The organism is Acidovorax facilis (assembly GCF_023913775.1).
GTDB classification, from domain to species: Bacteria; Pseudomonadota; Gammaproteobacteria; order Burkholderiales; family Burkholderiaceae_C; genus Acidovorax; species Acidovorax facilis.
Genome location: NZ_JAMXAX010000014.1, coordinates 1 through 57,288, shown reverse-complemented (window position 1 = coordinate 57,288; position 57,288 = coordinate 1). Strand labels below are relative to the sequence as shown.

Below are 57,288 nucleotides of genomic sequence, written 5' to 3'. Positions count from 1 at the left end.
CCGGCGGGGTAGAAGCCGCGCCGCTGCAGTTGCAGATCCAGGCCCACGCCCAGCCGCCGCACCAGCGGTGCAAACGCCCGCTCCAGAAAGTCAAACGGCGGCGCCATCGGGTTGTGCGTGCCGCCCGAGAGCTGCACGCGGCTTTCGCCATCGGCCAGCATCAACGCCGGCAGCACGGTCTGCAGCACCAGCAGGCAACTGCCCGCCGTGGCGATCTGAAAGCGGTAGTCGCCGGCGCGCACGGCACCGGGTGTAAACAACAGGGTTTGCGACCCCAGCTCGGCTCCCTCGGCCTGTCCGCCACACACAGCCACCGCCGCCTGCACGCAGGCCAGGTGCTGACGCATCAGGCCGGGTTTGGGGCGCCCGGCGCGGATGCGGGTGATGTGCAGCGGCCGGCCAGTGACCATGGCAAGGGCCAGGCCGGTGCGCAGGATCTGGCCGCCGCCTTCGCCGGTGGAGCCGTCGAGGGTGAGGGGATGCAGGCTGGTATTCGTCAAGGCGCTGTGCATGGGGGGATCTGTGCGTCCGCGTTTTTGGCGAACATGGCTTGGATAGCGTTGCTTGACGAGGCGAGGCAATGGCAGGCGCCTTCAATCACATGTTCAATAAGATAGTCAGAAGGTCCCGTTTGCATAAACACCTGACCATCCTGTTTGACATCGAAGATATGGCCTAAAGACGCTGGCCCGCAGTGAATGAAATCTGAGAGTGTTGAGTATGCAAACAGGTACACCTCTATTTCTTCAGCGCGTGCAGCCCATTCGTACGGCTTGATCTCCTTGAGGCCTTTTGTTTCTTCCAAGCGGACCGCTTCGTCGGCCTCTTTGGCGAGGCTCTTGGACAATTCTGGTCCTAGTGCTTCAAGCGCTGCAGCGTTCTGCAGCACCCACCGACGTGATTTCGCACGAGAGATGATTTCTTGAGTCATGAAGTCCTCAGCAGTAGCGTTGCCACTACAGATGGCCTTTAGCTTGAAACCTATCTCCAAACATTGGCGGTTCAGGGATGCACTTGCTGCAGCCATCCCGGTCTTGGACAAGATCCCGCAGCTGCGCGCAAGCTCTATCAATCGCAACACAAGGGCGTGCACGACAACGTGCTGCATCTTCCCCGAGAGGAATGAGTGTTCGCGAAGAACCGCTTCTAGCCGGACTATCTGCGCGTCTAACTCGCAAAAGTGCACGGAATATCTTGTCTGAATTTCCTGTTCAGTCATATATCACCCCTTCACGCAAACAACTTGCTTGAGCGTGTACACCACCTCCACCAGGTCCTGCTGCGCCGCCATAACCGCATCGATGTCCTTGTACGCCATCGGAATCTCATCGATCACGTCGGCATCCTTACGGCATTCCACGCCCTCGGTCGCCTTGATCTGGTCTTCGATGGTGAACATCTTCTTCGCCTTGGTGCGGCTCATGGTGCGGCCCGCCCCGTGGCTGCAGCTGTTGAAGCTCTCGGGGTTGCCTTTTCCGCGCACGATGAAGCTCTTGGCCCCCATGCTCCCCGGGATGATCCCCAGCTTGCCTTGTTCGGCACTCACTGCGCCCTTGCGGGTCACAAACACCTCTTGCCCGAAGTGCGTCTCGCGCTGCACGTAGTTGTGGTGGCAGTTCACTGCTTCCACATGCGTTTCGAAAGGCTTGGTGATCACGGTGCGCAGCGCGGCAATCACGCGGCCCATCATCACCTCGCGGTTGGCGGCAGCAAATTTCTGCGCCCACCCCACGGCCTTCACATAGTCACCGAAATACTGCGCGCCTTCCTCGAAGTAGGCCAGGTCCTTGTCCGGCAGGTTGCGCTGGTTCATCTCGGCGTCCTTCTTGGCCAGCTCGATGAAGTGGGTTCCGATGGCGTTACCCACCCCACGCGAGCCGGAGTGCAGCATCACCCACACGGACTGGTGTTCGTCCAGGCAGATCTCGATGAAGTGGTTACCCGTTCCCAGCGTCCCCAGGTGCTTGTAGTTGTTGGTGTTCTTGATGCGCGGGTGCGCCTCGCAAATTTCCTCGAACTCATCCACCAGACCGGCCCAGGCGCGGTCGGTCTCGGCGGGCGGGGTGTCCCAGCTGCCTTTATCGCGGCCCATGCGTTTGGGCGTCATCCCCACCGGCACCGCGCGTTCGATGGCGGCGCGCACGCCGGACAGGTTGTCGGGCAGGTCGCTGGCCGTCAGCGTGGTCTTGCACGCCATCATTCCGCACCCCAGGTCCACCCCCACCGCAGCGGGGATGATGGCCTTGAGGGTGGGCACCACCGAGCCGATGGTCGCGCCGATCCCCAGGTGCACGTCGGGCATCACCGCCACGTGCTTGAACACGATGGGCAGGCGCGCAATGTTGCGCAGCTGGTTACGGGCTTCTTCTTCCACGGGAACGCCGTTGGTCCACATCTTCACGGGGACGCCATTGGGGACTTCGTATTGTTCGTAGTTGTTGTTCATATTGTTCTTTCGTCTTTGTTGTTCATTGAACCATTCCACGCGCTGCGGCTTGGGCATAGTTTTTCAGTTCGTCGTCGTTCTTCACCTGGCGGATGAAAGCATCCATGTGTGCCTGCAATTCCTGGTGCCGGTTCAGGCGGTTGCCCTCATGGCCGATCCCGTGCAAAGCCGATATCTGCGCTTCGCGCCAGGGCATAGCCAGCATCTCGCAGAACACCTGCCATATCGCATCGCGCCACTCGGGGATGTGCTTGGCGTTCCAGAACGTGGGCCATACGTCAAACCACATGTAGCTCACGAAGTAGAGGCGGTCGCTTCTGCTCCCGATCGTGCTCTGCTCGGCAGTGCTCAGGCGCGGGCCGAGGCAGTCGCGCCACAGGGTGGGCAAGGCCCGCACCATGCGCATCGCGTCGTCCAGCGGCACGGTCGGGTCGTTCACCATGTGCGGGATGTCGCCCGCGTTGTTGCTCATCACATGGTTCAGACCCATTCCGACCTGATCGTCGCTGTACGGCGCCAGATCGTTTCCTGCGTTGGCGAACAGCACGGTCTGGATGTGCGTCCATTGCCGTGGCGTGGCTTCGAACTCGGGCTCGTCGATATCCCAGTACCACTCTTGCCCGCCTTTTTCTGGCACGGGGCGGTCGAAAAGGTAGCGCAATGCTGCGTGGTACACCGCCGAGTCCAGCCCTACGGACTCGCAACTCACTGAGATGGTTTCCCGGCTCAGGCGCCTTTCACGCGCAGTCAGTTTCTTTGCTTTCATCACGATCTTCTCTTTGTCTATGGCTGCTCAACGCATCTTCACCAGGCCATTGAGCACCTGGTCCAGTCCACCAAACACCGATATCTTGTCGATGCGTTCAGCCACCCGTTCCAGCGTCTCCAGCTCCTTCATGCGCAGGGCAACAGGGTTGTCCTCCATCACCTTCGCCGTGTTGAGCAGCGAGCGCGTAGCGGCGGTTTCTTCGCGGCGGCGGATCACGTTGGCCTGGGCCTGTTTTTCCGCCTGCACTACCTGGGTCAGGATGGTCTTCATCTCGCCAGGCAGCACGATGTCCTTCACGCCCACGCTTTCCATCACCATGCCAAAAGGCATGAGCTTGGTAGCCATGTGCGCGGTCACCACGTCGTCGATCACCGTCTTGTTCTCCAGCAGCTCATCGAGCGTGCGGGTGCCCACGGCGGCGCGCAGCGCAAACTGCAACTCGCGGTACAGGTGTTCGGCAGGCTTTTGCAACTGGGCAAAGGCGCGCAGCACATCGGTGTAGCGGAAGGTGGCCGACAGATTCAACCGCAGGCTCACCTTGTCGCGGGTCATGATGTCCTGGCCCGATACCTCCACGGCTTGCAGGCGCAGGTCCACCAGCTCCACGGCGATGGTGCGGCCGTACTTCCAGAACGCGTAGGCGCCTGCAGGCAGCAGCCGGTCCACTTTGCCGTCGATGGTGAGCAATGCGCACTGGCCCTCAGGCACCTGCACCTGCAGCACGCCGGTCAATCCGGTCACGCTGCGCTGGCGCAGTTGTGTGTGCGTGAGGCGCGCCACCAGGGCGGCGGGCAGTTCGGGGCCCGCCTCCAGGTCGATCACCTGCACACTCACCTCCACCAGGCCTTTCCAATAAAGGCGGCGGGTGCCAGGGGGCAGCACCTCGACCAGCACGCCGTTTTCGCTGCGCAGGCCCACTTGCTGCTCCGACAGGTTCACCTGCACGAATTCGGCAGCCACCACGGCAGGCTCCTGCGCCATCAGGTAGTCGGCCAGGCCGTGGGTGAAGGCGGGTTGTTCGAGGGCGAAGGTCTCTACGCGCAGCTGGTCCATGCCCGCAAACAGCCAGTAGGTACCGCTTTGGAGCACGCGGTCAAAGCTGCCGTTGCGCAGCAGCAGGGCGCGTTCGTTTTTCTTCACGGTCACTCGTTGGATCAGCTTCATCATTTTTCTTCTCCTCGTTTTCGTTACATCGTTGTCATTGCAATCAGGGTGCCGTTACAGCAATGGCGGGGTGCCAGGGGGCACAGCCAGGGCCCTGCAGTGCGCCGTGGTTGCTGCCCTGCAAGCACGGCGGCAGCGTGGCTGGCTGCGGGCGCGGGCTGTGCCGGGTGCTGGCACAAACCGCCACCGGCTGACGGGGTCTTGCCTTGCGGTTGCGTCCAAAGGAAGCGCAACCCTGGGACAACTCCCCGCGTTCGGCGGGTGGTCTTTCGACCGTTACTTCCAAGTGTTGGCCTTGCGGCCGTGGGCAGGAATCGAACCTGCGACAACCGCCTTTCGGCGGGGCTCTACCAGACTGAGCTACCAGTTGTTGGCAAGCCGGGAGTCGAACCCGGCACGTCCTCTTGCGAGGCGTCACCACGACCTTGCCTCTACCCAGCGTTTGCGGCGTGCGGCATGCGGGGAATCGACAAGGCCTTGAGAGCCCGGATTCCCTGCACCGGCGGGGCGAACGGTGGTCCTAACCCCGGCCTGTGAGCGGTCACCGCTTGCGCTGGATGTCTTATCTATTGCCAGATGTGTGCCAACCTGAGTTTTGTCGGTTGAATTTCTTCAAGTCTTTGATTTGTATGGAGAAATTCATCCGTCAGATTTTTTACTTCTTAGACGAATTTGAGATAACTAGAATTAAAGCTAGCTAAATAGATAAATAGAATGCGCAAAAACAAAGTCGTGATAGGTTTCCTGGGCACCCAGCTCGATTCCGGCCGGGGCGCGGGGCGTTGGGAGAAGTGGCGCCCCACCGTATCGCTGGTGCAGCATGAGGACGTGGTGATCGAGCGGCTGGAGCTTCTCTACACGCCGCCCCACCAGGACTTGGCGCAACAGGTGCGCGTGGACATGGTGATCGCGTCCCCCGAGACCACGGTGAACCTGGTACCCCTGCCCATTGCCGACCCCTGGGACTTTGGCGAGGTGTATGCCAAGCTCTTTGATTGGGCGCGGGGCTACCGCTTTGACACCGAGCGCGAGGAGTACTGGACGCACATCACCACGGGCACCCACGTGGCGCAGATCTGCCTGTTTTTGCTGGTGGAGTCGCGCCGCATTCCGGGCGTGCTGGTGCAAACCTCACCGCCCAAGCGCCAGAAAATGGGCAACCCGGGCAGCTATGCGCTGATTGACCTGGACCTGTCGCGCTACGACGTGATCGCCCAGCGTTTTGGCGCCGAGCAGCAGGACGCGGTGCAGTTCCTCAAAAGCGGCATTGCCACGCGCAATGCACGCTTCAACGCGCTGATCGACGAGGTGGAGCGCGTGGCGGTGCGCTCGCGTGCGCCCATCCTGTTCACCGGGCCGACGGGCGCGGGCAAGTCGCATTTGGCGCGACGCATGTTTGAGCTGAAAAAGTCACGCCACCAGGTCGAAGGCGAGTTCGTGGAAGTGAACTGCGCCACGCTGCATGGCGACGGTGCAGCATCCACACTGTTCGGCCACAAGAAGGGCGCCTTCACTGGCGCGGCAGCCGACCGCGCAGGCCTGCTGCGCACGGCACACAAGGGTGTGTTGTTCCTCGACGAGATCGGCGAACTGGGCCTGGACGAGCAGGCCATGCTGCTCAAGGCCGTGGAAGAAAAACGCTTCTACCCCATGGGCAGCGACCGCGAGGTGGCCAGCGACTTCGAGCTGATCGCCGGCACCAACCGCGACCTGCGCACCGAGGTGGCGGCCGGGCGCTTTCGCGAAGACCTGTATGCGCGCATCAACCTCTGGAGCTATGTGCTGCCGGGCCTGGCGCAGCGGCCTGAAGACATTGAGCCCAACGTGGACCACCAGCTGGCCCGCGCAGGTGCCGAGCTGGGACGCAGCGTGCGCTTTTCCAACGAGGCGCGCGTGGCTTACCTGCGCTATGCCCAGTCGCCCGAGGCGCTGTGGACCGGCAACTTCCGCGACCTCTCCGCCAGTGTCACGCGCCTGGCCACGCTGGCCGACAGCGGCCGCATTGGCCTGCCCCTGGTCGAGGCCGAAATGGCCCGCCTGCGCTGGCTGTGGCAGCCCGCCAGCGATGCGCGCAACGGTTTGGCGTCTACGCCCGGCGCGTTGGGCCGCGACGATCTTGCGGCCCTGCTGGGCGAAGAAACGGTGGAAGCCATGGACCTGTTCGATCGGCTGCAACTGGCGGCCGTGCTGCAGGTGTGCAGCCAAGCTCGCACCCTTTCCGACGCAGGGCGCCTGCTGTTCCAAGTCTCGCGCACGCAGCGCACGGTGGTCAATGATGCGGATCGGCTGCGCAAGTACCTAGCGCGGTTTGGGCTGGACTGGGAGCGGTTGACTTCGGCGTCGTTCCCGTCATGGTTGGGACGACGCCATTAGACACAGCGCGTGGTCCCGCGCGGTGTTTGCCGCGCAAGCCTCGGCGGCCGCCCTACGATGGCTGGCGGGGCAGCGCCCAGCCGCGCAGCAGGGCGGTGATGCGGGAAGCGTCTCACTGCTCGCGCGCGAAATGGTGAGTCTGGCCATCCGTCCAGGTGATGATTCCTGTTCCCAGCAGGTCGAGCTGCCAGTGAAGTTGGCGTTCGCCCCGAGCGTTTACTGCGAACCCTTCCGCGTAGCAGCCAGACCAGTCACGTTGCGCGAACCCTTCTTCCGGGACGCGCTTGGCTTCGTGCAGAAAGTACGCCCTTAATTCGGCTTCACTGAAGCGCGGTGCTTCGCAGCGGTTACGTGTGCCTTCTTTGACGGCGAAACTCTGTACCCAATGAAGGTTGGATGGCTGTGCCACTGCGGACGCGCAGACCCAACAAGACAAGAGGGTGATCAGCGCCACCCTCATTGGAACACCAGGCTCTTGGCCTCATCGGCCTGTTTGTAAGAGATGTCGGAGTGACGGTAAACGTCCGTTTGCAAGTCCAGCCCGTAGTGGCTACCCAATGCCTGCGTCAGCCATTTCAGCGATTCCGTCTGCTCTGCCGTGGGACGTTCGAACAGTTTTGTCTTCGGGTCGAACTTGGCTACCACTTCAATGGCCACGGAGTCACCGTTGGTGGGATATCGATCGGGGTAGGCCTTGGCCTGCTCCCGGGTGTTGAGCGCTTTGACTTTGGCGCCGTAGCTTGCAGACGAGTTCATGAGCGTGTCGATCGCCGTTTTCTCTTCTTTGCTGCAGGTTCGGCTGTCATCGCATCGGGAGCGGATTTTTCCGACGCTGTAGACGCTCTGGTCCAGTCGCGCAGTTTGGTAAATGGTGCCGTCTTTTTCGATGTAGAAGTGCGCGCCGATCCCGTCGGTCTTGGCGTGTTCTAGATTCATGGTGCTGCTGTCGGTTTGGTGCAGCACGATGGCATCGACCCTGGTCATGGCGCCGTGTTCCAGTGCCGCAACGCGCTTATCGACTACGCGTGGGTCGACGATAAAGCCGTCCTTGATGATCAAATCTTCATTGACCCCGTGGCCACCCGGAACTCCTCCCGCATGGGTCGTTGCAGTCACGTTCATCGGCATTCCTCCTGATGTTGCTGTGGTAAACGGTGCGGGGCCAGTGTGCCCATTGAGAACCCGTGGCGCCATATGTGTGATTACCAGTGAGACAGTGTTTCTGGTTTCATCCTGTAAGTAGTCATTGCGCGGCCTGTCACGATCTAGGCCCCGTTTTCAATGGCTGCTTACCGTTTATGCATGCAAAGCCGGAAAGCGACTCAGGCAAGTCGACAAGTGGCCACCCGCCTACCGAGGCGCACTAAGTGGATTTTTGAGACAGGTGCAGCTGGCGGATGGCGCAGCGCAGTGCGCAGTGCGCTGTGGCCCGGGGCGATGCGATAATCGACAGCGTGAAGCGCGCCAGACCGCCGCTGGTGCAATCTGGGAAACCAGGCACTGGAGGAACGTCCGGACTGCACAGGACAGCGTAGCAGCTAACGGCTGCCCACCGTGAGGTGAGGATCAGAGCAACAGAGACGAGTCCCGGGGGAGTGCCGCAAGGCAAACCACCGGGGGTGAAACGGGCAATCTCTACGCGCAGCAATACCAAGTAGGCCAACGTTGATGTGGTTCCGCAGAGTTGGCGGGTAGGTAGCACCGAGCCGTGGTGGCGACACCCGGCCCAGATTAATGGCGGTCACACTGCGGGCAACCGTGGTGCACAGAATCCGGCTTATCGGCGCGCTTCACACTTTATTTCCCATCCCCGGTTTCCCCACCGCGGTTCCCAGGCCCTTCGCGCCTCAAGCTCTGCCGATGGCGGGAATAAGCCGGCCTTGCCCAGCAAGGGGCGGGGGCTGGCTCAGTTTTTCGTGCAATGGGGCGCATGCCCCTTTTCCAGCTCGCTGGCTCGCGCCACGGTGTCGGGGTGGCTGCTGAGCAGCGACCACACGGGATGCGAGGCCATCTCTTCTGCCGTCTTGCGCTGGCGCGCGCGTTCGGGGCTGCTGGCGCCGGGGTCTGCCTTGGGTGCAGCCGTCTTGTCCTGGCCTGCTTTCTCTTGTTCTTTCTTCTTGTTTTCTTCTTCTTCCTCTTCGTCGTGGGCAATGGCCAGCAGCAGCTTGCCCATGGGCGCCGTGGGCAGGGCCGTGTGGTTCATGAGGGCGATGGCGTAGCAGTCAGCTTCGCGTTCGTGGCTGCGGCTGTAGGCCAGGCCGGTGAGCACCGATGCGCCTGTGGACACCACCGTCGACACGTCCCCGAGCGCCAGGCCCAGGCCCATGTTGAGCACGCCTTGTTCCACCACCATGCGCGTGGTGTGGCGGTACACCACATGGCCGATCTCGTGGGCCAGCACGCCCACCAGGGCGTCGTCGGGCAGGCCCTGGTCGGTGGCTGTTTTCACGATGCCGTCGGTCATCACGATCTTGCCGCCGGGCAGGGCAAACGCATTGGCGCCCATGCCTGATCGGAACTCCAGCGACAGCGGCGGACGGTAGTCGGGGTAGCGGTGCATGGTTGTGGGCGTCTGCTGCACCAGGGCGTCAAAGCGGGCCTTGAGCTGCTCCTGCCGCTCCTTGGGGAGCTTGCTGGGCTTCAAGGTGCCGTCGTCCATCTGCTTGAGCACGTTCTCGGCCACGCTGGTTTCCCAGCCCAGGGGCACAAAGCGGGTGAGCTGTGTGGCTGCCCAGGGCGTGCCATAGCGGTAGAACAGCGTGAGGCCGATGACGGCGGCGGCTGTCACACCCAGCAGCACGGGCCAGCGGGTCTGCATGCGCTGGGCCAGGCCGGGGCGTTCGCCAGCGGCTGCGAGGGCGGCACGCCAGTCGCTCACGGCATCGATCTCCAGGCTGCCGTGGTCCCGCAGGTCCACGACCACCCGGGGCTGGGGCTTGTGTTCGTTCCAGGCCTCTGGCCAGCCCACGTCCTTCCAGGCGAACACGACCGGCTCGGCGCCCGGCTGAGAGAGCGGGTGGAGCACCAGCGACGGGCCCTGCGGCGTGGGCCGCAGGCTCACCATCACGGGGCGGGCTCTGCTGCTCTGGCCGTCGAACCAGCGTCCTTGGAGCAGGTCTGTGTTCACGGGGGCGGGCATGCTCAACCGATGAGGTCCAGGCCAGCCGCATCGGCCAGCGCATCGCCCAGGCCGCCCTGTTGCTGGCGCACCATGGCGCCCGCCACCTGTTCCACGCCGCCCTTGACGTGCAGGGTGACGGATTCGCATTTCATGCGGTATTCACTCACCCGCGCAAACGGGCGGTAGAGGCCGAGCGTGAGCAGGGTGAGCAGCATGTTCTTGATGCGCAGCCCCACGTAGCTGCTGCTCTTGAGATGGCACTTGAACCGTGCCACATGGCTCACGCCGATGTTGTTCCACATGAGCTGGAACATGCGCGCCTCCCGGTAGGCGCGGGCGGGGGCCGAAGCCAAGATCAGCATGAAGATGCCCGCGATGATGGACACGATGATCACCAGAATCATCCACAGGCCCATGCGGCTGCTCTGACCGGCGAACAGGGCGATGGAGCTGCCCGCCAGCACGCCAATCAACACCGAGAACCCCACCACGGTCAGCACGAAAACGGCTACCGTGGCCAGCCACACCTTGACGAAATCCATGTACACCGGCTTCCAGCGGCCTTTTTCGGCGCCTACCTGGGCCTTGAGCACCAGCAGGCTCTTGTAGTTGTATTCCAGGCGGATGAAGCACAGCACGGTCAGCACCAGGCCCAGCAGCAGCAGGGCGCCCATGGCCGGGGTGAACGAAGGCATCTTGGGGTTGGCGGCTTCGTCCTCCACCTCCTGCAAGACGTCGGCCAGTTCGGGCGAGAGGATCTGCATGCCAAAAAACACGCCAAACCACACCAATGCCAGCGCAAACAGGGGCCAGCTCGCGAGGTAGACCTCTTTCCAGTGGGCGGTGAACTGCAGGCGCAGGCCGCGCCAGCGCGTGGCGCCCAGCCGAAAGCGCATGGCACTGCCCCAGATCAGCGGCGAGAGCACGGCGCCCGTCAGCAGCAAGACGCCCACGGCAGCATCCTGCCCCGTGTTGGCCGCGATGTTGTAGGCCAGGGTGATGAGCATCAGCAGCACGAAGCCCATCACCATCTTGCGCTGCTGCGCAGTGAATTCGAGCGGGCTGCCCGCCACCAGCGTGTGGCTGTAGAAGTACTGCGCCGTGCGGCGCCGGGCCCAGGGGGTGTAGATGCCCAGCGTGACGATGGACAGCAGCACGTTGACGATCCACACCCGAAAGTATTCGCCCCCGCTGCCCGTGAACTCCATCGGGTGTGCATCGATGTTCTGCGGCATGAACGTAGACATCGGCCCCGCAGCGCTGTCTCTGTCTGATGAAACTTGGCTCATGAACTCCCTCCTGTTTGCCGCGCAGTGTAGCAGCGGTCAGTGGAAGAAAAATTTATGCCAAATTGGCCTCTGGCGCTTTTCCATCAAGCGTGAGTAGCTATATTTTTAGTAGCTGACTGGTGCAGCGATGTCTCTGCCGGCTCTGTTGTCAGCAGCTGGCGCGTCATCACCAGCGCACCCGTGGAACTGGCTTTGCCAGGCCACCGGGTGGGTCCCCCTCAGGGGGATGGCGCCGAAGGCGACTCAGGGGGAGTCAGAACTTCTCCCAAGGCTGCAAATACCGCCACTGCCCTTCAGGCACCTTCGCCAGCGGCACGCGGCCGATGCGGATGCGCTTCAAGGCCACCACGGCCAGGCCCACGGCCTCGCACATGGCCGGGATCTGGCCGGGGCGGATGCCCTTGAGGGCAAAGCGCAGCTTGGTCTCGTTTTGCCAGCTCACCTTGATGGGCGGCAGCGGGCGGCCGTTGAACGAGAGGCCGTGGCACAGGCGCTGCAGCCCGTTCGGTGCAATGTCGCCTTTCACCTCCACGATGCACTCCTGCTCCAGCGACTCGATGTCTTCCGCCAGCTTGCGCGCGATGCGCTTGTCCTGCGTGTAGACCACCAAGCCACTGGCCTCGGTGGGCAGCGGGGTGAAACATTCCAGCTGCTTGAAGTGGCGCTGCAGCACACGGATGCCTGAGGCGTCCTCAGGCAGGTGGGATGCCGGGCCCAGCAGGGTGGTGGCCGCAGTGGCGCCCTGGCTGCGGCTGGCATGGGCCGCCTGCCCGGCGGGCAGACCCAGGCCCGCTTCAAACCCCACTGGCTTATGTAGCAGCAAGGTCACCGGGGTCAACTCCAGCAGGCTGGCGTCTGGCGCCACCGTCACGGCTTGGTCGGGGCGCACGCGTGCGCCGGGGGCTTCCACCACCTGGCCGTCCACGCTCACAAAGCCGCCTTCGACGAACTGCTCGGCCGTGCTGCGCGAGCAGTTCAGTTGGTCGGCCACACGCTTGGCCAGGCGGATGTGGGAGGGGTCGGGGTTCTTGTCGGTCATGGGGTGAGGAAGGTAGGCATTCGCCTATGGGAATCGAAGGGACAAATGCGTGATTGTCGGCGGTGCCTTCAATACGGGTGCTGCCGCATGCCAGTGCCTTGGTGGAACCGGCTTTGCCGGGCCACTGGTGGCGTCCCCCTGAGGGGGAAGGCGCGTAGCGACTCAGGGGGCATCAATTGTTCCCGGGCTGTTGTGCTCGAATGCGCTCCACATGCGCCAGGAGCGAGCGCTGCGCAACGGGCCACATGCGCGGCGGCACGTCGGCGTAGGCGTGCCGCACCCAGTCTTCCATGCTGCCCTGGGGCAGCGCCTGCATGGCGGCCAGCACCTTGGCCTCGCGTGCCAGGCGGTGGGACTTGAGCTTGGCGATGGCGCCACGGGCATTGCCCAGAACATAACCGTGCGCAGGCAGGATGAACTCCACGCCATGCTCGGCGCACACGGCGTCGAGCTTGTCCAGCGAATCGAGGTAGTCGGCCATGTTGCCGTCAGGTGGGTCCACCACCGTGGTGCTGCCGTTCAGGATATGGTCGCCGCTGAAGAGCAGGGCGTCTTCCACCAGCAGCAGGCACAGGTGGTTGGCGGCGTGGCCCGGGGTGTGGATCACCTGCAAAGTATGGGTAATATTGCCCTCTGGCGCTTGTCCATCAAGCGCGAGTAGCTCATTATTTTGTAGCGATCTGTCGGGTGTGAATGTGCTGGCCGTGCGCGCGGTGGGCGCCGAGGGCAGGCCCAGGATGGGGGGCCGGGCTTTGCCCGCCTGCACACACAGTGCCTGCAGCGGCGCGGCGCCCGGCGAGTGGTCGGGGTGCGAATGGGTGCACACGATCATGCGGATGTCACCGCCCGCCGCGCGCCAGAGCTTGTCCAGGTGTTCGGGGTCTGCCGGGCCGGGGTCGATGGCGATGTAGCCCGTGGCGGGGTCGCCCACCAGGTAGCTGTTGGTGCCGGGGCCGGTCATCACGCCGGGGTTGGGGGCGGTCAACCGGTGTACGTTGCGCAGCAGCGGCACGGGGCGCTCGGTTTGCCAGTCCAGCGGGTGCACGATCTGGCCGTCGGGGCACACCAGGGCCAGCTCGCCGTAGGGCATGTCGCTTTCCATGTACCGCGCTTCCTTGCCCGCCAGCGTGCCCGCGCGCGGGCAGCTGGTCCACAGGGGCAGCTCGTGGGCCAGTGCATCAAACACGGCCTGGGTGGTGGCAAACGTGGCCAGCCGCTGCAGTGTGCGGATGGTCGGAAAGATCATGAAGAACTGCCCCGCCTCATGCCGTGCCAGCGCATCGGCCGGGCGCACCCAGACGGGCTCGAACTGCTCGGCCTCGTCAGCCACAGGCTCCTGGCCCTCGGGCATGCGGGCGACGAGAAATGGCACGTCGAAGCGGCGCGGCAGGTCGCGGTCGGTGATCCAGTGGGCCAGCATGAAAACGCTGTCGGCCGCCAGCCGCAGGCCGCGCGCGGTGCATTGCGCCACAAAGGGCTGGTGGCGGTCGATGGCGGCGATGTCCTGCGCATCGGCCATCAACCCCTTGCGGGGGCCGTCGGCATGGCGGGCCAGCAGCACACCCAGTTCTTCAAAACTCTCACGGATGGCGGCGATGGCCTGGGTGAGGTGCAGGTCGCTTTGGGTGGGGCGGCGGTCGGCGGCGGTGTGCGATTGCGCATCCAGCGCATCGATGCCCCCGCCCGGGAACACATAGGCACCCGGTGCAAAGCTGGCCTTGTCGGAGCGCCGGGTCATGAGGACTTCGATGCCTCCCGCATTGACGGGTGCATCGCGCAGCAGCAGCACAGTGGCGGCCAGGCGGGTGGCTACAGGTTCGCGGTAGGGGTGCAGTTGTTGGCTGGTGCGGGGCATCGGGCCATTATCGAGGGGAGGCGCGCCGTGTGCACACGTCCCACTTCGGTACGGCCCATGGGCCGTACTACGGCGGGTGTGCTGGGTTTGACCACTCAGCGCAACGCCCGCAGCTGCTGCAGGCGCAGCAGCACCGCATCAATGACGGCGTTGGCGCCTTCCACGTCGCAGCTCCACAGCATCTCCAGCAGCTCGATCAATGCGATGGCGTTGGTCTCCTGCAGTGCCGCCTGGGCAGCTGCCTGAAGGTTGTGCGCGCCCAGATCGTCCAGAACGTTGACGGTTAATCCCATGAGGTACTCCCTGTTTTTTTAAGGAGGTCCATCGTAGGTGCGCGGCGGCCGTGCGGCGGGCTGGCCGGCATGATCAATATCAAGGGCGGGCGAGAAAGAAAGCGCCAGCGCGCACCATCTCCTCGCTCAGCCGCGTGCCGGAATTGCCAGACCCCTGACCACCGCAGGGCGTGCCACAAACACGTCCAGCACGCGCTGCACGTCGGTGAACTGGCCAAACTCCACCAGGTCGCCCGCGCCGTAGAAACCAATCAGGTTGCGCACCCAGGGCAGGATGGCGATGTCGGCAATGGTGTACTGGTCGCCCATCACCCACTGGCGGCCTGCCAGGCGCTGGTTCAGCACGCCCAGCAGGCGTTTGGATTCGGCCACATAGCGGTCGCGCGGGCGCTTGTCTTCATAGTCCTTGCCCGCAAACTTGTGGAAGAAGCCGAGCTGGCCGAACATCGGGCCCAGGCCGCCCATCTGCCACATCACCCACTGGATGGTTTCGTAGCGCGCAGCGGCCTCCTGCGGGATCAGCTGGCCGGTTTTCTCGGCCAGGTACAACAGGATGGCGCCGGATTCGAACAGCGCCAGCGGCTCGCCACCCGGGCCATTCGGGTCGAGGATGGCGGGGATCTTGTTGTTGGGGTTGAGCGACAGGAACTCGGGCGAAGTCTGGTCGTTGGTGTCAAAGCTCACCAGGTGGGGTTCATACGGCAGGCCCAGCTCTTCGAGCGCAATCGACACCTTCACGCCGTTGGGCGTGGGCAGCGAATACAGCTGGAGGCGGTCGGGGTGCTGGGCGGGCCATTTGTGGGTGATGGCGAAGGCGGAAAGATCGGGCATCAAAGAGTCCTTGGCGGGAGGCGGCCAGAGCGGCGCCCAAAGAGCGCAAGCCTAATGGGGCCGTGAAACCGGCGCTGCCTGAGGTTATTGGAGGCCCACCGACGATAATCTGGCGGATGCAGATTCGCTTCACCAAAATGCAGGGCGCGGGCAACGATTTCGTGGTGCTCGACGAAACCCAGGGCCGCCTGGGGCTCAGCACCGCCCAATACCGTTTTCTGGCCGACCGCCACTTCGGCGTGGGGGCCGACCAGATCCTCACCGTGCGTCCTTCGCCCGCTGACGGTATCGACTTCGAATACGTGATCCACAACGCCGATGGCGGAGAGGTGGAGCAGTGTGGCAACGGCGCCCGCTGCTTTGCGCGCTTTGTGCACGACAAAGGCCTGTCGGGCAAAGACACCCTGCGGGTGCAGACCCAAAGCGGCGTGATTGCCCCCCGTCTCACGCCCGATGGCCGTGTCACCGTGGACATGGGCCGCCCGCAGTTCGATCCCGCGCAGGTACCGTTCGATGCCAGCGGCCTGAGCCCTGTAGAGCAAGGGTCAGGGCAAAAATGGCCTCTAGCGCTGGATGATAAAGCGCTAGTGGCTACTGTTTTGATAGCGGTGGTCTCCATGGGCAACCCCCACGCCGTACAACTGGTGGACAACGTGGACACCGCCCCCGTCGCCGAAGCGGGCCCTTTGATCGAGCGCCACGCGCGTTTTCCGCAGCGCGTGAATGCAGGCTTTTTGCAGATCGTGGACCGCACCCATGTGCGGCTGCGCGTGTTCGAGCGCGGCGCTGGCGAAACCCTGGCCTGCGGCACGGGCGCCTGCGCCGCCGTGTCGGCCGGCATCCGCCTCGGCCTGCTCGATAACGAGGTGCATGTGGACACGCGCGGCGGCCGCCTCACCATCGCCTGGAGCGGTGCCGACACCGATTCCGTTTTCATGACAGGCCCCGCCACCACGGTGTTCGAAGGCCAGATCGACATTCCTGACACCCTCCTATGACGTCCCACATCCCACCGATCACCGAAGACGACATCGCCCAGTTCCTCACCAACACGCCGGGCTTTTTCGAACGCCATGCCGAGGTGCTGGCCAGCGTGCAGATCACCAGCCCCCACGGCGCGCGCGCCGTGAGCTTGCAGGAGCGACAGGCTGAAATGCTGCGAGAGAAGATCAAGGGCCTGGAGCAGCGCATCATGGAAATGGTGCGTAACAGCACCGAAAACGCTGCCATTGCCAACAAGGTCCACCAATGGACCGGCAGCCTGCTGCAGGTGCGCGACCCGTTCGACCTGCCCCAGGCTGTGGTGGATGGTGTGCGCACCCTTTTCGACGTGCCCCAGGCGGCGGTCCGCGTGTGGGAGGTGGCTGCGCCGTACATCGACGCCGACTTCACCCAGGGCGCCAGCGAAGACGCTCGCGCGTTCGCCTCGTCGCTCACCATGCCGTTCTGCGGCCCCAACCTGGGTTTCGAGCCCGCCGCCTGGCTGGCCAACGAGGCGGGCGAGCCCGCCCAGTCGCTGGCCCTGCTGCCGCTGCGCGCAGGCGCCATCGACAGCGCCACGCCCGCCTTTGGCCTGCTGGTGCTGGGCTCGCAAGACCCGCAGCGTTTTGATGCCACGATGGGCACCGAATTTCTGTCGCGCATGGCAGAACTCGCCAGCGCCGCATTGCTTCGTCTGAAGTAGCCAGACGGCCAGCGGTCACTCTGCGGCGGCTCAGCCACGGTCACCATGTCTGACACGCCCACTGCGCCCACCACGCTCGACCCCCACGTCCTGCGCTACCTGGAGCACGTGCGCGTCGAAAAGCGGCTGGCAGCGCGCACGCTCACGCTCTACGCGCTGGACCTTGAAAAGCTCGCGCAGTTTGCGGCGGCGGTCAGCGTGCCGCTGCTGCAGCTGCAGACCGCACACATCCGCCGTTTTGTCGCGCAGATGCACAGCGGCGGGCGCAGCGGGCGCGGCATTGCGCTCATCCTCTCGGGCTGGCGCGGCTTTTTCATCTGGGCTGGGCGGCAGGGGCTGATTCCGCACAACCCGGTGCAGGACGTGCGCGGCCCCAAGGCGCCCAAGCCACTGCCCAAGGCGCTGGGCGTGGACGATGCCGTCCGGCTGGCCGAATTCGACAACACCGGCGCCGACCCCTGGCTGGAGGCGCGCGATGCTGCGATGGTCGAGCTGCTCTACGGCTGCGGCCTGCGCGTGGGTGAACTCGCGGGGCTCGACGCCATCCCCAATGCCGACACCCAGCGCCAGGGCCGGGGCTGGGTCGATCTGCAAGCGGGTGAGGCCCATGTGTTCGGCAAGGGCAGCAAGCGCCGCAGCGTGCCCGTAGGGCGCGCGGCCACCGCAGCGCTGCAGGCTTGGCTGCTACTGCGGGCCACTCCCTTCGGCGGTGAAGGATCGGCGCGGCTGGATACGGCACTGTTCGTCGGCCAGCGCGGCAAGCGGCTCACGGCACAGTCGATCTGGTTGCGCCTGCGCCAGCGCAGCCAGCAGGCGGGTTTGACCACGCCGGTGCACCCGCACATGCTGCGCCACTCATTTGCCAGCCACCTGCTGCAAAGCAGCGGCGACCTGCGTGCGGTGCAGGAGCTGCTGGGCCACGCCAACATCACGACCACGCAGGTCTACACGCGCCTTGATTTTCAGCACCTGGCCAAGGTGTATGACGCGGCGCATCCTCGGGCTAGAAAAAAGCCCCCCTGAGCGGCTGCGCTGCTTCCCCCAAGGGGGACGCACCTGGTGGCCCGGCAAAGCCGGTTCCACGGGTGCACTGGAATTGGCTGCGCTCAAAGCAAGCGTTGGGGGAGATCCGCAATGGCCTGTCTCACGGAACCAAGTTGCAACAGGGCGCATCCGAGCAGAGCGCTTGCTTTGAAGCTACTTGGAGTTGTCGTCATGCTGCTGAAATGGATCAAATCGAACCGTGGGTTCATTGTGTTGCTGCTGTGCTTCGGCATCTTTCGCACGGCGGTGGCGGACTGGAATCCGATTCCTTCGGGGTCCATGCGGCCCACGCTGCTCGAAGGCGACGTCGTTTTTGTCAACCGCCTGGCCTACGATCTGAAGCTGCCGCTGACCGATGTGGTGCTCGTCCGCCTGGGCGAGCCCGCGCGGGGCGATGTGGTCACCTTCTCGTCGCCGCGCGATGGCACGCGGCTCATCAAGCGCATTGCGGCGTTGCCCGGCGACACTGTGGAAATGCGCGACGAGGTGCTGTACCTCAACGGCGAGGCGGCGCGCTATGACGCGCCCGAGGCGGTGACCGAAACCCTGCTGGAATGGGGCGCCCAGGTGCCCGCCACCCGCTGGACGGAGCACCTGCAGGGCCACGAGCGCCGTGTGCAGTGGCTGCAGGGCGTGACCGCGCACCGCAGCTTCGGCCCGGTGACGGTGCCCGAGGGCGAATACCTGGTGCTGGGCGACAACCGCGACAACAGCGCCGACTCACGCTACATCGGGTTTGTGCCGCGCCACTTGCTCATCGGCCAGGCGCGCCGGGTGCTGGTGTCGGCCGACATCCTTGCCAACTGGGCCCCGCGCCTGGGGCGTTTCGGTCACGCGCTTTGATTCGGCGTGAGCGCTGAACCGCGTTGTGCGGTGGGCGCTGAGAGGCATCGTGGCCACGTCCGCGACTCGGGAAACGCTTCACTTTCGCCTTGATTGGTCGCATGCAAGCATGGGGTTGAGCTCGCTGGAGGCGTGAGGGACGGGGCTGCTGACCCCGCATTCAGAGGGAGTCACTCTGGAGCTTGCGGCCGCCGCAGGTAGCAGATTGTCAACAAATGTTGCATTTCGGTGGCGCTTGTCGCTTTGCGTAACAGCCCTCCTATGATCGCGGCCACACTTTTGAGCCTGTCCCGATCTATGCGCTTCTCTGGTTCTCTGCTGCGTCCCCCGACCTTGTCTGCAGTGCTGATTGGCGCGGCTTCTTTGCTGAGTGGCTTCAACGCTGGCGCTCAGACTCTGGACGTATACCTTTCACCGCCCGGCGAACAGAACACGACGCGATCGGGCGCCATTGTTGAAACCTTCTCGGGTGCAGCGGGGGCAATTGGTGCGACGGGGAGTTTTGCCATCGGGGCTTGGACTGGTGCCACCGGGGGTGTCAACCGCACTGCAGCGGACCAGTACGGTGGCGCAGATGGGACAGGGAACTACCTTGCAATAGGAAACGGCAACCAGGTCACCATCACCCTGATTGGCGACCGGAAGTACGTTGGATTCTGGTGGTCGGCGGGGAATGCCGGCAACACCATCGAGTTCTATGACGACACCAACACCTTGTTGGCGCAGTTCACGACGAACTCGCTGACAACGCTGCTGGGTGGGGGCGGCAACATCACGGCGATCGACGGCAATTCGTACGCCAAGGCGGACTACTTTGGCAACCCCAATCCGCCTGCGGGTCGCAATACAGGAGAGCCCTATGGCTACATCAACCTGTTGCTGCGGGGGGCCAGCGTCAATTTCAGGACCATCGTTGTCCGCCACGCTGGAGGAGGGGGCTTCGAGCTGGACAACCTGGCCGTGACCGATGCAGCCACGGTGCCAGGCACCTGGGTGGATGTTGGAACCGTGACGGTGACCTTGCCGCCTGGAGCCATCGGCGCTGTGGACGACACGGCCACCACCCCGTTCAACACCCCTGTGCCGGGCAATGTGGCCACCAACGACACGACCGTGGCTGGCTCCACTTTTGCCGTGGTTGCGACACCCGCCAACGGCTCTGTGGTGCTCGATCCATCCACGGGGGCCTACACCTACACGCCGCAACCTGGTTTTTCAGGCCAGGATACGTTCACCTATCAACAGTGCAAGCCAGCACCTGATCAGGCAACCTGCGTCCCCGCTACGGTCACAGTGACCGTCGGCCCGAATGCGGTAGATGACAATGCAGGCCCCGCCACCCAAGGGGTGCCGTTCAATGCTTCGGTGACGGGCAATGATTCTGCCCCGGTGGGTTCCACGTACGCGGTGCTCGCGAGCACCGCCAACGGCACCCTGAATCTGAACAGCGCGACGGGTGCTTACACCTACACGCCGAATGCTGGCTTTAGCGGGACCGACACATTCACCTACCGGGTGTGCCTGCCTGCTCCGAACGCGGCTCTTTGTGACGATGCGACGGTGCAAATCTCGGTGGTTGCGCAGGTGCCCCCCCGTGGCCCTGTCCGTGTCCGTTGCGGGCGTGCCGACCATTGGGCAACCCGCCACAGGCAACTACACCTACACGGACGCCAATGCAGACGTGCAGGGTGCATCCACCTTCCGCTGGGTGCGCAGCCCCAGCAACAGCGTGGCGGCAGGAACGAATGTCGCCACAACGATGGGGTATACCCCGGTGGCAGGCGATGTGGGCAACTTCCTGTTTTTCTGTGTGACGCCAGTGGCCGCTACCGGGGCCACGCCGGGCCTGGAAGTGTGTTCGCCGGCAAGCCAGATCGGGTTTGCATCACCCATTCCTACGCTGTCCCAGTGGGGGATGATCATTTTGTCGATACTGATGGGCTGTTTCACCACGGCCTTTGCACGCCGTCGCCGCTGATGCATAACCAATAAACCACTGCGGTGTATCGGCCCCGCAGTGGTAAGCAATGCGGCTTATGCGAAGGGCGGGGCGGCTTTCGGCGGAATTTGCAGCGGCAGCGACAGCGTAAATGTGGAGCCCTCGCCCACCCGGGACCTGACGGTTAACGTGCCGCCCAGCAGTTGGGCAAGCGCACGAGACAGCGACAGCCCCAGTCCGGTGCCCCCGTGTTGGTAGCTGACGCGGGCGTGGCCCTGGCTGAACTTTTCGAAAATGACCTCGTGCAGGTTTTCCGGGATACCTGGGCCCGTGTCTGTGACATGGAACTGCACGTGGTGACCGTCTGCGCTGGTATCCACGGCCAGGCACACGGTGCCCGATGGGGTGAATTTGATGGCATTGGACAAGAGATTGTTCAGGATTTGCTTGAGCTTGAGGCGGTCGGTTACCAGGGCGTTCGGGACATTGGCGGCCGTGGTCGCCGTGAGTGCCAGCGATTTGGCCACGGCACTGACGCGGAAAAGCTCAATCACATCGTGCAGCAGACCGGGCAGTTCCACGGGCTCGGGGTGCGCTGGCATGGCACCCGCTTCAATCCGCGCCAGGTCGAGGATTTCCGTCAGCAGAGCGTTCAGGTGTTCTGCGCCCTGGCGGATAAGGCTCGATTGCTCCCGGGTCTGTGGATCGTTGCTGCGCAGCTCCATAAGTTCGGCAAAGCCGCGGATGCTCGTCAGCGGAGTACGCAGCTCGTGCGACATGGCGGCCAGGAATTCGCTTTTGGCCTGGTTGGCGCGTTGTGCTTCGGCCTCGCTGCGGGTCAGTGCCGCGTGGCTGACCGCCAGCCTGCGAATGCTTCCCAGAAATACGGCGACAAAGGCCACAACCGCCAGGCTCAACAGTGCCGTCAACCACAGGATCGTGTCGCGTGTGGTGCGCCAGCGGGCGAAAGAGTGTTCTTCTGAGGTGCCGCTGAGTACGGCAAGCGGGTAACTTCCGACACGGCTGAAACCAATAATGCGCAGTCTGGCGTCGGACGATGGCGACAACATGGCCCCGCTGTCCTGGCTGCGCAGTGCTTGCAGGAGGGGCGCGGGCAGTTGCATCCCAACCTCTGTGCTGACACCTCCCAACACGCGCACACGGATCACTCCGTCAAGCCCCGCAAGTCCCACACCGCCGTCGCTGCCCAGTTGCACGCCTCGGTACACGTCGGCGAAATGGCGTGGATTGAGTGACGCCACCACCACCCCCAGGACGCGCCCATCCGCGGCCGTGACTTTGCGTGAGAGCTGGATGGTCGATACCCCCGACACCTTGCCCAGCAGGGACTTGCTGATGAAAAGGCCGTTGTGCAGCATGCCAGAGCTGGGCGGGGCCGCTTCGGCGGGCAGCAAGTGCACCCGGATATGGTCGCGGTCCATCAGGCTCACATGGTTGCTGCGCGAGCCGTCGGGGTCTAGGTTGCTGCCCTGAAAGCGGCCATCGGGGCCCACGAAGGACAACTGCGTCAGGATGTGCGGCACCATGCCGGTTTCATTGGCGATGGTTGCCAGGTCCTCGCCGTTGAGTGGTCCGTCTTCGGCGGTATGCTGCAAACGCCACATGGCCTGGTCCACCGTGTCCAGGATGCGCAGCGTGTGCTCCTTCAGTGCCAGGGCGGTGTTGGTGTTCTGGCGCATCTCGGCGTCCAGGGTTTCTTTCCACTGCCAGCGCAGCATGGCGGCCATGGTGGCCCAGGCACCCAGCAGCACTACAGCGCTGAAAACGCAGGCCACCACAAAGTACATCAGCGCCGGGCTGCTACGCCAGTCGGAGGATTGGGGCTTGCTGGGCTTCCTGTTCATGTGAGCGGGGCTGGCATCGTGTCCGTGTAGCCTGCGGTGAGCAGCATGATATGGAAGATGGTACCGCCGTCGGGCCCGTTGGTGGCATGGATGCGCCCCCCATGCGCTTCGACAATCTTGCGGCAAATGGCCAGGCCCAGGCCCGTTCCGCCTGAGCCATCGCGCGTCTTGCTCGATTGCACGAATGCCTGGAACACGGTCTCCAGCTCTGCGGGAGGAATGCCCGGGCCTTGGTCGCGCACCTGGATGTGGATGCTGTGGTCGTCCGAGACTCCGGCGGTGATGTCGATGATGCTGTCTTCGGGCGAGAACTTGATGGCGTTGCTCAAGACATTGCGTACCACTTGCTGAAAGCGCGATGGATCCACTTTGGCGATCAAAGGCATGCGGCCCAGTCGCAAGCCCAGGCCCAGGCGTTTGCGGTCCAGCAGCAACGCCATCTCTGCCGCCACTTCCTCGATGAGATCGCGCACGTCGGCGCGCTCGAATTGGAAGGCTCCAACCGTGCTCTCGATCTTTGCGATGTCGAGCAGGTCATTGACGAGCACCAGCATGCGCTGGCCCGCGTCGTGGATGTCGCTGAACATGGACGCCAGCTTGGATTGATGGCGGCCCCGCGCCAGTCCGAGTTCGGAGAAGCCCAGGATGGATTGCAGGGGCGTGCGCAACTCGTGGCTGATGTTGGCCACAAATTCCGACTTGGAGCGCGACGCCTCTTCGGCCAGATCGCGCGCGGCCCGGAATTCCGTGATGTCCATCTTGGCGGTCAGGATACCGATGGGCTGCTTGCCGTTGGTGGTGACGAGCACCTTGGTGACCTGCACATCCCGGAAGCTGCCATCGAGTCGGCGCATGCGCTCTTCGTAGCGGACACGACCGCCCTCGCGCAACAGTTGTTCTTGGTGTGCGCAGTACGCCTGCGCCTCCTGCTTGGGCAGAAAGTCGATGTTGCGCATCCCCAGGACGCTTTTGCGCGACAGCCCCATGAAACTTTCCCAGGCCTGGTTGACCGAGAGAAGACGTCCTTCGGTGTCGGTCATGCAGATGGGCAACGGGTTGCATTCGAGCACCTGGCTTGTGAGGGCCAACTGCTCTTGCAGGCTTTGCTGGGCGGCCAGCAGGGCTGTCACATCCACCGCGCTGCCCGCAAAGCCGCGCAACTGACCCGACCGGTCACGCAGCGGAACCACCGAGATGTCCAGCGCGCGCGTTTCTCCTGCGGGTCCCGTGAGGCGGACCTGCGCCATGCGCACGCCCGGGGGCTGGGTGGCGTCGAACAGGGCATCCACGCCATCGCGGCACTCGGGGTGGACGACGTCCCGCAGACGCTGGCCTCGGGCCATTTCAGCGGGCTGGTTGGTAATGGCATGCCAGCGGGGATTGACGAACCGGATGGTCCCTTGGGCATCGGTGCGGAAGATCAGCTCCTGAACACTTCGGAACAGGACGGACAGCTCTTGTTCGCGCCGTGCGGTTTCTTGCTGGGCCTCATCGCGTTCACGTTGCGCAACTTCTTTTGCGCGGGCATTGCGCCAGGACGCATGCGTGAGAAGTCCTATCAGCGCCAAGGCCACCCCCATGAACAGCAGCGGTCCTCGCATTGCGTCCAGCCACTGCTGGGTCGTGGCTTCATAGGGTTGCTCTACAAATGCCACCAGAGGCTGGCTATTGGAGCTGCGCCAGGCGCCCAGGCTGCGCGCCTGAAAGGTTTGCAGCGGGCCGTAGGTTCCTTTGTGCGCTGGCAGCAAACCCTGGAACAAAGGGTGGGTGCCCAGGCTGCTTCCAAGATTCAGGGTGTCGTTGCCCACCTGGGTGAGCAAGGTCCCGTTGTCCAATGCCAGCATGACCTGTGTGCCAGGGTGGCCTGCCTCCATCAACTGCCGCTGGTAGGTGGCCAGGGCGTCGGGATTGATCTGTGCCACCAACGTCACCACAGCGTTCGATGGCAGGCGAACCAGGCGCACCATCGGAATGTAGCCAAGGCCAGCTGGCACGGTTGCATTGCGCATATCTTGGGTGAGTGTGCGGCCATGCACCCAGGCTCCAATGACCACCCGCTCATCGGTCGCTGGTGAAGGAGGCAGGCGCTGCAGATCCACCCGGCCACCCCGGTCCGAGGCGGTCGTGGAGGCCAGCACCAGCCCTTCGGAGCTGACGATGGCGATGCTGCGCAGAAAAGGCAGGCCTTGCAAGCGGTAAGACTGCTGTGCTTCGAGCTGCGCGGGAGTGTGGTTCTCGGTGGTCAGGCTTTTCGCAAGGCTGTCGAGGGCGAGCTTGGTGTTGTCGAAAACCTGGCTGGCGTGCGACTCCATGACGCTGGCCAGTAATTCGAGCTGCTTGCGGTCCTGAGCTTCTGTGCGGCGGAACTCCAGCCACATCAGCGATGCGGTGCCGACGATTACGGCCAGCATGAGAAGTGTGCCCCCGAAGAGCGCCCTGCTGCTGGCTACTTCCAGCAGGCTGAGCTTGGCAAAGGGAATGGATCGTTTCATGGCAGGGGCATCAGTTCAGGAGGATGCTTTCGAGTCCGTGGCGCCGTGCCGCCGTTTCCAGGCGGCCGTCCTGCCGAATCCGGGCGACAAAAGCGTTGAGCACGGCTCGCCATTCGACGTCGCCCGGTTTGCTGGCATGGGCGTAGGGGAGCGTATAGAACGGCTTGGGGGGCGCCACCAGTGCGGCCCATTCCGTGCTTTCGATCAGTGCGCGACCGTAGGGGTAATCGGTCATGAAGACGTCCACGCGGCCCGCAATGAGCTCGCGTTCGCGCGTCTGTGGCAGGTGGATGGAGACGAGACCTGCATGCTTGAGGCGTTGCCGCATGACGGGCTCCATGAACGTTCCAGCCTGCACGCCTACCTGCACGCCGGGTTGGTCGATGTCACTCCACTGCCGCACGATGCGGCTGGTGCGTGTGGTTACGGCATAGATATCGCTTTGCAAATAGGGTGTGGAGAACTGGAGTTGCTCCATGCGCTGCGGCAGCATGGCGATGCCGAACATCGCTACATCGCATGTGCCTGCCTGCAGGTCCTGCACCAAGGTGACAAAGGAGGAGTCCACGAATCGCAGCTTGACGCGCAGATCAGACGCCAGTGCCGTAGCCAGATCGATGTCCAGGCCGCTGAGCTGGCCGGAGCGCGGGTCCCGAAACGAGATGCGCTGGTACGCGGGCCAGATACAGACCCTGACTTCACCCCGGGCCTGAACGCGGTCCTGAACCTCACCTGCTGTGGCGCCCCAGGAGGCCAGAGCGGTAGCCAGGAGCATGAGCACCGCAGCCTGCACTCGGTATGTACGGAAGATCATGGTGCCTCCTGCTTGCGGTTGATCAGGTCGGCGAAGGTCATGCGTCCGACCGTGACTTGCTCACGCAAGGCCGAAATGGCGGCGCTGTTGCGCAGGAAGCAGTCCACGATATCCGGGTCGAAGGCTTTGCCTCGTTCTGCCAGGAGCATCTCCAGCGCTTTTTCGTGGCTGAAGGCCGGGCGGTAGACGCGGTCCATGGTCAGGGCGTCGTAGAAGTCCACGATGGTCACAATGCGCCCCGACAGGGGGATGGCTTGGCCTGCCAACTGGTTCGGGTAACCCTTGCCATCCCAGCGTTCATGGTGTGCAAGCGCAATTTCGGCGGCCACCTGGAACAGCGCGATGCGCGATTTTCCCAGGATGTCTGCCCCGATGGCAGGGTGCCGGTTCATGATCATGCGCTCCTGAGGCGTGAAGGCACCAGGTTTCTTCAGCACGTCGTCAGGAATGCCGATCTTGCCAATGTCATGCATGGGGGCCGCCTTGCGCAGCATCAGGGCGTAGTCCTTGGACTCGCCCAGAAAAAGTGCCAGGGCCTCGGCCAGGAATCCGATGCGCACGATGTGGATGCCTGTGTCATCGTCTTTGTATTCCGCCGCCATGGACAGCAGAAACAGTGCCTCATGGTGGGCGCGGGCCACTTCCTGCAACGCCTCGTTGCGTTCCTGGTACATGCGCCCCAGATCGAAGACGATCTTCTCCATCTGGTCGGCCGCCGCAGGGCTGAACTGGGTATTTTCGCGTGCAGCTGCAACCATGTTCATGGCGCCTCGCCGGGGGTTGTGCCCAGGTGGTTGATGGTTTCGATCAGTTTGAGGGGGCTGAAGGGCTTGAGCAGATAGGCGTCGGCCCCGGCCATCATCCCCGCCTCGATATCCTGGCTTTGCCCGCGAGCCGTCAGCAGCACCACCCAGGGTTTGCCCAGCGATGGGTCGCTTTTGACAAGGCGGCACAGATCGAGTCCGTCCATGCTTCCGGGCATCATGATGTCCAGCAACAGTAACTGGGGGCGCAGCGTTCTCACGGCCTCCAGGCCCTCGTCGGCGTTGACGGCTTCATGGATGTCGTGGTCTTCGAACTCCAGGGTCATGCGGATCAGTCGGCGGATATCCGCATGGTCTTCGATGATCAGAATGCGTTTGTTCATGGTTGGGCACTTGCTGTAACTGGTTTTATCAATTTTATCACAAAAGTGATTTTTCGAAGTGATAAAATTCGCCACTATGGAACTCAGTCTTCTCTCTTCGCTGCCGGTGGATTGCAGTACCCGTGATGTGGCGCGGGTGCTGGGTATGGCGGTTCGTTCTGTTCAGCTGATGGTGGACCGGGGTGAGCTGGAGGCCTGGAAAACACCAGGAGGTCATCGGCGCATCGCGAAGGCATCGGTCGAGCGCTGGCTGGCCCAGCGGCAGGGCCAGCCCGCTGTACCGGTTGCAGAAGTTGCCGTGTCTGGTGCGGTGGTAGCGTCAGACGATGGGATTGTCAAAGCAGCTCCCAGGCGCGCGGAGCAGGCCAGCGCTTCTCGCGAACCAGCGGGTACACACGGCCAACGGGTGTTGCTGATTGAGGATTCCGCACATTTCCAGACCCTGGTGAAGCTGTTGATGGCGCACGATTTCCCGCAAGTGGAACTGCATGTGGCAGACGACGGCATCGTTGGCTTGGCGATGGCGGGCGAACTGCAGCCGGATGTGCTGATTGTGGACATCCTTCTTCCTGGCATTGATGGTGCGACGTTGATTTCCCGTCTGCGCTCGCATCCCCAGTTCCAGCGCAGCCGTCTGATCGTTGTGACCTCGCTCGACGAAGAGCAGCGCAGTCCCTACGCCTTTGCGCTGGCCGGGCTGCCTGTGGTGCACAAGCCCCGCTTGGTGCAGGAGCTGCCTGCGTTGCTGGCGGGGTTCCTGCGTCCTATGGCCGAGAAGGCCTGAGCGCCGTCGTGACGCAGCCGCGCGTGCTGTTGGTGGAGGACGATCCGTCAGTGCGCCGGTTTGTCCAGATGGCGCTCGATCCCCTCGGCGTGAATCTGGTGCAATGCGCCACGTTCGCCGAGGCGAAGCAGGCGCTGACAACTGAAGTGGCACAGCTGGTCCTCACGGATCTGACCCTGCCCGACGGCTCCGGCCTTGATCTACTGGTTTGGATGCAGACACCTCTTTCGCCACAGGGCGCGGCCTGCCGCACCGTGGTGTTCAGTGGTGGAATCGATCCAGCCACGCAGCGCAGGCTGGAGTCGCTCAACGTCTGGCGCGTTCTGCACAAGCCCGCCTCGGTGGGCTCCCTCATGGCTTGTGTCTCTGAGGCGCTGGCCAGCCCCAGCGGGGAGGAGTCCGCCGCTCTGGCCGCTGCCCCCCTGGTGAGAGCAGATCCCGTGGCCGAGTTTTTTGGTGGCAATCGAGCGCTTTACGAAGCGTATCGACAGGCATGCCTGGCCCGGTTTTCCCAAGATGTGAATGAAGGCGATCTGGCCGTGGCGGCGCAAGATGCACAGGCGCTGCGGCGCGTGGCGCACAACCTCAAGTCAGTGTTGACGATGCTGGGTGAGGCGCCAGCTGCCCAGTGTGCGCGAAGCACCGAGGAGTGGGCTGCAGGGGGCCATTCTGACCTTATGCAACAGGGATGGCGACAGTTGCGGCAGCAGGTGCTGCGTGTGGTTTCTGTTCAAGGCGAAAGTTGAATTCTTTGCATCTCGCAAACGGCAGCCTATTGCCGGCACGTGGATCATTTCACAGCTTCTGAATAATAGAAAAACCACCCGAAGGTGGTGATTCCAAGGGGACTTCAACAGCTGACGCCTGGCGTCTGGCCTTGAGGCTGTCGGGCTTGGAGTGTCGATAGCGAAAGTTGCCCCTGGGGGGGCAACTTGCAGCCGACGTTTTCCAAGTCCGGCGGGTTCCTAGAAGTTTTCCCACTCTTTCTCTGCATGTGGAGCGGCAGTCACGAGTTTTGCCGAAGGCAGATGCGCCACGCCCGATTTCGCCATTGCGACACTTCGGACAGCCGCCTTGATGGCGGAGGTCGCTGATCGCTGGTTTGGGGCTTTCTGGGCCATCGGCGGCCGTGAAGCGTATGTGGTGGATGTGCTGAGCGCTCCTTGTGCGGGCACCAACGCAGGGCGCTCTTCCAAAGCCAAGGGCGAAATCTTGAAGGAGGAAACCACGTTGACCAGCTCCGCTGCCTGGGTGTTGAGGCTGCTGGCTGCTGCTGCCATTTCCTCCACCAGTGCCGCGTTCTGTTGGGTGGCCTGGTCCATCTGGGTGACGGCTTCGTTCACCTGGTCCACGCCCTGGCTCTGCTCGGAACTGGCTGCGCTGATCTCCGCCATGATGTCGGTAACGCGGCCAATCGCCGAGACCACATCGCTCATGGTCTGGCCTGCCCGGTCCACGAGGGCGGAGCCGGCTTCTACCCGCTCCACGCTGGCGCCGATCAACACTTTGATTTCGCGCGCGGCGTCTGCGGATCGGCTTGCCAGGTTGCGAACCTCGCTCGCAACCACTGCAAAGCCACGGCCTTGTTCACCCGCTCGGGCGGCCTCCACGGCGGCGTTCAGGGCCAGGATGTTCGTCTGGAAGGCGATGCCGTCAATGACACCGATGATGTCCGAGATCTTGCGGGAGCTGTCGTTGATGTCTTTCATCGTGCGGACCACGTCTGCGACAACTTCGCCGCCTTGGCTTGCCACGTTCGACGCGTTCTGCGCGAGCTGATTGGCTTGCCGGGCGTTCTCGGCGTTCTGGCGAACCGTCGAATTCAGCTCCTCCATCGATGCTGCGGTTTCTTCCAGTGCACTGGCCTGGTTTTCGGTGCGTGCCGAGAGATCGCTGTTGCCCGCCGATATCTCCGCGCTGGCAGTGGCCACGCTGTCGGAGCCTTGGCGTACCTGCGAGACAACCTGTGTCAGCGATGTCTGCATGTCGGAGAGCGCTTGCAGCAGCGGGCTGAATTCATCGTTGGCGTTGTCAATGACCTCTCCGGTCAGGTCGCCATCGCGCACGCGGGCTGCGATCACTTGCGCTTCTGAAACCCGGCGCTGAAGGACGCTGCCGACATACCAGGAAAACACCATCAAACCGGCTGCAATCGCCGCGACGGCTGCCACAAGGCTGTAAAGGGTCTGTTTGGCGTCGACTTCGATTTCTTGAAGGCTTTCGCTCAGCAAACTGTTTTGGTGTTGCTTTTGCTTGCTCAGCATCTCCAGCACCACGTTGCGGGCAGGAATCGTCTTGGCGACCAGAAAGTCGAAGCCTTCTTCCTTGTTACCTTGCTCAATCAACTGGATGTTTTGCCCTGCGATCTGCCAGAACGTGCCCAGCGCCTGAACGAGTGCAGCGTATTCAGTCTTTTCGGTGGTGGTGACAGCAGTTTTTTCCAGTGCCAACTGGTCGGTGTCGATCAGTTTCTTTTTCTCCGCAACGTCCGCCAAGGTGGCCTTCAGGTCGCTGGGTGTTCTGACCAGGAGCGCATGGCGCAACTGGAGAGATGATCGTGTGACGTTGAGTTCCATGGCTGCCAGTCGCAACTGGTGGGGAACGGACTCTGTGGCGACCTTTCGGGTTTGGGCGGTGACCTCGGAGAGGTTGAACCATGCGAGAAGCGCGACCAGGGTCAGGCCACTGATGAGTGCGAAGGACAGCAGGTGCAGGCGTTTCGCAATGCCGAATGCTCTGAAGAAGTTCATAGGGATTCCGTGTAGGTGTGTTTGTGTTTCGTGGCAATGCGACAGCGTTTCATTGCACGGTGAGGGGCGATGGCAACGAGGGTGCCAAGAGCTTTTCGATGTCGAGCAGGATGAGCATCCGGTCATCGACCGATCCGATGGCCAGCAGGTGGTCCCGATCCACGTCCATGTCGAGTGCGGGGACAGGGCGCAATTGCTCTCTCTCCAGCGTGAGCACATCAGACACGCCATCCACCACAACGCCCACGACGCGCTGACCAATGTTGAGCACGATCACCACGGTCAGATGGTCATAGCGAGCCTCTGGCAAGCCCAGTTTCAGGCGCAGGTCGATGATGGGCACGATCACGCCGCGCAGGTTGACCACACCCTTCAGGTCGGCAGCGGCGTTGGCGATGGTGGTGGGCTTTTCGTACGAACGGATCTCCTGCACCCGCAGGATGTCTACGCCGTACTCCTCGTTGCCGATCTTGAATGCAAGGAACTCACGAAGATCGGTCAAGACCGTTGGGGCTGCATCAGGGATAGAACCCAGGCTGGATGGGGTGTGAAGATTCGCTGACATGTTTGTTTGATAAAAATGATAGTTGTGCGAATTTTATGAGAGATGAATCAAATTTGTCAAATAAATGATTCCAAAAAATGATAAATATGCTTTCTCGCCAGCGCTGTGGGTGGTCTTTTGTGCAAACGGGCGGGCTTATCGCAGGGGCAGCGCGTGCTGTTTTTCAAGGGATGATGGTTGGACGGCAGCGGTGAGCCCGCACAATCCGGGGCATGAAAACCCTTCGCCTTCGCCCTGGCAAAGAGCGCTCGCTCCTGCGTCGCCACCCCTGGATCTTCGAATCGGCCATCGCCAAGGGCGGCGGCGACAGCGGCGAGACCGTGCGTGTGGAGTCGCACGAAGGCCAGTTCCTGGCTTGGGCCGCCTTCAGTCCGACCTCGCGCATCCGCGCACGGGTGTGGAGCTTTGACGAAGCACAGCGCATTGATGCTCCTTTTTTTATAGCTTCTTGCGCCCGATCCATAATCGCCAGAGCCCGATTTGATGTGCAAAGTGATGGCGTGCGTCTGGTGCACGGCGAATCCGACGGTCTGCCGGGGCTCATCGTGGACCGCTATGGCGATACGCTGGTGGCGCAGTTCACCAGCGCAGGCACCGAGCGCTGGAAGGGCGTGATTGCCGATGCGCTGCTGCGCGAAACGGGGCTGACCAAGCTCTACGAGCGCTCGGATGCCAGCGTGCGTTCGCTGGAGGGCCTGGAGCCCGCCACCGGCTGGCTGCGCGGCGGGCCCTCGGGTGCGGCAGGTGATGGCGAGGGGCCGCCGCTCGAACTCACGATCCGTGAACACCAGTGGCGTCTGACGCTCAACATCGCTGAGGGCCACAAGACCGGCTTCTATCTGGACCAGCGCGACAGCCGCCAGCGGTTTGCTGACTACACCCAGCGCCTGGGTTTCAAGCATGTGCTCAACTGCTTTTGCTACACCGGCGGCTTCAGCGTGGCGGCACTGGCGGGCATGCGTGCAGCAGGCACCGTGGCCGATGGGCATGTGACGTCCATCGACTCGTCCGGTCCCGCCTTGGAGCGGGCCCGTGCGCACGTGGCGCTCAACGGCTTCGACCCGAACCGCGCGAGCTTTATGGATGCCGACGTGAACGCTTCACTGCGCCAGTTCCTCAAGGAGGGCCAGCGTTTTGACGCCATCATCCTCGACCCGCCCAAGTTCGCACCCACTGCTGCGCACGCCGAGCGGGCCGCGCGGGCCTACAAGGACATCAACCGGCTGGCGCTGCAACTGCTGACCCCGGGCGGGGTACTGTTCACCTTCTCGTGTTCGGGCGGCATCAGCGCCGACCTGTTCCACAAGATCGTGGCGTCGGCGGGCGCGGATGCGGGCGTGGACGGCTACATCCTGGAGCGCCTGGGCGGCGCGCCCGACCATCCCATGACGCTGGAGTTTCCGGAAGGGGAATACCTCAAGGGCTTGGTCGTGATGCGCAAAGGGTGAGCCCGGCGGCGTCCGGCAGGGGCTTGACAGCCTCGGTACACTGAAAAAACGCCCCCTGTGCGGGGCCCTGCAGCCCGCAGCATCGGGCTGCAGTGCATGTATTTGATTCCCTTGAAAGACAGATTTATGGCACTGATCCCCGTCACTATCCTCACCGGCTTCCTGGGCTCGGGCAAAACCACGCTGCTCAAGCGCCTGCTCTCCGAAGCCCATGGCCAGAAGATCGCCGTGATCGAGAACGAATTCGGCGAAGAAAACATCGACAACGACATCCTCGTGACCGAGTCCAAGGAGCAGATCGTGCAGATGAGCAACGGCTGCATCTGCTGCACCATCCGCGAAGACCTGCGCGAGACGCTGCAGCTACTGGCCGCCAAGAAGCGCAAGAACCTGCTCGAGTTCGACCGCATCGTGATCGAGACCACCGGCGTGGCCGACCCCGGCCCGGTGGCGCAGACCTTCTTCATGGACGAAGAAATCGCCGAGACCTACCTCATCGACTCCATCATCACCCTGGTGGACGCCAAGCACGCACCCCAGCAGCTCAATGACCGCCAGGAAGCGCGCCGCCAGGTGGGTTTTGCGGACCAGATCTTCCTGTCCAAGACCGACCTGGTGTCCAAGGACGAGACCGAGGCGCTGATCCATCGCCTCAAGCACATGAACCCGCGCGCGCCCATCAAGGCCGTGCATTTTGGCGAAGTGCCGCTCAAGGAGGTGTTGGACCTGCGCGGCTTCAACCTCAATGCCAAGCTGGATATCGACCCAGACTTCCTGAAGGAAGAAGGGGACGGGCACGACCACCATGATCATGACCACGAACATGGCGAGCACTGCAGCCACCCCTCGCACCAGCATGAGCACGGCCATGGCCATCACCATCACCACGATGACGATGTGAAGAGCTTCGTTTACCGCTCCGACCGGCCGTTCGACCCGGCCAAGCTGGAGGACTTCCTGGGGGCCATCGTGAATATTTACGGCCCGCGCATGCTGCGCTACAAAGGTGTGCTTAATATGAAGGGCACTGAACGCAAGGTGATCTTCCAGGGGGTGCACCAGCTCATGGGAAGCGATCTGGGCCCCCAATGGGCCGAGGGTGAGACGCGCACGAGCAAGATGGTCTTTATTGGCATTGACCTGCCCAAGGACATCTTCCTGCAGGGGCTGGAACAAAGCCTGGTCTGACCCTCACCGGGGCCTGTGCCGCCCAGGGGAGAACGGCGTGTTTGTGTTGTATCTGCAACGTTTTCGTTTGCGTCAGCCCAGGTCGATACAATCGCGCCCCGGTAAAACCCCGGAAGGCTTGCCACCCGCCCTTGGCTGCGAATGCAGCTAGGGCCCGCCCGTACTGCGAGGAGACCAGGAAGTGAAAGCCGACACCAGCAAATCTAAGGGGGCCACCAAGGCAACCCCTGCCGCGGCGAAAAGCGCCGCCGCCCCAGCGGCACCCAAAGTTGCTGCGAAGGCCACTGCCAAGGCTGCTGCGGCGCCCAAGGTGGCCGCACCCCCCGCCGTGGCGGCTCCTGCTCCGGCACCCGTGCTGCAAGCAGGCTCGCAGGTACCCGTGCGCACAACCCGGCCTTCTTCACGATTGGCCCAATTGACCGTACCATCCATGGCACAGACAGTGGCTTCGACCGCTGCCAAAGCCAGTTATCTACATACCATGCCCACGACCGCGCAAGCACAGCCTACGTATACGGCTGCCAAAAAAGACCCCAAGCTGGCGAACAACTGGAAAACCAAGTCCGCCGCTGAGTTGACCGATGCCGAAGTCATGGCCATGCCTGACGACGAGTACATGAACGACAAGCAGATGGCCTTCTTCCGCCTGAAGCTGGTGCAGCTCAAGCAGGAGATCCACAACAGCGCTGGTGAAACCACCGAACACCTTCGTGAAGACACCGTGGTGGTGCCCGATCCGGCCGACCGCGCCACGATCGAAGAGGAACATGCCCTGGAGCTGCGCACCCGCGACCGCGAGCGCAAGCTGCTCAAGAAGATCGAGCAGTCCATTGCCCGCATCGACGCAGGTGACTATGGCTACTGCGACGAAACCGGCGAACCCATTGGTGTGGGCCGCCTGATTGCCCGTCCCACTGCCACGTTGTCCCTCGAAGCACAACAACGCCGCGAACTCAAGCAGAAGATGTTTGGTGATTGACCGGGCCGTCTGGCCTGATCAACCCCAAGCGCACCCTGAGCCATGAGCAAGGAAGAAACCACCCCCGGAGGCCTGCTGTCGAAGGTGGTTCGGTTCGTGAAGAACCCGACGGTGAACTGGACCGAGCTGGACTCCATCCAGGACGACCGGGAGAGCCAGTACAGCAAGCAGATGCTCAAGGAGATGATCGAGCGCAAGCGCCGCAACGACTTCGTGCGGCGCCGCGAGTTCGATCAGCTGCGCAAGCTGCGTCAGCGCGAGGTGCTGCAAGGCCAGCGTGTGGAAGACGCCGCAGGGCGCCCCTCGTTCTTTCAGAGCAGCATGGCATCGCCCGACGAGCGGGCCGTCACGCTCAAGAAGATCGACGAGATCGAAGCGCAGATGTCGCAGCAGTGGTGGAAGAGTAAGCAAGGTGCAGAGGCTCCCACGCAACCCGGCGCCATGCCTGTTGCTGCCGACGCAGCTGCGTCCTCTGATTCCGCCCGCGCAAGGGCGTATGCGCCCACGGCACCCGGCAGCCTGCCAGCGCCCCTCGAAAACAAGGCCGGTGTCCAGCCGCTGTTTGCCGATGACAGCATGGCCATTGGCCGGTTTGGCGGCACCGATGCGCAAATGCTCGCGGGTGCAGGTCCTGGCGAAGCGTCCTTCAGCCTTGCGGCAGCTACTGCGGTAACGCCAGCGCCCGCATCCGAACCGGAGGAATTCGTGCACGAACCCGATTTAGAAGAAGCTGCCATCCGGTTTGCCAATGGCGACCACGCTGGGGCTGAGTCCGGCCTGCTCGATGTGCTGGCCCAGCACCAGCAGGATGCGCCCGACGACCAGCTCGAAATCTGGATGACACTGTTCGACCTGTACCGTGCAACGGGCCAGCACGACCGGTTTGACACCCTGGCCATCGACTTCGCCGCCCAGTACAGCCGCTCCGCTCCGCTGTGGTTTTCCATGCCCGAGCAATTGGGCATGGCACCGCCCGCCGCAGCGGCTGCGCCTGGAACGGCTGCAGCCGCACCGGCAGGCGCGGTGCGCCGCGATTTCAGCTGGAACGCGCCGCCTACGCTGGCTGTGTCTTCGGTGGCCGCACTCCAGGCCTCGCTGGCACGCGCCGCCTCGCCCTGGACCCTGTCCTGGGCCCGCTTGGGCGCTATCGATGACGCTGCCGTGCCTTTGCTGGTGGACCAGTTCACCCAGTGGGCCGAGCGTGATGTGCAACTGGTGTTCTCCGGGGTAGAAAAGCTCAACGCCCTGCTGGATGCCAAAACCCAGTCCGGTGACCGCTCTACCAGCCCTGAGTGGTGGAGCCTGCGCATGGCGGCGCTGCGGCTCATGGGCAAGCCAGATGAGTTCGAGCTGGTGGCGCTGGATTACTGCGTCACCTACGAAGTCTCACCGCCGTCGTGGGCGTCGCCGCGCTGCGGGTATTCGGACAACGAGGGTGTGTCTTCGGGCTCGGCGCCTCTGGCGGCCGACAGTGACTTCATGGCCTCCGACCTGGGTGAGTTGTCCGCCCCCGCTCCGCTGGAGGCGGGCCCCGTGGCGCAGCTCAGCGGCTATATCGATGGTGATGCCACGCCATTGCTGGAGCCTTTCCAGGCCTTCCTGCGCCCGGGTGTGCCGCTGACCATTGTCTGCGACAAGCTCATTCGTGTGGACTTCGCGGCTGCGGGCTCGGTGCTCAACTGGGCGGCCGAGCAGCAGGGCCACGGCCATGTGATCCAGTTCCAGAACCTGCAGCGGCTGGTGGCAATTTTCTTCAACGTGATCGGTATCAACGAGCACGCTTGGGTGGTACCCCGAAAGAACTGATACCTCCATGGGACGCACCACCAGTGCGGCGGAGCAACCCTTGCGCGCCGGCTGGGTGCGGGCCGTGATCGTTGCATAGTTTTTGGGTGGGCTGCAGGGCCACAGATTCGGTGGCTGCTCGTGGCAGTTAGCGTTCGGCGTCGCCTTGAAAGCGCCGCCCGTGCCCTCAACTGCCGCAGCTATGGACTCATCAAACGACAACCATCCGGTGTTCCACGGCACCACCATCCTGAGCGTACGCCGCCAGACGCCCCAGGGCGTTCAAGTGGCCATTGGCGGGGATGGCCAGGTCACCCTGGGCAACATCGTGGTCAAGGGCACGGCGCGCAAGGTGCGCAAGCTGCACCACGGCAAGGTGCTGGCCGGTTTTGCGGGCGCCACGGCCGATGCCTTCACCCTGTTTGAGCGCTTTGAAGCCAAGCTCGAAAAACACCAGGGCCACCTGGTGCGGGCAGCCATTGAACTCACCAAGGACTGGCGCACCGACCGCGTGCTGCGCCGCCTCGAAGCCATGCTCGCCGTGGCCGATCTGGAGGCCTCGCTCATCATCACCGGCAATGGCGACGTGCTGGAGCCCGAGCAGGGCATCGTGGCCATTGGATCGGGCGGGGCCTACGCGCACTCGGCCGCCAAGGCGTTGCTCAACCACACCGACCTCTCTGCGCAGGACATCGTCAAGAAGTCGCTGGAGATTGCTGGCGAGTTGTGCATCTACACCAACATGAACCACACCATCGAGACCTTGTAGGTCGGGTGTTTTTTGCAGGGCGGTCTTGACCGCATTTGATACGTTTTTGATAGCTGCTAGCGCTTGATAGATAAGCGCTAGAGCCCAATTTGACTGGAATTTTCGCCATGTCGTCCATGACCCCCCAGGAAATCGTCTCCGAGCTGGACCACCATATCGTGGGCCAGGCCAGCGCCAAGCGTGCCGTGGCCATTGCGCTGCGCAACCGCTGGCGCCGCCAGCAGGTCGAAGGCAGCCTGCGCCAGGAGATCACACCCAAGAACATCCTCATGATCGGCCCGACCGGCGTGGGCAAGACCGAGATTGCGCGCCGCCTGGCCAAGCTGGCCGATGCGCCCTTCATCAAGGTCGAGGCCACCAAGTTCACCGAGGTCGGCTACGTGGGCAAGGACGTGGATTCCATCATCCGCGACCTGGCGGAGATGGCCGTCAAGCAGACGCGCGAATCCGAGATGAAAAAGGTGCGCGCCCGCGCCGAAGATGCTGCCGAGGAGCGCATCCTGGACGTGCTGATTCCCCCGGCCCGTGCAGCCGCAGGCACCGAGCCCGCGGCTGACAACACGGCCCGCCAAGTCTTTCGCAAGAAACTGCGCGAAGGCGCGCTGGCCGACAAGGAGATCGAGATCGATGTCGCCGAAGGCCGCCCGCAACTCGAAATCATGGGCCCCCAGGGCATGGAAGAAATGGCCGAGCAGTTGCGTGGCATGTTCAGCCAGATGGGGCAGGACAAGCGCAAGACCCGCAAGCTCAAGATTGCCGAGGCCCTGAAGCTCATCACCGACGAAGAGGCGGGCAAGCTCGTCAACGAGGAAGAGATCAAGACCCGCGCTGTTGCCAATGCCGAGCAGAACGGCATCGTCTTCATCGACGAGATCGACAAGGTGGCTGCGCGCCAGGAAACCAGTGGTGCCGACGTGTCGCACCAGGGCGTACAGCGCGACCTGCTGCCGCTGGTGGAGGGCACCACGGTGTCCACCAAGTACGGCATGATCAAGACGGACCACATCCTGTTCATCGCATCCGGGGCGTTCCACCTGTCCAAACCCAGCGACCTGATTCCGGAGCTGCAGGGGCGCTTCCCCATCCGGGTCGAGCTGGAGTCGCTGTCGGTCAAGGACTTTGAGGCCATCCTCACGCAGACCCATGCGTCCCTGGTCAAGCAGTACCAGGCCCTGCTGGCCACCGAAGGCGTCACGCTCGAATTTGCACCCGAGGGCATCACGCGCCTGGCGCACATCGCCTTTGAGGTGAACGAGCGCACGGAGAACATCGGTGCACGCCGCCTGTCCACGGTGATGGAGCGCTTGCTGGACGAGGTGAGTTTTGATGCGACTCGCCTATCGGGTCAGACCATCACCATTGACGCTGCCTATGTGGACGCCCGCCTGCAGACACTGAGCCGGGACGAGGACCTTTCACGCTACATCCTGTGACCACTCGGTCAAGCCTTGAGAGGTCACTTTCATAGGCCTCTCTAAGTGCTTATTTTTCAACGACTTTTGGCTTTTTAATCTCTGCAAAGTCGCGTCTAAGTCGTTGATTTCATTACAAAAGTTTGTTGGACACCCTCTTGTTCGGTGTGCTTTTCCTGCTACAGTGCAAAAAAGTGCAATTAAGTGGTGAAAAGTGCCCTCAAGGTCCATTGCACGGACCCCCGAGGCGCAAAACCGAATTGGAAATCTGTCCGTGTTTCAAGGTGCCTCGTCGCTGAGTCTCGATGCGAAGGGTCGGCTGTCTGTGCCGACCCGGCATCGTGACGTCTTGGCGGCCACGGCATCCGGTCAGCTCACCATCACCAAACACCCGCACGGCTGCCTGATGGTGTTTCCCCGCCCCGAGTGGGAGAAGTTCCGCGAGCGCATTGCCCAGCTGCCCATGTCCGCCCAGTGGTGGAAGCGCATTTTTCTGGGCAACGCCATGGATGTGGACATGGACGCCACGGGCCGCGTGCTGGTTTCGCCCGAGCTGCGTGAAGCAGCCGGTATCTCCAAAGACACCATGCTGCTGGGCATGGGCAACCATTTCGAACTTTGGGACAAGGCCACCTACGACGAGCAGGAGGCCAAGGCCATGCAGGGCGAGATGCCGGATGTCTTCAAGGACTTTTCCTTCTAAGGCGCGCTGTGACATCCCCCCTGCAACACACCACCGTCCTGCTCAATGAGGCCGTGGATTCTCTCTTGGGCGGCGCAAGCCCTGAGCCTGCGGGCACCTGGGTCGATGCGACCTTTGGGCGCGGTGGGCACTCTCGCCTCATCCTCCTTCGGCTGGGGCCGCAGGGGCGCCTTGTGGCCTTCGACAAGGACCCCGAAGCCATCGCCGAAGCAACGCGCATCACCGATGCGCGTTTTTCCATTCGGCACGAGGGTTTCCGCCATCTGGCCGATCTGCCGCCCGCCAGTGCTGCGGGCGTGCTGATGGACCTGGGGGTGAGCTCGCCCCAGATCGACAGCCCCGAGCGGGGCTTCAGTTTCCGTTTTGACGGCCCGCTGGACATGCGCATGGATACCACGCGCGGCGAAAGCGTGGCCGATTGGTTGGCCACGGCCGAAGTTGGTCAGATTGCGGAGGTGATACGTGACTACGGTGAAGAACGGTTTGCTGGCCCCATTGCAAAGGCGATTGTTGCTCGGCGCGAAGAACGGGGTCCTCTTTCAACCACCGCAGAACTTGCCGATCTCGTGGCTGGCGCGGTCAAAACCCGCGAAGCGGGCCAGAACCCTGCAACGCGCACATTTCAAGCTCTTCGGATTTTCATCAACGCCGAGCTTGAAGAGCTGCAACAGGCGCTAGAGGCCAGCCTCTCGGTGCTGCAGCCGGGCGGGCGGCTGGTAGTCATCAGCTTTCATTCGCTCGAAGACCGCATCGTCAAACAGTTCATCGCCAAACACTCCAAGGAGGTGTACGACCGCCGTGCGCCGTTTGCCGCGCCGCAGGCCATGAAGCTCATCGCGCTGGACCGCATCAAGCCCAGTGCTGCCGAAGTGGCCGCCAACCCCCGCTCACGCAGCGCCATCATGCGCGTGGCCGAGCGCACGGCGGTCGTCTGACATGACCAGGCTCAACGTGGTCCTGTTGCTGGCGGTGCTGGCCAGCGCGATCTATCTGGTGCACACCCAGTATGAATCGCGCCGCCTGTTCACCGAGCTGGACCGCGCTGTGGCCGAGGCCCGTCGTCTGGAAACCGAGCACCAGCGCCTGCAGGTGGAAAAGCGCGCCCAGGCCACGCCGCTGCGGGTGGAGAAGATCGCGCGTGCCCAGCTGAACATGCGCACGGCCACGCCCGCCATCACGCAGTATGTGTCTGACCCACAGGGCGTTGCGGCGGCGGCTGCAGCGGCCGCATCGCAACCGGCAGGGGTGCAGCCATGAGCCGCAGCGTGCTCTACACCTCCAGCCCGCTGCTGGCCAGCAAGACACCGGTCTGGCGCAGCAAGTTCATCGTGGCGATGATTGCTCTGGGCTTTCTGGGGCTGGCGGGGCGCGCTGCCTATGTGCAGGTGTTTGGCAACGCGTTCTTTCAGCGCCAGGGCGAAGTGCGTTTTGCGCGCACGCTGGAGCTGCCCGCCAACCGCGGCAAGATTGTGGACCGCAACGGATTGATCCTCGCCTCCAGCGTGCCGGCGGCCAGCATCTGGGCGATCCCTGAAGACGTGGACCAGGACAAGCCCGAGGTGCGCGCCAAGCTCAAGCAGCTGGCCAAACTGCTCGACATGCCGCAGGCCGAGCTGCAGAAAAAGCTGGCGGATGAAGACAAGACCTTTGTCTGGATCAAGCGCCAGCTCGACTGGGATGTGGGCCAGCAGATTGCTGCGCTCGACATCAAGGGCATCTACCAGCGCAAGGAATACAAACGCCAGTACCCCGAGGGTGAAGCCGCTGCGCACGTGGTGGGCTTCACCAACGTGGAAGACCATGGCCAGGAAGGCATGGAACTGGCGTTCGACAAGGAGCTCGCGGGCAAGCCCGGTTCGCGCCGCGTGATCAAGGACCGATTGGGCCGCGTGGTCGAAAGCGTGGGCGAAACCGTGCCGCCGGTCGATGGCAAGGACATGCAGCTGTCCATCGACAGCAAGGTGCAGTTCTTTGCCTACCAGAAGCTGCGCGATCAGGTGGCCGCGCACAAGGCCAAGGCGGGCAGTGTGGTGGTGCTTGATGCGCACACAGGCGAGTTGCTGGCGCTGGCCAACTACCCGAGCTACGTGCCCGACAGGCGCCAGAATCTCACGGGCGAACAGCTGCGCAACCGCGCATTGACCGACGTGTTCGAGCCCGGTTCGACCATGAAGCCCTTCACCATCGGCCTGGCACTGGAGACGGGCCGCGTGCGTCCCGAAACCATCGTGGACACCACACCAGGGCGCATCAACATTACCGGCTCCACCATCTCCGACACGCACAACTACGGTGTGCTGACGGTGGAAGGCGTGATCCAGAAGTCCAGCAACGTGGGCACCACCAAGCTGGCCATGCAGATGCCTGCACGCGAAATGTGGGAGACCTTCTCAGCCGCTGGTTTTGGCCAGAAGCCGCAACTGCATTTCCCCGGTGTGGTGACGGGTCGTCTGCGCCCGTACAAGACCTGGCGCCCGGTGGAGCAGGCCACCATGTCGTATGGCTACGGCCTGTCGGCCAGCCTGTTCCAGATGGCGCGCTCGTACACGGTGTTTGCCAACGGTGGCCGCGTGATTCCGGCCACGATGCTCAAGACTGCTGAACCCGCCGTGGGCGTGCCTGTGTTCTCAGAGCGCACGGCCGACCAGGTGCGCAAGATGCTGCAGATGGCTGCAGGCCCTGGTGGCACCGGCCAGAAGGCCCAGACCGTGGGCTACTCGGTGGGCGGCAAGTCGGGCACGGCGCGCAAGCAGGTGGGCAAGAGCTACGCCTCGGGCAAGTACCGCGCGTGGTTCACCGGCATGGCGCCCATCGACAAGCCCCGCATCATCGTGGCCGTGATGATTGACGAGCCCAGCAATGGCGTGTTCTACGGCGGTGCCGTGGCTGCACCGGTGTTCAGCGAAGTCGTGCAGCAGACGCTGCGCATGATGGGCGTGCAGCCCGACATGGCGGTCAAGCCACAGATCGTGGCCAACGCGGTGGAGGAGTCGCTATGACGACGGTGCCTTTGCTCCAATCGGTGCACGATGCCGTGGCCTGGCTGCGCGATCGCGTGACAGGCACCCTGCAGACGGACAGCCGCCAGATCCGCCCCGGCGACGGTTTCATTGCCTGGCCCGGTGCTGCTACCGACGGCCGCGCCCACATCGGAGACGCCTTGTCGCGCGGCGCCGTGGCCTGCCTGGTGGAGCACGAGGGTGTCGAGGCCTTTGCGCTGCAAGGGTTGCCCGTGGCAGCACTCCATGGCCTGAAGGTCGCCACCGGCCTGATTGCGGCCGACTGGTTCGACCAGCCCACGCAGCGCCTGGACGTGCTGGCAGTGACGGGCACCAACGGCAAGACCAGCACCAGCTGGTGGCTGGCCGAAGCCCTCAATGTGCTATCAAAAAATGAGCTTATTGCGCAAGGTGGATGCGCGCTGGTAGGCACTTTGGGCATGGGAACGCCGCCTGCACTCACCAGCACGGGCATGACCACCCCCGACCCGGTGCGCTTGCAGCGCGCGTTCCAGCAGTTCGCCGATGCGGGCCGCACGGCCTGCGCCATTGAGGCCTCTTCCATCGGCCTGGCCGAGCACCGCATGGCAGGCACGCGCATCCGTGTTGCCTTGTTCACCAACTTCACGCAGGACCATCTGGACTACCACCCCGGCATGGCGGCCTACTGGCAGGCCAAGAGCGTGCTCTTTGACTGGCCGGGCCTGCAGGCTGCGGTGGTCAACATCGACGATGCACGCGGCGCCGAGCTGCATGCCACGTTGGCAGACCGGCTGCTGGACCTGTGGAGTGTGTCCATCACCGGCCCCGCCCGTCTGGCGGCGCGCGACATCAGCATGGGCGAAGGCGGGCTGCGCTTCACCGTGGCCGAAGGTGTGCACACGCATGTGCTGCAGACCCGCGTGATCGGGCAGTACAACGTCTCCAACCTGCTGGGCGTGCTGGCCGGGCTGCGCGCGCTGGGCGTGCCGCTGCAGCACGCGCTGTATGCCTGCGCCCAGCTTTCCCCGGTGCCGGGCCGCATGGAGCAGATCCACCACCCTGGCCAACCCCTTGTGGCCGTGGACTATGCCCATACGCCCGATGCGCTGGACAAGGCGTTGCAAGCCCTTCGCCCGATCGCGCAGGAGCGCGGCGGCCAGCTCTGGTGCGTTTTTGGCTGTGGCGGCGACCGCGACGCAGGCAAGCGCCCGCTGATGGGCGCGGTGGCGCAGCACCATGCCGACCGGGTGGTGGTGACCAGCGACAACCCGCGCAGCGAAGACCCTGCGGCCATCCTGCACCAGATTCTGCAAGGCACCATTGCTGGCAACACCGTGCGCGCCGAGCCCGACCGCGCCGCCGCTATTGCGCTGGCCATTGCCGAGGCAGCGCCCGCCGATGTGGTGCTGATCGCCGGCAAGGGCCACGAAGACACCCAGGAGACGGCCGGTGTGCGCCTGCCGTTCTCCGACATGGCCCATGCGCAGACCGCGCTGCAGGCCCGAGGAGCCCGTCCATGACCGCCACCCCTGGGGTGATGATGACCCTGGCGCAGGCTTTTGCGCTGCTTCAGCCGCGCATTCCCGCCGCCCGCCTGGTGGGCGATGGCGCCACGCCGCTCGCACGCGTGCACACCGACACGCGCACGCTGCAGGCGGGGGACCTGTTTGTGGCGCTCAAGGGCGAGCGGTTTGACGCCAATGCGTTCTTGCCCGACGCCCGCGCTGGTGGCGCCGCCGCTGCCATCGCCCATGGCGGCCTTGCCGCCGCAGGCTTGCCCGGCATCGAGGTGCCGGACAGCCTGGCAGCGCTGGGCGCGCTGGCTGCAGCGTGGCGGGCGCAGTTCAGCCTTCCGTTGGTTGGCGTGACGGGCAGCAACGGCAAAACCACGGTGACGCAGATGATTGCGTCCATCCTGCGCGCCTGGAAGGGTGAGGCTGCCTTTGCCACGCAGGGCAATTTCAACAACGACATCGGCGTGCCGCTGATGCTTCTGCGCCTGCGGGCCAGCCACGCCGCCGCCGTGATCGAAATGGGCATGAACCACCCGGGCGAGATCGCCACGCTGGCCGCCATGGCGCAGCCCACGGTGGCGCTGGTCAACAACGCGCAGCGTGAGCACCTGGAGTTCATGCACACGGTGGAAGCCGTGGCCCGCGAGAACGGCTCGGTGTTCGCCAGCCTGCCTGCCGACGGTGTGGCAGTGTTCCCTGCGGAGGATGCCTACACGGGCCTCTGGCGCTCGCTGGTGGCAGGGCGCCGCGTTGTCACTTTTGGCGACGGTGGCGATGTGGCCTGCACGCAGGCTGCGTGGGGCCAGGGCGCTTGGGCCGTCACACTGGCCACGCCACAAGGCGAAGTGGCCACCCTCCTGCACATTGCGGGGCGCCACAACGTGACCAACGCACTGGCAGCCGCTGCCTGCACGCTGGCGGCGGGGGCGCCCCTGGCCGCCATCGCCCAAGGGCTGAATGACTTTGTGCCCGTCAAGGGCCGCTCGCGCGCTTTCAGCGTGCACTGCGCGGGCCGCGACATCACCGTGGTGGACGACACCTACAACGCCAACCCCGACTCCATGCGTGCCGCCATCGACGTGCTGGCCGAGCTGCCCGGCCCGCAACTGCTGGTGCTGGGCGACATGGGCGAGGTGGGCGACCAGGGCCCGCAGTTCCACGCCGAGGCCGGTGCCCATGCGCGTGCGGCAGGCATCCCCCTGCTGTTCGCGCTGGGCGCGCAGTCGGTGCACGCCGCCACGGCCTATGGAGGTGCCCGGCATTTCAACGATATGAGTGCGCTGCTGGTGGCAGTGCGCGATGCCCTGTCCACCGTGGGCAGTGTGCTGGTCAAGGGATCGAGATTCATGAAGATGGAACAGGTGGTGGAGGCGATTGCCGCCACTGCAGCCGCCGCAGCGCAGCCGCAAGAACAACAACAAAAGCAGAACCGGGCACTGGAGGGACACCATGGCGCAACACTCTGAAGTCACCCGTGTGGTGGCGGCACCCAAGGCCGTGCAAGCGGGGGAGGCCACATGCTGCTGATGTTGTCGCAATGGCTGCAGGGTCTGTCGCCCGAGTTCGGCTTTTTCCGCGTGTTCCAGTACCTCACGTTCCGCGCGGTGATGGCCGCCATGACGGCGCTGCTCATCGGCCTGATCGCGGGCCCCAAGGTGATCCGTGTGCTCACCTCGCTCAAGATCGGCCAGCCCATCCGGGGCTATGCCATGCAGACGCACCTGTCCAAGAGCGGAACGCCCACGATGGGTGGCGTGCTGATCCTGCTGTCGATTGCGATTTCCACGCTGTTGTGGTTCGACCTGTCCAACCGCTTTGTGTGGATCGTGCTCATCGTCACGCTGGGTTTTGGCGCCATCGGCTGGGTGGACGACTGGCGCAAGGTGGTCAACAAGGACCCCGAAGGCATGCGCTCGCGCGAGAAGTATTTCTGGCAGTCGGTGATCGGCTTGGTTGCTGCGCTCTACCTGGTGTTCAGCATTTCCGAAAGCTCCAACGCCAAGGTGTGGGAGCTGTTCGTGGGCTGGGTGCAGTCGGGCTTCTCGCTGGACCTGCCGCCCAAGGCAGGCTTGCAGCTGCCGTTCTTCAAGGAGATCAGCTACCCGCTGGGCGTGCTGGGCTTCGTGATCCTGACCTACCTCGTCATCGTCGGCTCCAGCAATGCAGTGAACCTGACCGACGGCCTGGACGGCCTGGCCATCATGCCGGTGGTGATGGTGGGTTCGGCACTGGGCGTGTTTGCCTATGTCACGGGCAGCTCGGTGTACTCCAAGTACCTGTTCTTCCCGCACATTCCAGGCGCGGGCGAACTCTTGATCTTCTGCGCCGCCATGGCGGGGGCGGGCCTTGCCTTCCTGTGGTTCAACGCGCATCCAGCCCAGGTGTTCATGGGCGACGTGGGCGCGCTGGCGCTGGGTGCTGCGCTGGGCACCATCGCCATCATCGTGCGGCAGGAAATCGTGCTGGCCATCATGGGCGGCATCTTTGTGGTTGAAGCACTGTCGGTGATGCTGCAGGTGACCTGGTTCAAGTTCACCAAGAAGCGCTACGGAGAAGGCCGCCGCCTGCTCAAGATGGCGCCCCTGCACCACCACTTTGAAAAGAGCGGCTGGAAGGAAACGCAGGTGGTCGTGCGCTTCTGGATCATCACCATGCTGCTGTGCCTCATCGGCCTGTCCACCTTAAAACTGCGATGAACGCTGACGAGCCTCTCATCCGCCCCACGCCCGCCGAACCCGGGGCGCCCGATGCCGCGCGGCCGTTGGCAGGGCCGGGCGCGGACGCCGACGTGAACGCGCCCGCCGGTGACGACTTTTTTGCACCGGACCCCACGGAAACTGTCGATACCGATACCGATACCGATACCGAGGCGCTGAACACCGATGCGCAGCAGCCCAGCGTGGGCATTGCGGCTGAGCCGTTGTCCAAAGCTGGCGAACCCGTCGCCGCAGTGCCGCCTGAAATGGCAGCGCCGGACGTGACCCCTGCGGCCGGGAACGCACCCGCCAAGGGCCATACCTGGGACCCTGAAGCCGTGCCCGCCATCTCGGCTGCCAAGGCTGCCGCCGATTTCGTGGCGCAGATCTTTGCCGACGTATCGGCGCCCGAGGCCGCGCCCGTCGAGCACAGTGTCGACGTTGAAGACGTTGACGCCCCGGGTGCATCCGGCGCAGAGGCCGAGCCGCAGGTCGCGCCGCGCGAAGCCATGGCCCAACTGCTGCAAGGGCATAACATCCTCATCCTGGGACTGGGCGCCTCGGGCCTGGCCATGGCCCGCTGGTGCGTGCGCTGCGGGGCCGAAGTCACCGTGGCCGACACCCGCGCTGCGCCGCCACAGCTGCCCCTGCTGCAGCAGGAGCTGCCCCAGGTGCGTTTTGTCGCCGGTGCCTTTGATGCCAGCCTGGTGGAAGGCCGAGGCCTGAACGCGGTCTACCGCTCTCCCGGTTTGAGTCCTGAGGCAATAGCTCCTGTTTTGATAGCTGCTAGTGCTTGTGGAATAAGCGCTGGGGGCGAACTAAGTTTGTATTCCATGGCGCTGAACGCGCTGCGGGCATCCCATGGCTACGCACCGGCGGTGCTGGCGATCACCGGTACCAACGGCAAAACCACGGTCACATCGCTCACGGGCCAGCTCGTGGAGCGTTCGGGCAAGAGCGTGGCCGTGGCTGGCAACATCGGCCCCACGTTGCTCGATACCCTGGCGGGCCACATCGACGCCGGCACGTTGCCCGAGGTGTGGGTGCTGGAGCTATCAAGCTTCCAGCTCGATGGTGTGACCAACTTTGAGCCCACTGCGGCGACCGTGCTCAACATCACGCAGGACCACCTGGACTGGCACGGTGACATGGCGGCCTACGCGGCGGCCAAGGCGCGCATCTTTGGCCAGACGGGGCTCATGATTTTGAACCGCGAAGACGTGGCCGTGATGCAGATGCTGCCGCCTCCGGTGAAGGTCAAGCTGCAAAAGCCCCTGATGCGTGAGCACCTGACCTTTGGCGCCGACATGCCCCGGCGTCCCGGCGACTTTGGCATTGAGGTCGTGAGCGGCATGCCCTGGCTGGTACGCGCGATGGACGCGGATGAAACCCGCAAGCGCGGCCGCAACGAAGTGGCGGAAGACCTGCACATCCAGCGCCTGATGCCCGCCGATGCGCTGCGCATCCGGGGTCGCCACAACGCGGTGAACGCGCTGGCTGCGCTGGCCCTGGCCTCGGCCGCAGGCTGCACCTTGGCCCCGCTGCTGTACGGGCTGCGCGAATACCGGGGTGAGCCGCACCGTGTGGAGCCCGTGGCCATCATCAACGGCATTGAGTACTTTGACGACAGCAAGGGCACCAACGTGGGTGCCACGGTGGCGGCCCTTACGGGCCTGGGCGCAGAGCGCCGCATCGTGGTCATCCTGGGTGGCGAAGGCAAGGGGCAGGACTTCTCGCCGCTCGCAGCGCCGGTGTCGCGCTATGCGCGCGCTGCGGTGCTCATCGGGCGCGATGCGCCGCAGATCCGCGCTGCGCTGCAGGACTGCGGCGTGGTACTGCTGGATGCCGAGACATTGCCTCAGGCTGTGGCTCTGGCCACGCAGCGGGCCCATGCGGGCGATGCCGTGCTGATGTCGCCCGCCTGCGCCAGCTTTGACATGTTCAAGGACTACGAACACCGCGCACAGGTCTTCTGCGACGCGGTGCGCACGCTGGCAGACGATGCCGGGCAATCCCTGGAGGGCATGGCATGACGGCCGATGTGCGCAATTCCACATTGCTGCAGCGGGTGACCGGCTGGTTTGGCGGCCTGCCCGGCAAGGCGGCCGACGTATTGCCGGTGCGCGTGGGTGGCACGGAGTACCGCCAGTCGTCGAGCACGCCGGCCAGCGTGCTGGGTTTCGACCAGGCCCTGCTGTGGGTGGTGGTCGCGCTGCTGGCCTGGGGGCTGGTGATGGTGTATTCGGCCTCGATTGCCATGCCGGACAACCCGCGTTTTGCCAACTATGCCTCCACCCATTTTCTGACCCGCCACGCGATGTATCTGGTGATCGGGTTTGTGGTGGCCTTGCTGGCCTTCCAGGTGCCGATGGCGCTGTGGGAGCGTGCGGCGCCGTGGTTGTTCGTGGTCGCGTTGCTGCTGCTGATCGCGGTACTGATCCCCGGCGTGGGCAAGGTCGTCAACGGTGCGCGGCGCTGGTTGTCCATCGGACCCATTGGCTTTCAGCCCTCTGAAGTGGCCAAGTTTGCCGTGCTCATCTATGCGGCCGACTACATGGTGCGCAAGATGGAAGTGAAGGAGCGGTTTTTCCGCGCCGTGCTGCCCATGGGCGCTGCCGTGGGCATTGTGGGCGTGCTGCTGCTGGCCGAACCCGACATGGGTGCGTTCATGGTGGTGGCGGTCATCGCCATGGGCATTCTGTTCCTGGGGGGCGTCAACGCCCGCATGTTCTTTCTCATCGCCGGGGTGCTGGTGGCGGCTTTTGGCGTGATGATCGCCAGCTCGCCTTGGCGCCGCGAACGCGTGTTTGCCTACCTCGACCCCTTCAGCGAGGAGCACGCTCTGGGCAAGGGCTACCAGCTCTCGCACTCGCTCATCGCCATCGGGCGCGGCGAGATTTTTGGTGTGGGCCTGGGCGGCAGCGTGGAAAAGCTGCACTGGCTGCCCGAAGCGCACACCGACTTTTTGCTCGCCGTGATCGGCGAGGAGTTTGGCCTGGTGGGCGTGGTCACGCTCATCGTGCTGTTCTTGTGGATGACGCGCCGCATCATGCACATCGGCCGCCAAGCGATTGCCCTGGACCGCGTATTCGCTGGGCTGGTAGCGCAGGGCGTGGCGATCTGGATCGGCTTTCAGGCCTTCATCAACATGGGCGTGAACCTGGGCGCGTTGCCCACCAAGGGGCTCACGCTGCCGTTGATGAGCTTTGGGGGGTCTGCGATTTTGATGAACCTGGTGGCGCTTGCGGTGGTATTGCGGGTGGATTATGAAAACAAGCTTCTCATGCGCGGAGGCCGCGTATGAGAAGTTTGTTTCACCAAAACGGGCTGTGCATTGCGCAAGCAATGCCAGGCACGCAGTGCCTCATGAGAGGGGGCCGCGTATGAGCGCGCAGAAAACTGCTCTGATCATGGCCGGTGGCACCGGCGGCCACATCTTTCCGGGCCTTGCGGTGGCCGAAGAGCTGCGCACGCGTGGCTGGCGTGTGCACTGGCTGGGCGCGCCCGGCAGCATGGAGTCGCGCATCGTGCCCACGCACGGTTTCGCCCTCGAACTGATTGACTTCTCGGGCGTGCGCGGCAAAGGCATCGTGACGCTGGCCCTGCTGCCGCTGCGCCTGCTGCGTGCGTTCTGGCAAGCCCTGCAGGTGGTGCGGCGCGTCAAGCCCGATGTGGTGGTGGGCCTGGGCGGCTACATCACCTTTCCGGGCGGCATGATGGGGGTGCTGGCAGGCAAGCCGCTGGTGCTGCACGAGCAGAACTCGGTGGCGGGCATGGCCAACAAGGTGCTGGCCGGTGTGGCCGACCGGGTGTTTACCGCCTTCCCCAACGTGTTCAAACAAGGCCAGTGGGTGGGCAACCCCCTGCGCACGCCGTTCACGCAGCAGCCCGGCCCGGCCGAGCGGTTTGCGGGGCGCACCGGTCCGCTGCGCCTGCTGGTGGTGGGTGGCAGCCTGGGGGCGCGCGCACTCAACGAGATCGTGCCAAAGGCTATTGCCCTGATGCCTGCCGACCAGCGCCCGCAGGTGATTCACCAGAGCGGCGCCACGCAGATCGACGCCCTGCGGGCCAACTATGCGGCTGCAGGGGTCGAGGCGGAGTGCACGCCCTTCATCGATGACACCGCCAGCGCGTTTGCGGCGGCCGACATCGTCGTCTGCCGCTCTGGCGCGAGCACGGTCACCGAGATCGCTGCCGTGGGCGCTGCTGCCTTGTTTGTGCCGTTCCCGTCGGCGGTGGACGACCACCAGACCACCAATGCCAGGTTCCTCGTGGATGCCGGTGGCGGCTGGCTGGTGCAGCAGCGCGACCTGACGCCCGAAGGGCTGTCGCAAATGCTATTGAAATTGGAGCGCCCTGCGCTTGTAGATATTGCGCTGAAGGCCAAAAACATGCAAAAAATCAACGCCACCCGCGAAGTGGTGACTGCCTGCGAGGAGTTGGCATGAAACACGCGATTCGCCATATCCATTTTGTGGGCCTGGGCGGCGCGGGCATGAGCGGCATCGCCGAGGTGCTGTTCAACCTGGGCTACCGCATCTCGGGCTCGGACCTGGCCGACAGCGCCACGCTGCGCCGCCTGGAGGGGCTGGGCATCAAGACCTGCCTGGGCCATGCGGCTGCGCACATTGATGGTGCCGATGCGGTGGTCACCTCCACCGCCGTCACGCCCGACAACCCCGAGGTGCTGGCCGCGCGCGAGAAAAAAATTCCCGTGGTGCCCCGCGCGCTGATGCTGGCCGAGCTGATGCGCCTGAAGCAGGGCATCGCCATTGCAGGCACGCACGGCAAGACGACCACCACCAGCCTGGTGACCAGCGTGCTGGCCGAGGCGGGCCTGGACCCGACCTTTGTGATCGGCGGCAAGCTCAACAGCGCAGGCGCCAACGCCAAGCTGGGCAGCGGCGACTACATCGTGGTCGAGGCCGACGAGTCCGACGCATCGTTCCTGAACCTGCTGCCCGTGATGGCCGTGGTGACCAACATCGACGCCGACCACATGGAGACCTACGGCCACGACTTCGGCCGGCTCAAGGGCGCGTTTGTCGATTTTCTGCACCGCATGCCGTTCTACGGCACGGCGATCCTGTGTGTGGACAGCCCCGCCGTGCGCGACATCCTGCAAAGCGTGACCTGCCCCATCACCAGCTACGGCTTCTCGGAAGACGCGCAGGTGCGCGCCATCAACGTGCGGGCCGAGGCGGGCCAGATGCGCTTTACCGTGCAGCGGCGCAACGGCGTCACGCTGCCCGACATGGAGATCGTGCTCAACCTCGCGGGCGAGCACAACGTGCTCAACGCGCTGTCGGCCATTGCCGTGGCCGTGGAGCTGAACATTCCGGACGAAGCCGTACAGCGTGCGCTGGCCGGCTTCAAGGGCGTGGGCCGGCGCTTCCAGCGTTATGGCGACCTGCCCGCCAAGGACGGCGGCCAGTTCACCGTGATCGACGACTACGGCCACCACCCGGTGGAAATGGCGGCCACCTTGGCTGCCGCACGGGGTGCCTTCCCGGGGCGCCGCCTGGTGCTGGCTTTCCAGCCGCACCGCTACAGCCGCACGCGCGATTGCTTCGAGGATTTTGTGAAGGTCATCGGCAACGCCGATGCCGTGCTGCTCACCGAGGTGTATGCCGCTGGGGAGGCGCCTGTAGTGGCCGCCGATGGTCGATCGCTGGCCCGTGCGCTGCGCGTGGCGGGCCGCGTGGAGCCGGTGTTCATCGACAACGTGGCCGACCTGCCGCAAGCCATTGCCGACAACGCGAAGGACGGCGACGTGGTGATGTGCATGGGCGCAGGGTCGATTGGCGCCGTACCTGGCAAGGTGGTGGAGATGCTACAAAATAGTGAGCTTTCAGCGCTTGAAGGGAGCGCGCTATGACCGTTTTTGATTCCAATTTTGATGTGAAATCCCTGGGCAAGGTTGCCGTACTGATGGGCGGTGACTCGGCCGAGCGCGAGGTCTCGCTGATGTCTGGCAGCGGGGTGCTGCAGGCGCTGCGTTCGCGCGGGGTGGATGCCCATGCCTTCGACCCCGCGCAGAACGCGCTGGGCGACCTGAAGCGCGACGGCTATGCACGCTGCTTCATCGCGCTGCACGGCCGCCATGGTGAAGACGGCACGGTGCAGGGCGCGCTGGAGCTGCTGCGCATCCCGTACACCGGTCCGGGCGTGATGGCCTCGGCCATCGCCATGGACAAGGTCATGACCAAGCGCGTGTGGCTGGCCGAGGGCCTGCCCACACCACGCTACGTGTGGCTGGCGCCCGACCGCCAGCAGCGCGAGGTGGTGCGCACCGTGCCCGATGAGCTGGGCCTGCCCCTCATCGTGAAGCCGCCGCGCGAAGGCTCCTCCATCGGCGTGACCAAGGTGCGTGGCTACTCGGACATGCAGGAGGCCGTGCAGCTGTCTGCCCAGTACGACCCCGATGTGTTGTGCGAAGAGTTCATCGAAGGCGAAGAAGTGACCTGCCCCGTGCTGGGCCAGGGCGCCAGTGCCCGTGCGCTGCCAGTGATCCGCATCGTGGCACCCGATGGCGCCTACGACTACCAGAACAAGTATTTCACCGACGACGTGAAGTACCAGTGCCCGAGCGGCCTGCCCGAAGCCGAGGAGCGCGAGATCCAGCGCATCGTGCTGGAGGCTTACCGCACCCTGGGCTGCCGGGGCTGGGGCCGTGCCGACCTGATGATCCGCGCCAGTGACCGCAAGCCCTTCCTGCTGGAGATGAACACGTCCCCCGGCATGACCGGGCATTCGCTGGTGCCGATGTCCGCACGGGCTTCGGGCATCAGCTACGAAGAGCTGTGCCTGCGCATCCTGGCCGATGCCGCCTTGGACACACCGACAAGGTCGAAGGCCGACTGATGACCCAAACGTTGCCCGCACCGCTGGACGTCAAGCTCATGAACCTGACCGCATCGGTCTTGTTCGTGGGCTGCGTCCTGCTTGTGCTGGCGGCGGGGGCCTGGTGGGTGCTGCGCTACCCGGGCTTTGCGATTGCGCGCATCGTGGTGCAGGGCGAGCTGGTGCACAACAACGCGGTGACCTTGCGGGCCAATGTCGCGCCGCACCTGGTGGGCAATTTCTTCACGGTGGATTTGCGTGCCGCGCGCGAGGCCTTCGAGCAAGTGCCCTGGGTGCGCCGCGCCCAGGTGCGGCGGGTGTACCCCGGCAGCCTGCGCGTGGAACTGCAGGAGCATGACGCAGTGGCGTACTGGGGGCCGGACACCGGCTCTGCGCTGGTCAACAGCCAGGGCGAAGTGTTCGAGGCCAACGTGGGTGATGTGGAACAGGACGGCCTGCCGCGCCTGCTGGGACCTGCGGGCAGCTCCCCCGAGGTGCTGCAGATGTTTGGCCTGCTGCAGCCGGTGTTCAAACCGCTCGGGCTGGAGGTGGAAACGCTGGAGCTGACGGGGCGGGGCGGTTGGCGGGCCACGCTGGACAGCGACGCCGTGGTGGAGCTGGGCGGCGGCACACCGCAGGAGGTGGTGCAGCGCACGCAACGCTTCACGCGCACCCTGACACAGGTGGCTGCGCAGTACGGGCGGCGCGTGGATGCCCTGGAGTCCGCCGACCTGCGGCATGCCGGGGGCTACGCCCTGCGCATGCGCGGTGTGACCACGGTGGTGACCGATGCCGCAGCGGCGGCTGCTTCGGCCAGTGCCGTGCGCAGGAGGTAATGGCATGCAGCAACAGCAACAGCGCTGGTATGTGGAGCGGGACGCAGGTGGGTTCGTGAATGGGGCCGTGGGGCGGCGGGACAGAACAGAGAAGGGCAGAGACTGATATGGCAAGAGAATACAAAGACGTTGTGGTGGGGCTGGATATCGGCACCGCCAAGGTCATGGCCGTGGTGGCCGAGGTCCTGCCCAATGGCGAGCTCAAGCTTGCAGGCTTGGGCGTGGCCCCGAGCAATGGCCTCAAGCGCGGCGTGGTGGTGAACATCGACGCTACCGTGCAAAGCATCCAGCAGGCCCTGAAAGAGGCCGAGCTGATGGCCGACTGCAAGATCCAGCGTGTGTACACCGGCATCACCGGCAGCCATATCCGGGGGCTCAACTCCAGCGGCATGGTGGCCGTGAAGGACAAGGAAGTCACCTCGGCCGACGTGGCGCGCGTGGTCGAGACGGCCAAGGCCATCAACATCAGCAGCGACCAGCGCCTGCTGCTGGTGGAGCCGCAAGAGTTTGTGATCGACGGGCAGGATGTGAAAGAGCCCATCGGCATGAGCGGCATCCGCCTGGAGGCCAAGATCCACATCGTGACCGGTGCGCAGAGCGCGGCCGAAAACATCATCAAGTGCGTACGCCGTTGCGGCCTGGAGGTCGAGCAGCTCATGCTGAACCCGCTGGCTAGCAGCCAGGCCGTGCTGACCGACGATGAGCGCGAGCTGGGTGTGGTGGTGGTGGACATCGGCGCGGGCACGACGGATGTTGCCATCTTCACCGGCGGCGCGATCCGCCACACGGCAGTGATTCCGATTGCGGGCGACCTCATCACCAGCGACATCGCCATGGCGCTGCGCACGCCCACCAAAGATGCTGAAGACATCAAGGTGGAAAGCGGTTACGCCAAACAACTGCTGGCCGACCCCGAGGCGCAGGTGGAAGTGCCGGGCCTGGGCGACCGCAGCCCGCGCATGCTGAGCAAGCAGGCGCTGGCCGGTGTGATCGAGCCGCGGGTGGAAGAAATTTTCTCGCTCGTGCAGCAGGTAGTGCGCGAGTCGGGCTATGAAGAAGTGCTGTCGTCGGGCATCGTGCTCACAGGCGGCAGCTCGGTGATGCCCGGCATGATCGAGCTGGGCGAAGACATCTTCCTCAAGCCCGTGCGCCGAGGCATTCCCAAGTATTCCAGCGCGTTGTCTGACATGGTGGCCCAGCCCCGTGCTGCTACCGTCATGGGCCTTCTCGAAGAGGCCCGGCTGGCCCGTTTGCGCGGCTTCAAGGTGGCGCAAAAGAGCGGGTCCATGAAGACGGCGTTCGGCCGTTTCAAAGATTTCATCGTGGGGAATTTTTGACCATGAAATACCCAGGAATGAGCGCCGCCGGGCCGCCTCAAGGCGCGAAGGCCCCCTTGGGGGGCAGCGCAGCACACGCAGTGGCAAGCGTGGGGGCCTTGTGGTTAGCCCGTGGTAGCCCGCACGGCACTGCGCGAGAGCGATGGCGATGTACAGGACCGCCTCGTTCTCCAGCCACCAGTACCCCCTTCCCCATATGGCAATTGCCTACGAATTTAGAAACAGGAGCTCCAAGATGACCATCGAAATGATCGAAGCCGAAGAATTCAACCAGGGCACCCAGATCAAGGTGATCGGTGTGGGCGGTGGCGGCAGCAATGCCGTCGAGCACATGATTTCCCGCAGCGTGCAGGGCGTGGAGTTTGTCAGCGCCAATACCGACGCGCAGGCGCTCACGCGCAGTTCGGCCCACCGTGTCATCCAGCTGGGTGGCAGTGGTCTGGGGGCAGGCGGCAAGCCTGAAAAGGCGCGCGATGCAGCCGAAGCGGCAGTTGAAGACATCCGCGACGCCATCCAGGGCGCGCACATGCTGTTCATCACGGCCGGCATGGGCGGCGGCACGGGCACGGGGGCTGCCCCGGTGATCGCGCGCATCGCCAAGGAGATGGGTATTCTGACCGTGGGTGTGGTGACCAAGCCTTTCGACTGGGAAGGTGGCCGCCGCATGAAGAACGCCGACGAAGGCCTGGCCGAGCTGGAAGCCAATGTGGATTCGCTGATCGTGGTGCTCAACGAAAAGCTGCTCGATGTGCTGGGCGATGACATCACCCAGGACGAAGCCTTTGCACACGCCAACGATGTGCTCAAGAACGCCGTGGGCGGTATCGCTGAAATCATCAACGAGTACGGCCAGGTGAACGTGGACTTCGAAGACGTGCGCACCGTGATGGGCGAGCCCGGCAAGGCCATGATGGGCACTGCCACTGCCAGCGGCCCCGACCGCGCCCGCATCGCTGCCGAGCAGGCCATTGCCTGCCCGCTGCTCGAAGGCATCGACCTGTCGGGAGCCAAGGGCGTGCTGGTGCTGGTCACCGCGAGCAAGGGCAGCCTCAAGCTGTCCGAGTCGCGCCAGGCCATGAACACCATCAATGCCTACGCATCGACCGACGCTCATGTGATCTTCGGCGCTGCCTACGACGAAACCCTGGGCGACGAGATCCGCGTGACCGTGGTGGCCACAGGCCTGTCGCGTGCCAACGCACGCCGCCAGCCCATCTCGGTGGTGCAAGGTGGCCTGCGCACGGGTACGGACAATATGGCCTACCAGATGCCCATGGCCGGTGTGGGAACGCTGGGGGGGGCTGTGGGTGTGCAAGGCGGCCACACGGGCAGCGCGCAAGCCGACTACGGCAGCATGTCGGTGCCCAGCGTGTGGCGCACCAACCGCACCCAGGCTGCGGCCCGTGTGGACGCGCTGTCCTCGGGTGGCATGGATGACCTGGAGATCCCGGCCTTCCTGCGCAAGCAAGCCGACTGATCGACAACAGGCTCTTCCATGGGCCGCAAGACAAGAAGCCCTGCCAGCACAAGCTGGCGGGGCTTCTTTTTTTGCAGCGAGGTTTGCTTGCGCTGTGCTTGTGCTGCTTCAGGTCCTTGGGGTCAGAAGGACTCCCAGTCGTCGTTGTTGTTGTCCGCTGCAGGTTTGGGGCTGCTGGCCTTGGGCGGCAGCGCCGCTGCCGGGGCCTTGGCG

The 57,288-nt window shown here is 64.0% G+C and carries 49 protein-coding genes, 1 other RNA gene and 1 pseudogene (1 of these 51 only partly in view); 31 read left to right on the top strand and 20 right to left on the bottom strand.

Features of this window, described 5'->3' with window-relative positions:
• The 5 genes in view from rtcA to NFX52_RS07120 are tightly spaced (at most 27 nt apart) and all read right to left on the bottom strand, a layout consistent with a single transcriptional unit that may run on beyond the window.
• On the bottom strand, positions 1 to 512 hold the beginning of the coding sequence (gene rtcA / locus NFX52_RS07140; RefSeq protein WP_055399636.1) for an RNA 3'-terminal phosphate cyclase. 589 nt of this gene lie to the left of the window's left edge; only the first 512 of its 1,101 coding nucleotides appear in the window; it begins with the start codon at positions 510 to 512; its stop codon lies beyond the left edge, outside the window.
• The gene (locus tag NFX52_RS07135) at positions 497 to 1,219 is read right to left on the bottom strand and encodes a DUF5677 domain-containing protein (RefSeq protein WP_055399634.1); all 723 of its coding nucleotides are present in this window, start codon (positions 1,217 to 1,219) and stop codon (positions 497 to 499) included. The genes rtcA and NFX52_RS07135 overlap by 16 nt, the downstream gene beginning before the upstream one ends.
• Before the next feature lie 3 nt (positions 1,220 to 1,222).
• Positions 1,223 to 2,446 (bottom strand): RtcB family protein, encoded by a 1,224-nt coding sequence (locus tag NFX52_RS07130; protein ID WP_055399632.1) that lies wholly within the window; start codon positions 2,444 to 2,446, stop codon positions 1,223 to 1,225.
• Between the two features lie 22 nt (positions 2,447 to 2,468).
• Positions 2,469 to 3,212, bottom strand: a complete 744-nt coding sequence (locus tag NFX52_RS07125) for a hypothetical protein (protein WP_055399630.1) — start codon at positions 3,210 to 3,212, stop codon at positions 2,469 to 2,471.
• A 27-nt stretch (positions 3,213 to 3,239) separates the two neighbouring features.
• Entirely contained in the window at positions 3,240 to 4,379 is a 1,140-nt protein-coding gene (locus NFX52_RS07120) for a slipin family protein (RefSeq protein WP_055399648.1), read from the bottom strand.
• A 714-nt stretch (positions 4,380 to 5,093) separates the two neighbouring features.
• On the opposite strand from NFX52_RS07120, the gene rtcR reads away from it, so the two are divergent.
• On the top strand, positions 5,094 to 6,752 hold the full coding sequence (gene rtcR, locus NFX52_RS07115) for an RNA repair transcriptional activator RtcR (RefSeq protein WP_055399628.1): 1,659 nt from the start codon (positions 5,094 to 5,096) through the stop codon (positions 6,750 to 6,752).
• A 112-nt stretch (positions 6,753 to 6,864) separates the two neighbouring features.
• Here the strand turns inward: rtcR and NFX52_RS07110 are convergent, their stop codons facing one another.
• Together NFX52_RS07110 and NFX52_RS07105 are read right to left on the bottom strand one after the other, a co-directional pair.
• A complete protein-coding gene (locus NFX52_RS07110; RefSeq protein ID WP_156358775.1) occupies positions 6,865 to 7,206 on the bottom strand; it encodes a hypothetical protein in 342 nt (113 codons plus the stop codon).
• Between the two features lie 2 nt (positions 7,207 to 7,208).
• Positions 7,209 to 7,874 (bottom strand): peptidoglycan recognition protein family protein, encoded by a 666-nt coding sequence (locus tag NFX52_RS07105; RefSeq protein ID WP_158603839.1) that lies wholly within the window; start codon positions 7,872 to 7,874, stop codon positions 7,209 to 7,211.
• A 334-nt stretch (positions 7,875 to 8,208) separates the two neighbouring features.
• On the opposite strand from NFX52_RS07105, the gene rnpB reads away from it, so the two are divergent.
• An RNA gene (rnpB, locus tag NFX52_RS07100) (RNase P RNA component class A) lies at positions 8,209 to 8,548 on the top strand.
• A gap of 110 nt (positions 8,549 to 8,658) precedes the next feature.
• On the opposite strand, the gene NFX52_RS07095 is transcribed toward rnpB, so the two are convergent.
• From NFX52_RS07095 to NFX52_RS07070, 6 genes are all read right to left on the bottom strand, one after another.
• Positions 8,659 to 9,891, bottom strand: coding sequence for a M48 family metallopeptidase (locus NFX52_RS07095; RefSeq protein ID WP_055399622.1), 1,233 nt, complete (start codon positions 9,889 to 9,891; stop codon positions 8,659 to 8,661).
• A gap of 2 nt (positions 9,892 to 9,893) precedes the next feature.
• A complete protein-coding gene (locus NFX52_RS07090) occupies positions 9,894 to 11,162 on the bottom strand; it encodes a YjgN family protein (protein WP_055399620.1) in 1,269 nt (422 codons plus the stop codon).
• 253 nt (positions 11,163 to 11,415) lie between these two features.
• A complete protein-coding gene (locus NFX52_RS07085; protein ID WP_055399618.1) occupies positions 11,416 to 12,201 on the bottom strand; it encodes an rRNA pseudouridine synthase in 786 nt (261 codons plus the stop codon).
• 172 nt (positions 12,202 to 12,373) lie between these two features.
• Positions 12,374 to 14,056, bottom strand: a complete 1,683-nt coding sequence (locus NFX52_RS07080; RefSeq protein WP_207401947.1) for an MBL fold metallo-hydrolase — start codon at positions 14,054 to 14,056, stop codon at positions 12,374 to 12,376.
• 95 nt (positions 14,057 to 14,151) lie between these two features.
• Positions 14,152 to 14,349: a hypothetical protein gene (locus NFX52_RS07075; protein WP_055399614.1), complete on the bottom strand. Its 198-nt coding sequence runs from the start codon at positions 14,347 to 14,349 to the stop codon at positions 14,152 to 14,154.
• Between the two features lie 126 nt (positions 14,350 to 14,475).
• A complete protein-coding gene (locus NFX52_RS07070) occupies positions 14,476 to 15,180 on the bottom strand; it encodes a glutathione S-transferase N-terminal domain-containing protein (protein WP_055399612.1) in 705 nt (234 codons plus the stop codon).
• 116 nt (positions 15,181 to 15,296) lie between these two features.
• Between NFX52_RS07070 and dapF the strand changes: the two genes are divergently transcribed.
• The 6 genes and pseudogenes from dapF to NFX52_RS31070 all read left to right on the top strand — a co-directional run bounded on the left by dapF (position 15,297) and on the right by NFX52_RS31070 (position 20,729).
• A complete protein-coding gene (dapF, locus tag NFX52_RS07065) occupies positions 15,297 to 16,178 on the top strand; it encodes a diaminopimelate epimerase (protein WP_055399610.1) in 882 nt (293 codons plus the stop codon).
• The gene (locus tag NFX52_RS07060; protein WP_055399608.1) at positions 16,175 to 16,864 is read left to right on the top strand and encodes a DUF484 family protein; all 690 of its coding nucleotides are present in this window, start codon (positions 16,175 to 16,177) and stop codon (positions 16,862 to 16,864) included. Before dapF ends, NFX52_RS07060 begins: the two co-directional genes overlap by 4 nt.
• Positions 16,865 to 16,909: 45 nt before the next feature.
• Positions 16,910 to 17,887, top strand: coding sequence for a tyrosine recombinase XerC (locus NFX52_RS07055; RefSeq protein ID WP_055399606.1), 978 nt, complete (start codon positions 16,910 to 16,912; stop codon positions 17,885 to 17,887).
• Between the two features lie 192 nt (positions 17,888 to 18,079).
• Positions 18,080 to 18,751, top strand: coding sequence for a signal peptidase I (gene lepB, locus NFX52_RS07050; protein WP_082437504.1), 672 nt, complete (start codon positions 18,080 to 18,082; stop codon positions 18,749 to 18,751).
• 261 nt (positions 18,752 to 19,012) lie between these two features.
• Positions 19,013 to 20,260 (top strand): annotated as a pseudogene (locus NFX52_RS07045) (Ig-like domain-containing protein); the annotation flags it as partial.
• Positions 20,229 to 20,729 (top strand): IPTL-CTERM sorting domain-containing protein, encoded by a 501-nt coding sequence (locus NFX52_RS31070; RefSeq protein WP_353848477.1) that lies wholly within the window; start codon positions 20,229 to 20,231, stop codon positions 20,727 to 20,729. The pseudogene NFX52_RS07045 and the gene NFX52_RS31070, both read left to right, overlap by 32 nt.
• 56 nt (positions 20,730 to 20,785) lie before the next feature.
• Here NFX52_RS31070 and NFX52_RS07040 read toward each other — a convergent pair whose 3' ends face one another.
• The 5 genes from NFX52_RS07040 to NFX52_RS07020 are packed head-to-tail and all read right to left on the bottom strand — an operon-like array spanning position 20,786 to position 27,008.
• Complete coding sequence (locus NFX52_RS07040; protein ID WP_055399602.1) at positions 20,786 to 22,555, bottom strand: sensor histidine kinase; 1,770 nt, start codon at positions 22,553 to 22,555, stop codon at positions 20,786 to 20,788.
• Complete coding sequence (locus NFX52_RS07035) at positions 22,552 to 25,047, bottom strand: sensor histidine kinase (protein WP_055399600.1); 2,496 nt, start codon at positions 25,045 to 25,047, stop codon at positions 22,552 to 22,554. The genes NFX52_RS07040 and NFX52_RS07035 overlap by 4 nt, the downstream gene beginning before the upstream one ends.
• Positions 25,048 to 25,057: 10 nt before the next feature.
• Positions 25,058 to 25,861 (bottom strand): ABC transporter substrate-binding protein, encoded by an 804-nt coding sequence (locus NFX52_RS07030; RefSeq protein WP_055399598.1) that lies wholly within the window; start codon positions 25,859 to 25,861, stop codon positions 25,058 to 25,060.
• Positions 25,858 to 26,625 (bottom strand): HD-GYP domain-containing protein, encoded by a 768-nt coding sequence (locus NFX52_RS07025; protein ID WP_369801381.1) that lies wholly within the window; start codon positions 26,623 to 26,625, stop codon positions 25,858 to 25,860. Before NFX52_RS07025 ends, NFX52_RS07030 begins: the two co-directional genes overlap by 4 nt.
• Positions 26,622 to 27,008: a response regulator transcription factor gene (locus tag NFX52_RS07020; protein WP_055399596.1), complete on the bottom strand. Its 387-nt coding sequence runs from the start codon at positions 27,006 to 27,008 to the stop codon at positions 26,622 to 26,624. Before NFX52_RS07020 ends, NFX52_RS07025 begins: the two co-directional genes overlap by 4 nt.
• Positions 27,009 to 27,084: 76 nt before the next feature.
• Here NFX52_RS07020 and NFX52_RS07015 point away from each other — a divergent pair, with 76 nt between their 5' ends.
• Both NFX52_RS07015 and NFX52_RS07010 read left to right on the top strand, forming a co-directional pair.
• A complete protein-coding gene (locus tag NFX52_RS07015) occupies positions 27,085 to 27,792 on the top strand; it encodes a response regulator (RefSeq protein ID WP_055399587.1) in 708 nt (235 codons plus the stop codon).
• An 8-nt stretch (positions 27,793 to 27,800) separates the two neighbouring features.
• Positions 27,801 to 28,538, top strand: coding sequence for an Hpt domain-containing response regulator (locus tag NFX52_RS07010; protein WP_055399586.1), 738 nt, complete (start codon positions 27,801 to 27,803; stop codon positions 28,536 to 28,538).
• Positions 28,539 to 28,757: 219 nt separating this feature from the next.
• Here NFX52_RS07010 and NFX52_RS07005 read toward each other — a convergent pair whose 3' ends face one another.
• Together NFX52_RS07005 and NFX52_RS07000 are read right to left on the bottom strand one after the other, a co-directional pair.
• The gene (locus NFX52_RS07005; protein ID WP_082437503.1) at positions 28,758 to 30,542 is read right to left on the bottom strand and encodes a methyl-accepting chemotaxis protein; all 1,785 of its coding nucleotides are present in this window, start codon (positions 30,540 to 30,542) and stop codon (positions 28,758 to 28,760) included.
• A 49-nt stretch (positions 30,543 to 30,591) separates the two neighbouring features.
• Positions 30,592 to 31,107: a chemotaxis protein CheW gene (locus tag NFX52_RS07000; RefSeq protein ID WP_055399585.1), complete on the bottom strand. Its 516-nt coding sequence runs from the start codon at positions 31,105 to 31,107 to the stop codon at positions 30,592 to 30,594.
• A 212-nt stretch (positions 31,108 to 31,319) separates the two neighbouring features.
• On the opposite strand from NFX52_RS07000, the gene NFX52_RS06995 reads away from it, so the two are divergent.
• The 21 genes from NFX52_RS06995 (at position 31,320) to ftsZ (ending at position 57,075) form a co-directional block, all read left to right on the top strand.
• Entirely contained in the window at positions 31,320 to 32,555 is a 1,236-nt protein-coding gene (locus NFX52_RS06995; protein ID WP_055399584.1) for a class I SAM-dependent rRNA methyltransferase, read from the top strand.
• A gap of 126 nt (positions 32,556 to 32,681) precedes the next feature.
• Positions 32,682 to 33,743, top strand: a complete 1,062-nt coding sequence (locus NFX52_RS06990; RefSeq protein ID WP_055399582.1) for a CobW family GTP-binding protein — start codon at positions 32,682 to 32,684, stop codon at positions 33,741 to 33,743.
• Positions 33,744 to 33,924: 181 nt separating this feature from the next.
• Complete coding sequence (gene dksA, locus NFX52_RS06985; protein ID WP_082437502.1) at positions 33,925 to 34,722, top strand: RNA polymerase-binding protein DksA; 798 nt, start codon at positions 33,925 to 33,927, stop codon at positions 34,720 to 34,722.
• Between the two features lie 42 nt (positions 34,723 to 34,764).
• Positions 34,765 to 36,528, top strand: a complete 1,764-nt coding sequence (locus NFX52_RS06980) for an STAS domain-containing protein (RefSeq protein WP_207401948.1) — start codon at positions 34,765 to 34,767, stop codon at positions 36,526 to 36,528.
• A gap of 181 nt (positions 36,529 to 36,709) precedes the next feature.
• Positions 36,710 to 37,276, top strand: coding sequence for an ATP-dependent protease subunit HslV (gene hslV, locus NFX52_RS06975; protein ID WP_055399580.1), 567 nt, complete (start codon positions 36,710 to 36,712; stop codon positions 37,274 to 37,276).
• 107 nt (positions 37,277 to 37,383) lie between these two features.
• Positions 37,384 to 38,709, top strand: coding sequence for an ATP-dependent protease ATPase subunit HslU (gene hslU / locus NFX52_RS06970; RefSeq protein ID WP_252635589.1), 1,326 nt, complete (start codon positions 37,384 to 37,386; stop codon positions 38,707 to 38,709).
• 253 nt (positions 38,710 to 38,962) lie between these two features.
• Positions 38,963 to 39,391 carry a division/cell wall cluster transcriptional repressor MraZ gene (gene mraZ, locus NFX52_RS06965; protein ID WP_008903734.1) on the top strand — a complete coding sequence of 143 codons (429 nt, stop codon included), beginning with the start codon at positions 38,963 to 38,965 and terminating at the stop codon, positions 39,389 to 39,391.
• A gap of 8 nt (positions 39,392 to 39,399) precedes the next feature.
• Positions 39,400 to 40,326 (top strand): 16S rRNA (cytosine(1402)-N(4))-methyltransferase RsmH, encoded by a 927-nt coding sequence (gene rsmH, locus NFX52_RS06960; RefSeq protein ID WP_055399576.1) that lies wholly within the window; start codon positions 39,400 to 39,402, stop codon positions 40,324 to 40,326.
• Between the two features lies 1 nt (position 40,327).
• Positions 40,328 to 40,648 (top strand): cell division protein FtsL, encoded by a 321-nt coding sequence (gene ftsL / locus NFX52_RS06955; RefSeq protein ID WP_055399574.1) that lies wholly within the window; start codon positions 40,328 to 40,330, stop codon positions 40,646 to 40,648.
• Positions 40,645 to 42,390, top strand: a complete 1,746-nt coding sequence (locus NFX52_RS06950) for a peptidoglycan D,D-transpeptidase FtsI family protein (RefSeq protein ID WP_055399572.1) — start codon at positions 40,645 to 40,647, stop codon at positions 42,388 to 42,390. Before ftsL ends, NFX52_RS06950 begins: the two co-directional genes overlap by 4 nt.
• Positions 42,387 to 43,892, top strand: a complete 1,506-nt coding sequence (locus NFX52_RS06945) for a UDP-N-acetylmuramoyl-L-alanyl-D-glutamate--2,6-diaminopimelate ligase (protein ID WP_055399569.1) — start codon at positions 42,387 to 42,389, stop codon at positions 43,890 to 43,892. Before NFX52_RS06950 ends, NFX52_RS06945 begins: the two co-directional genes overlap by 4 nt.
• On the top strand, positions 43,889 to 45,352 hold the full coding sequence (locus tag NFX52_RS06940; RefSeq protein WP_055399568.1) for a UDP-N-acetylmuramoyl-tripeptide--D-alanyl-D-alanine ligase: 1,464 nt from the start codon (positions 43,889 to 43,891) through the stop codon (positions 45,350 to 45,352). The genes NFX52_RS06945 and NFX52_RS06940 overlap by 4 nt, the downstream gene beginning before the upstream one ends.
• Positions 45,353 to 45,403: 51 nt before the next feature.
• Positions 45,404 to 46,582, top strand: a complete 1,179-nt coding sequence (gene mraY, locus NFX52_RS06935) for a phospho-N-acetylmuramoyl-pentapeptide-transferase (protein ID WP_055399566.1) — start codon at positions 45,404 to 45,406, stop codon at positions 46,580 to 46,582.
• The gene (murD, locus tag NFX52_RS06930; protein ID WP_369801380.1) at positions 46,579 to 48,615 is read left to right on the top strand and encodes a UDP-N-acetylmuramoyl-L-alanine--D-glutamate ligase; all 2,037 of its coding nucleotides are present in this window, start codon (positions 46,579 to 46,581) and stop codon (positions 48,613 to 48,615) included. The genes mraY and murD overlap by 4 nt, the downstream gene beginning before the upstream one ends.
• The gene (ftsW, locus tag NFX52_RS06925) at positions 48,612 to 49,886 is read left to right on the top strand and encodes a putative lipid II flippase FtsW (RefSeq protein WP_055399564.1); all 1,275 of its coding nucleotides are present in this window, start codon (positions 48,612 to 48,614) and stop codon (positions 49,884 to 49,886) included. Before murD ends, ftsW begins: the two co-directional genes overlap by 4 nt.
• Before the next feature lie 79 nt (positions 49,887 to 49,965).
• Positions 49,966 to 51,030, top strand: coding sequence for an undecaprenyldiphospho-muramoylpentapeptide beta-N-acetylglucosaminyltransferase (gene murG / locus NFX52_RS06920; protein WP_055399562.1), 1,065 nt, complete (start codon positions 49,966 to 49,968; stop codon positions 51,028 to 51,030).
• Positions 51,027 to 52,460, top strand: coding sequence for a UDP-N-acetylmuramate--L-alanine ligase (murC, locus tag NFX52_RS06915; RefSeq protein ID WP_055399560.1), 1,434 nt, complete (start codon positions 51,027 to 51,029; stop codon positions 52,458 to 52,460). Before murG ends, murC begins: the two co-directional genes overlap by 4 nt.
• Entirely contained in the window at positions 52,457 to 53,446 is a 990-nt protein-coding gene (locus NFX52_RS06910) for a D-alanine--D-alanine ligase (protein WP_055399558.1), read from the top strand. The genes murC and NFX52_RS06910 overlap by 4 nt, the downstream gene beginning before the upstream one ends.
• A complete protein-coding gene (locus tag NFX52_RS06905) occupies positions 53,446 to 54,261 on the top strand; it encodes a cell division protein FtsQ/DivIB (protein WP_055399556.1) in 816 nt (271 codons plus the stop codon). Before NFX52_RS06910 ends, NFX52_RS06905 begins: the two co-directional genes overlap by 1 nt.
• Before the next feature lie 107 nt (positions 54,262 to 54,368).
• On the top strand, positions 54,369 to 55,598 hold the full coding sequence (gene ftsA / locus NFX52_RS06900) for a cell division protein FtsA (protein ID WP_008903721.1): 1,230 nt from the start codon (positions 54,369 to 54,371) through the stop codon (positions 55,596 to 55,598).
• Positions 55,599 to 55,833: 235 nt separating this feature from the next.
• Entirely contained in the window at positions 55,834 to 57,075 is a 1,242-nt protein-coding gene (gene ftsZ / locus NFX52_RS06895; protein ID WP_055399554.1) for a cell division protein FtsZ, read from the top strand.
• Positions 57,076 to 57,288 lie beyond the last annotated feature (213 nt).

Bases quoted from the DNA above. Each gene is read 5' to 3' on its own strand.
- NFX52_RS07135 (WP_055399634.1), bottom strand. From the start codon at position 1,219: ATGACTGAACAGGAAATTCAGACAAGATATTCCGTGCACTTTTGCGAG.
- NFX52_RS07130 (WP_055399632.1), bottom strand. From the start codon at position 2,446: ATGAACAACAACTACGAACAATACGAAGTCCCCAATGGCGTCCCCGTG.
- NFX52_RS07125 (WP_055399630.1), bottom strand. From the start codon at position 3,212: ATGAAAGCAAAGAAACTGACTGCGCGTGAAAGGCGCCTGAGCCGGGAA.
- NFX52_RS07120 (WP_055399648.1), bottom strand. From the start codon at position 4,379: ATGAAGCTGATCCAACGAGTGACCGTGAAGAAAAACGAACGCGCCCTG.
- rtcR (WP_055399628.1), top strand. From the start codon at position 5,094: ATGCGCAAAAACAAAGTCGTGATAGGTTTCCTGGGCACCCAGCTCGAT.
- NFX52_RS07105 (WP_158603839.1), bottom strand. From the start codon at position 7,874: ATGAACGTGACTGCAACGACCCATGCGGGAGGAGTTCCGGGTGGCCAC.
- NFX52_RS07095 (WP_055399622.1), bottom strand. From the start codon at position 9,891: ATGCCCGCCCCCGTGAACACAGACCTGCTCCAAGGACGCTGGTTCGAC.
- NFX52_RS07090 (WP_055399620.1), bottom strand. From the start codon at position 11,162: ATGAGCCAAGTTTCATCAGACAGAGACAGCGCTGCGGGGCCGATGTCT.
- NFX52_RS07085 (WP_055399618.1), bottom strand. From the start codon at position 12,201: ATGACCGACAAGAACCCCGACCCCTCCCACATCCGCCTGGCCAAGCGT.
- NFX52_RS07080 (WP_207401947.1), bottom strand. From the start codon at position 14,056: ATGCCCCGCACCAGCCAACAACTGCACCCCTACCGCGAACCTGTAGCC.
- NFX52_RS07075 (WP_055399614.1), bottom strand. From the start codon at position 14,349: ATGGGATTAACCGTCAACGTTCTGGACGATCTGGGCGCGCACAACCTT.
- NFX52_RS07070 (WP_055399612.1), bottom strand. From the start codon at position 15,180: ATGCCCGATCTTTCCGCCTTCGCCATCACCCACAAATGGCCCGCCCAG.
- dapF (WP_055399610.1), top strand. From the start codon at position 15,297: ATGCAGATTCGCTTCACCAAAATGCAGGGCGCGGGCAACGATTTCGTG.
- NFX52_RS07060 (WP_055399608.1), top strand. From the start codon at position 16,175: ATGACGTCCCACATCCCACCGATCACCGAAGACGACATCGCCCAGTTC.
- NFX52_RS07055 (WP_055399606.1), top strand. From the start codon at position 16,910: ATGTCTGACACGCCCACTGCGCCCACCACGCTCGACCCCCACGTCCTG.
- lepB (WP_082437504.1), top strand. From the start codon at position 18,080: ATGCTGCTGAAATGGATCAAATCGAACCGTGGGTTCATTGTGTTGCTG.
- NFX52_RS31070 (WP_353848477.1), top strand. From the start codon at position 20,229: ATGCTGGCTTTAGCGGGACCGACACATTCACCTACCGGGTGTGCCTGC.
- NFX52_RS07040 (WP_055399602.1), bottom strand. From the start codon at position 22,555: ATGAACAGGAAGCCCAGCAAGCCCCAATCCTCCGACTGGCGTAGCAGC.
- NFX52_RS07035 (WP_055399600.1), bottom strand. From the start codon at position 25,047: ATGAAACGATCCATTCCCTTTGCCAAGCTCAGCCTGCTGGAAGTAGCC.
- NFX52_RS07030 (WP_055399598.1), bottom strand. From the start codon at position 25,861: ATGATCTTCCGTACATACCGAGTGCAGGCTGCGGTGCTCATGCTCCTG.
- NFX52_RS07025 (WP_369801381.1), bottom strand. From the start codon at position 26,625: ATGAACATGGTTGCAGCTGCACGCGAAAATACCCAGTTCAGCCCTGCG.
- NFX52_RS07020 (WP_055399596.1), bottom strand. From the start codon at position 27,008: ATGAACAAACGCATTCTGATCATCGAAGACCATGCGGATATCCGCCGA.
- NFX52_RS07015 (WP_055399587.1), top strand. From the start codon at position 27,085: ATGGAACTCAGTCTTCTCTCTTCGCTGCCGGTGGATTGCAGTACCCGT.
- NFX52_RS07005 (WP_082437503.1), bottom strand. From the start codon at position 30,542: ATGAACTTCTTCAGAGCATTCGGCATTGCGAAACGCCTGCACCTGCTG.
- NFX52_RS07000 (WP_055399585.1), bottom strand. From the start codon at position 31,107: ATGTCAGCGAATCTTCACACCCCATCCAGCCTGGGTTCTATCCCTGAT.
- NFX52_RS06995 (WP_055399584.1), top strand. From the start codon at position 31,320: ATGAAAACCCTTCGCCTTCGCCCTGGCAAAGAGCGCTCGCTCCTGCGT.
- NFX52_RS06990 (WP_055399582.1), top strand. From the start codon at position 32,682: ATGGCACTGATCCCCGTCACTATCCTCACCGGCTTCCTGGGCTCGGGC.
- NFX52_RS06980 (WP_207401948.1), top strand. From the start codon at position 34,765: ATGAGCAAGGAAGAAACCACCCCCGGAGGCCTGCTGTCGAAGGTGGTT.
- hslV (WP_055399580.1), top strand. From the start codon at position 36,710: ATGGACTCATCAAACGACAACCATCCGGTGTTCCACGGCACCACCATC.
- hslU (WP_252635589.1), top strand. From the start codon at position 37,384: ATGTCGTCCATGACCCCCCAGGAAATCGTCTCCGAGCTGGACCACCAT.
- ftsL (WP_055399574.1), top strand. From the start codon at position 40,328: ATGACCAGGCTCAACGTGGTCCTGTTGCTGGCGGTGCTGGCCAGCGCG.
- NFX52_RS06950 (WP_055399572.1), top strand. From the start codon at position 40,645: ATGAGCCGCAGCGTGCTCTACACCTCCAGCCCGCTGCTGGCCAGCAAG.
- NFX52_RS06945 (WP_055399569.1), top strand. From the start codon at position 42,387: ATGACGACGGTGCCTTTGCTCCAATCGGTGCACGATGCCGTGGCCTGG.
- NFX52_RS06940 (WP_055399568.1), top strand. From the start codon at position 43,889: ATGACCGCCACCCCTGGGGTGATGATGACCCTGGCGCAGGCTTTTGCG.
- mraY (WP_055399566.1), top strand. From the start codon at position 45,404: ATGCTGCTGATGTTGTCGCAATGGCTGCAGGGTCTGTCGCCCGAGTTC.
- murD (WP_369801380.1), top strand. From the start codon at position 46,579: ATGAACGCTGACGAGCCTCTCATCCGCCCCACGCCCGCCGAACCCGGG.
- ftsW (WP_055399564.1), top strand. From the start codon at position 48,612: ATGACGGCCGATGTGCGCAATTCCACATTGCTGCAGCGGGTGACCGGC.
- murG (WP_055399562.1), top strand. From the start codon at position 49,966: ATGAGCGCGCAGAAAACTGCTCTGATCATGGCCGGTGGCACCGGCGGC.
- murC (WP_055399560.1), top strand. From the start codon at position 51,027: ATGAAACACGCGATTCGCCATATCCATTTTGTGGGCCTGGGCGGCGCG.
- NFX52_RS06910 (WP_055399558.1), top strand. From the start codon at position 52,457: ATGACCGTTTTTGATTCCAATTTTGATGTGAAATCCCTGGGCAAGGTT.
- NFX52_RS06905 (WP_055399556.1), top strand. From the start codon at position 53,446: ATGACCCAAACGTTGCCCGCACCGCTGGACGTCAAGCTCATGAACCTG.
- ftsA (WP_008903721.1), top strand. From the start codon at position 54,369: ATGGCAAGAGAATACAAAGACGTTGTGGTGGGGCTGGATATCGGCACC.
- ftsZ (WP_055399554.1), top strand. From the start codon at position 55,834: ATGACCATCGAAATGATCGAAGCCGAAGAATTCAACCAGGGCACCCAG.